Here is a 56,966-nt window from a genome sequence, read left to right as displayed (position 1 = left end):
CGCGGGAAGCCGTCTTCAAGGAGGACCTGCTCCGCGGCGGAGTCGCCTTCGACCCGTCCGCGCTCAGCGACAACGAGGGCGGCGAGGTCAAGCCGAAGTCGTACTTCATCTTCTCCTTCGACCACGGCACCCTGCCCGAACTGGGCGAGGCCGCGCTGCGCCGGCCGCCCGAGGAGATCATCCTCACCGGCGGCCCCTACGACCTGCGCCGCACCGTCGTCTCGGTCCGGGTGAACCCCTCCTCGCCGTACCGTGTCGCCGCGAACGAGGACGGGGTGCTCGGCCTCTACCTCGACGGCAAGCGGATCTCCGATGTCGGCGTGCCGCCCATGCCCGAGTACTACCGGCACACCCTCTCCAACGGGAAGTCGGTCATGGAGGTCGCCCCGACCATCCAGTGGGGCTACCTGATCTACCTGACCGTCTTCCGGGTCTGCCAGTACTTCGGCGCCAAGGAGGAGTGCCAGTACTGCGACATCAACCACAACTGGCGCCAGCACAAGGCCGCAGGCCGGCCCTACACGGGCGTGAAGGACGTCGAGGAGGTCCTGGAGGCCCTGGAGATCATCGACCGCTACGACACGGCGAAGGCCTCCACCGCCTACACCCTCACCGGCGGCGCCATCACCAAGACGGTCTCCGGCCGCGACGAGGCCGACTTCTACGGCCACTACGCCAAGGCCATCGAGGAGCGCTTCCCCGGCCGCTGGATCGGCAAGGTCGTCGCCCAGGCGCTGCCCCGCGACGACGTCCAGCGCTTCAAGGACCACGGGGTGCAGATCTACCACCCCAACTACGAGGTGTGGGACGAGTACCTGTTCAAGATGTACTGCCCCGGCAAGGAGCGGTACGTCGGCCGGGACGAGTGGCACAAGCGGATCCTCGACTCGGCCGAGATCTTCGGCGCGCGCAACGTCATCCCCAACTTCGTGGCGGGGGTGGAGATGGCCGAGCCGTTCGGCTTCAAGACGGTCGACGAGGCCATCGCCTCCACCACCGAGGGCCTGCGCTTCTTCATGTCGCACGGCATCACGCCCCGCTTCACGACCTGGTGTCCGGAGCCCACGACGCCGCTCGGCAAGGCCAACCCGCAGGGCGCGCCCCTGGAGTACCACATCCGCCTGCTCCAGGCCTACCGGCAGACGATGGAGGACTTCGGCCTCTCCTCGCCCCCCGGCTACGGCCCGCCCGGTGCCGGCAACGCGGTCTTCTCGGTCAGCTCCTTCATGGACAGTCTCCCGGCCGACGAACCGACCGCTGTTTGATAACGCTTCGATGACGTCTTCCTGCGTGGTGGCACGGCATTGAGCAGCAGGGCGGCCGCACCCGTATGACACTCCGGAACCGGAGCCACGGGGGTGTGGCCGCCCTGTCGTGATATCTGAACAGGGCGCTTGTCAGTTGTGCGGGAGGCGTGAAAAGCTCTTGCCCTGCCGCGAGGGTTTCCCCCAACTCCGATGCCGATGTGGCGAGTTGACCTCGCTTGTGGATGCAGGAGACTCATGCCCGACCTGCCGACCCCTCAGGACGCCGCCGAGGCCGCGCTGTTCTCCGAGTGCTGGGACGCGGTCCTCGCGTACGCCGACCTGTGCACGTCCGGTTCCACCGCCGCCGCACAGCTGGGCCGCGAGGCGTTCGCACACGGGATACGCGAGGCGCGGGCCGCCGAATCCGGCCCGGTCCGAGGTACCGGCCGCCGCCCGACCCGCCTGCCCCGCATACCCCTGCTGCTGACCTCCGTACGCACCACGGCCGCGGCCTGGGAAGAGGAGGGGCAGGGCCACAAACTCGACCCCGACCTGCGCCTGTGGCTCAACTCGGACAAGGCCGCCCGCTACACCGGCCCGCCCCTGCAGCGCCCGCTCGCGCTGCGCGGCCTGCGCGATCTGCAGCAGCCCGACGCGGAACTGCTCTGGTTCGCCGAGGTGGAGGCGCTGCCGCTGCCCCTGGTCGCGCGCCGTCTGGGCCTCGACCCGGCCGACGCCGCCGAGGAACTCCAGCAGGTACGCACCCTGTTCCGGGAACGCTGCCACCGCAACCACCTCGACACGCCGATGGACGCCCGGTGCCGCAGCTACGCCCGGCTGCTGGACGCCGTCACCCGGTCCTCCTCCGCCGAGACCCCCGGCGACCTCTCCCGCCACCTCGCCACCTGCGTGCAGTGCGCCGAGGCCGCCGCCTGTCTGCGCCTGCACGGCGGCGGACTGCCCGGTGCGCTGGCGGGCGGAGTGATCGGCTGGGGCGGCCTCGCCTACCTGGAGCGCCGTCGGCGCGCCGCCGAGGTGCGGCTCGGCGCGGGACGCCCAGGCGCCGCCGGCCGGACGACCACAGAACCGGAGGACGCGGAGCAGAAGGCGCGCGTCGCACGCAACGGCTTCCTCGTCGCCGCGGTCCTGGTCTCCGTGCTGGCCCTCGGCGTCTCACTGATGCCCTTCGGAGGCGAGGGCGACGACCTCGGCGCACGCGACGGCATCGATCGTCAGCCGGTGGCCGGTCCCGGCCCGTCCCTGCCCTCCGCCCCGTCCCTGCCGCCCGCGACCTCGAAGCCGGCCGCCCGGAACACGGAGAGGACCGAGCGGCCGGACCCCTCCGGCACGCCGGAGAACAAGAACCGCCACACCGAACCGCAGGGCACCTCCTCACCCACCCACCGGGCCGAGCCCGGCGAGCGCGGCGAGCCCGCCTGCCGGGTCGAGTACGACCTGGTCAACCAGTGGCCCGACGGTTTCCAGGCCACCGTCACCGTCACCAGCGCCGAGTCCCTCGGCTCCTGGCGCCTCGCCTGGTCCTTCCGGGACGGCCAGCAGGTCGGCCAGATGTGGGACGCCTCCGTCGCCCAGAACGGCTCCCGCGTCACCGCGACCGCCGCCGACTACAACAAGTCGGTCCCCGCGGGCGGCGACCTGGCCTTCGGCTTCCTCGCCTCCTGGCACGGGAAGAACTCCCCGCCGTACGACTTCGAGCTGAACGGCCAGGCCTGCGCGAAAAGCAGTTGACGCACCACCGCCGGGACGGGATAGCGTTACGGCGGTTCCACGCACACGGCGGATCCACGACGAGCACAAGCAGAAGAACGAGGAGGTGTCGACCGATGGCTGTCACTGCGATGAGCGCTGCCCGCGCCCAGTTCATCACGTCCACCTCCGTGGCCGCCGGCTGATCCGACCGACTGTCGGGCCGGGGCCGACCTGAGAAGGGTCACCCTTGTCTTCCTCTTCTGCTTCATCCGTTTCCTCCGCGCTCGCTCCCTACGGCTGGGACGAGGCCTGGGCCGAGGCGTTCGCCCCCTACGCGACGGAAGGGCTGCTGCCCGGCCGTGTCGTCCGGGTCGACCGCGGGCAGTGCGACGTCGTCACCGCCGACGGGCTGCTGCGGGCCGACACCGCGTTCGTCACCCCGCACGACCCTCTGCGGGTCGTGTGCACCGGCGACTGGGTCGCCGTGGAGCCCGGTGGGAACCCGCGCTACGTGCGCACCTGTCTGCCGCGCCGCACCGCCTTCGTCCGCTCCACCTCCTCCCAGCGCTCCGAGGGGCAGATCCTCGCGGCCAACGTCGACCACGCCGTCATCGCCGTGTCCCTCGCCCTCGAGCTGGACCTCGGCCGCATCGAGCGCTTCCTCGCGCTCGCCTGGGAGTCCGGGGCCCAGCCCGTCGTCGTCCTCACCAAGGCCGACCTCGTGCCGGACGGCGTGACCCGCTCGCACCTCGTCCAGGACGTGGAGACGAGCGCGCCCGGCGTGCCGGTCGTGCCGGTCAGCTGCGTCCACGAGGGGGGCACCTCCCCGCTCGAGCGCAGCCGAGAGTTCGGGGGAGGGCTCGCCCTGCTCGCCGCGATCGTCGGCGGGGGGACGTCCGTGCTGCTCGGGCAGTCCGGCGCGGGCAAGTCGACCCTCGCCAACGCGCTGCTCGGCGAGGACGTGATGGCCGTCCAGGCCACCCGGGACGTCGACGGCAAGGGCCGTCACACCACGACCACGCGCAACCTGCTCGCACTGCCCGGCGGGGGCGTCCTGATCGACACCCCCGGACTGCGCGGCGTCGGTCTGTGGGACGCCGGGGCCGGTGTCGGGCAGGTGTTCTCCGAGATCGAGGAACTGGCCGAGCGATGCCGCTTCCACGACTGCGCCCACGAGGCCGAGCCGGGCTGCGCCGTGCTGGCCGCCATCGAGACCGGCGAACTGCCGGAACGACGGCTGCAGAGCTATCGCAAGCTCCTGCGGGAGAACCAGCGCATCGTCGCCAAGACCGACGCCCGCCTGCGGGCCGAGATCCGCAAGGACTGGAAGCGGAAGGGGGCGATCGGCAAGGCCGCGATGGAGGCGAAGCGCGGACCGTACCGGCGTTCGTAAGCGCGCCGCCGGGCCGCATCCGCGCCGAGCATGGTGTCCGATTTCCGCCAGCGGCCGCCCGGCCGACGGCGGAGACTGGACCTGTGACGGACCAGGGAACGGACCAGGACACCAGGTACGAGGCCGTACGCAGCCGCGACGCCCGATTCGACGGCGTGTTCTTCTTCGCCGTCGAAACGACCGGCATCTACTGCCGGCCGAGCTGCCCCGCGGTCACCCCGAAGCGGGCCAACGTACGGTTCTTCGCCACGGCCGCCGCCGCGCAGGGCTCGGGATTCCGGGCCTGCCGGCGGTGCCGCCCGGACACCGTGCCCGGCTCCGCCGAGTGGAACGTCCGCGCGGATGTGGTCGCCCGGGCCGTACGGCTGATCGCCGACGGCGTGGTCGACCGGGAGGGCGTGCCCGGCCTCGCCGGACGCCTCGGCTACAGCGCACGGCAGGTGCAGCGGCAGCTCACCGCCGAGCTCGGCGCCGGACCGGTCGCGCTCGCCCGGGCCCAGCGGGCCCACACCGCGCGCGTCCTGGTGCAGACCACCGAACTGCCGATCACCGAGATCGCGTTCGCGTCGGGCTTCGCCAGCGTGCGGCAGTTCAACGACACGATCCGGGCCGTGTACGCGTCGACCCCGAGCGAGCTGCGCGCCGCCGCCCCGAAGAACGGCCGGGGCCGCCGTACGGCCACACCGGACGCGGGCATCCCGCTCCGGCTCGCCCACCGCGGCCCCTACCGGGCCGGACCCGTCTTCGACCTGCTGGAACGCGAGGCCGTGCCCGGCATCGAACAGATGAGCGGCCCGCCCGGCGCCCGCACCTACCGACGCACCCTCCGCCTCCCGTACGGCACCGGCATCGTCGCCGTCGACGAACGCCCCGGCACCACGCGGACCGGACTCGGCGCCCACCCGGGCGGCTGGCTCGACGCCCGGCTGCACCTCAACGACCCGCGCGACCTCACCACCGCCGTCCAGCGGCTGCGGAGGCTCTTCGACCTCGACGCCGACCCGTTCGCCGTCGACGAGCGGCTCGCCGCCGACCCGCGGCTGGCACCTTTGGTCGCCGCCCGGCCCGGGCTGCGCTCACCGGGCACCGCCGACCCGGAGGAACTCGCGGTACGCGCACTGGTGGGGCCCGCGGAGGCGGAACGACTCGTACGCCGCTACGGCAAGACCCTCGACGCCCCCTGCGGCAGCCTCACCCACCTCTTTCCCGAGCCCGCCGTCCTCGCCGGGGCCGAATCCGGCGGCACTCTCGGCGCGCTCAGCGCCGCCCTCGCCGACCACGCCGTCCGCCTGGACCCCGGCGCCGACCGGGAGGACGCGTGGCACGCCCTGCGGGCCGTGCCCGGGCTGGACGCCCGCACGGTCGCGGTCATCCGCACCCGCGCCCTCGGCGACCCGGACGTGGCCCCGCCGGGCCTCGACGCCCCGGACCACTGGCGCCCCTGGCGCTCGTACGCTGTGAACCACCTGCGCGCAGCAGGGGAGTGGGAGTCCCGATGACCGACCCGACCTACTGGACGAGCGTGCCCGGCCCCCTCGGGCCGCTGCTCCTGACCGCCGCCCCGACCGGCGAACTGACCTCCGTGTCCGTGCCCGGCCAGAAGGGCGGACGCGAGGTGCGCGACGACTGGCGGCGCGACCCCGGGCCCTTCCGGGAGGCCGAGGAGCAGCTCACCGCCTACTTCGCCGGGGAGCTGAAGGAGTTCCACCTGGCCTGGCGCGCCGAGGGCACCGCCTTCCGCGAGAAGGTCTGGGACGCCCTGGACGACATTCCCTACGGCTCGACCGTGACGTACGGCGAGATCGCCGCGCGCATCGGGGCGCCCCGGGCGGCCGTGCGGGCCGTGGGCGGTGCGATCGGGGCGAATCCGCTGCTGGTGGTCCGCCCCTGCCACCGGGTGATCGGGGCGGACGGCGCACTGACCGGATACGCGGGGGGCCTGGATCGCAAGGTGCGGTTGCTGACGCACGAGGGCGTGCTGCCGGCGTGAGACTCAGCCCCAGAAGATCGCGCCCACCCAGGCCGCCGCGATCAGCTGGCAGGTGAACAGTTCGGCCAGGATGCTGGAGCCGCCCGCGCGCATGACCGTGCGCAGGGCGGCCACCGCGTCGGCGTGACGGCCGAGGCGCAGCCGTTCGAAGAGGTAGACACCGGCCAGAAATCCCGGGATCGCGCCGAGGACGGGGATCAGGACGAAACCGAGGACGGAACCGGCTCCGGCGTAGGCCAGCATGCGGCTGTTGGTGCGGTTCACGCGCAGCCGCCGGGGTGGCAGGGCCCAGCGCACGCCCAGCGAGACGAGCAGCAGGACCGTGGCGCCGACCAGCACCCACCAGGCGACGGGCTGCGGATCCTTCAGCGCCCACCACAGGACCGCGGCCCACACCAGCCACGATCCCGGCATGGCGGGCAGCAGCACTCCGCACAGCCCGAGCAGGATGACCAGCCCGACCAGCAGGAGGTCCCACACTCCCATCTGACCAGAGTGCCGGAACACGCGAGAACGCGCAGGTCAGCAGCGTGGTGAGGGCTCAGACCCGCAGGTCAGCCGCTCGCGGACCGCCGGACGTGAATATCGCATGACCGTTCTACGGCTCACTCGACGTGTCGTTCACCGGCGGGTGACTGGCCGGTTTTTTCCACAAGCCCCGTTTTCATCCCGCGCGTGCGGTGGACAATGACCGGCATGAGCCAGCAGGGGGGAAGGCCCACCGGTCACGAGGACGACTGGTGGAGGCAGTTGTACGACGACTCCACCGACGACACGGGTCCCACACCGGCACCGGACTCCCTCGACGACCGGTTCGCGTCCGCGTCGGGGGCCGTGGGAGACGGTCCGGAAGGACGGTCCGGCTCCGCGGCCGGGCCGGTGAAGCGGCCCTCCGGAGCGGAGCCGATGGTCCCGGCACCCCGGGCCGGGGCCGACGACATGATGGACGTGCTCCGCCCCGACGGCCGGACCCCGCAGAGCGCCCCCTGGGAGCCGCCCCCGGCCCGCCCCCCGGGGCCCGTGAGCTTCCCGACGGCGGCGAAACCACCCGGCCGGCCCGCCGATGCCCCGCCCTCGCACGGGCATCCGGGCGGCGCACCCCCGTCGGCCGGCCTCCGTACGCCCTCGGACGAGCACCCGGGCGATGCGAACGCGCCGGCCGGCCCCGGTACGTCCGCGGCAGAGCGCCCGGGTGGACCGACCCCGCCCGCAGCCTCGTCCCGCACGCCCTCGGCCGAGCGGACAGGCGACACGCCGCCCGCGGCCGGCCCCCCTACGCCTCCCGCGAGCCCGGGGCAGCCCCCCACCTCGACGTTCCCCGCGTCGCCAACGCCTCCGGCCCCTCCGCTCCCCGCGGATCCTCCGGCCCCTCCGCTCCCCGCGGATCCTCCGGCCCCTCCGCTCCCCGCGGACTCCCCGGCTCCTCTGCCCCCCGCGGACTCCCCGGCCCCTCCGGCCCCCGCGGACCCCCCGGCCTGGTCGGGCCCCGAGGCCCGTCCGGCCACGGCGGCCGGCACACCCACGAGTCCCAACCCTCCGGCAGTCGCCCCGCCCCCCGACGAACCGGTGTCCGCACCACCCGAGGCGGGTCACCGGGCCTTGCCCGGCGCAGAGCCCGGTTCCACGGCGCGTCCGGCCATGGCCGCCTGGCCTCCCGTGCCGCCACGGGCCGGTGCCTCGCCGTCGAGCATTCCCGATCAGCCGCCCGTGCCCCCACGCCCGGCCGAGCCGCCTTCCGCGGCCCCCGGCCCCACAGGCCCTCCTTCGGCGCCGCCACGCCCGGCCGAGCCGGTGCCCGGGGCGCGACAGCCCGCCGACGTACCGCCCGAGGCGTACCGCCCGGCCGAGCCGGTGCCCGAGGCGCAACGTCCCGCCGACCCGTCACCCGACGGGCGACGCCCCACCGGCTCACCCGCCACCCACCGCCCCGCCGAGCCCTCGCATCCGGCTCCGCCCCCGCCTCCGTCCTCGCCCCCCGTCACCACAACCGCGACCGACCAGCCCGGCCCCCGGATCGAGCGCCCGGCGCCCACTCCCGGGTCCCGTGGTCACGTCGGAACCCGGCCGCCCACCTACGACGCCGAACCCACCGCTCTCCCGGCCGCCGATCCGGATGATCTCGATGACCTCGTGGCGGACACCGTGCTGGACGGCGCCCGGTACGGGGCCTGCACACTGCGGGCCGTTTCCGTGCGGGGGGACTCGGCGCGGTACCGGGGAGACCCCCGCAGGGATGCGCTGCTCACGGCCCGATTCGGCGCGGGGGAGCAGGCGCTGGTGCTGGTGGCGATGGCGACCGGGGCCCGGGCCACCCGCGGTGCGCACCGGGCCGCCGCCGAGGCCTGTCACTGGATCGGGCGGGCCGTCGGGCGCAGTCACGCACGTCTGGTCGAGGACATGAGGGACGGCCGGCGCGGCGACCTCAAGTCCGGGCTGCACCGGCTCACCGACCGCAGTCTCGGCAGGCTGCGGGCCAGCGCCTCCGAGCAGGGCATCGACCCCGAGGAGTACGCGGCCAACCTGCGCTGCCTGCTGCTGCCGGCCGATCCCGCCTGCCGTACCCGCGTGTTCTTCGGAGTCGGGCCGGGCGGACTGTTCCGGTTGCGGGAGGGGGAGTGGCAGGACATCGAGCCGCAGGTCGCCCAGGTCAAGGGCGAACCCGTCGTGGGGTTCGGCTCGCCGCCCTCCGAGACCCCAGAGGGCGACCGGCTCACCATGGACCTGGGCATCCCGACACCGCCCAGCCCGTACGAACCGGCCCCGGAACCGCCCCGCGAGCCCTTCCGGTTCCGGACCTCCGTCGCCCGCCCGGGCGACACGCTCCTGATGTGCAGCGGCGGTCTCGCCGAGCCCCTGCGCGCTGAGCCCGAACTGGGCGAGTACCTCGCCGAGCGGTGGTCCCGGCCCGAACCGCCCGGCCTCGCCGCGTTCCTCGCCGACTCCCAAGTACGGGTCAAGGGTTATGCGGACGACCGTACGGCCGCAGCGGTGTGGGAGGCGTGAGCGCGGCCCGTGTGACTTGATGGAACCCGGAGGGATCCCAGGAGACCGAAGGGGCAGACGAGAACCATGGCCAAACAGAACGTCGCGGAACAGTTCGTCGACATCCTCACCCGTGCCGGAGTCAAACGCCTCTACGGGGTCGTCGGCGACAGCCTCAACCCGGTCGTCGACGCGGTCCGCCGCAACTCCGCCATCGACTGGATCCACGTCCGGCACGAGGAGACCGCCGCCTTCGCCGCCAGTGCCGAGGCGCAGATCACCGGCGGGCTCGCCGCCTGCGCCGGGTCCTGCGGTCCCGGCAACCTCCACCTCATCAACGGCCTCTACGACGCCCACCGCTCGATGGCCCCGGTCCTCGCTCTCGCCTCGCACATCCCCTCCAGCGAGATCGGCCTCGGCTACTTCCAGGAGACCCATCCCGACCGGCTGTTCGCCGAGTGCAGCCACTACAGCGAGATGATCTCCAGTCCGAAGCAGATGCCCCGGCTGCTCCAGACCGCCATCCAGAACGCCGTGGGCCGCAGCGGCGTCAGCGTCGTCACCCTGCCCGGTGACATCGCCGACGAGCCCGCCCCGGAGCAGGCCGTCGAGACCGCCCTCGTCACCTCCCGGCCGACGGTCCGCCCCGGTGACGCCGAGATCGACCGGCTCGTCGAGATGATCGACGAGGCAGGCAAGGTCACCCTGTTCTGCGGCAGTGGCACCGCGGGCGCGCACGCCGAGGTCATGGAGTTCGCCGGGAAGATCAAGTCGCCGGTCGGGCACGCCCTGCGCGGCAAGGAGTGGATCCAGTACGACAACCCCTTCGACGTCGGCATGAGCGGGCTGCTGGGATACGGCGCCGCCTACGAGGCCACCCACGAGTGCGACCTGCTCATCCTTCTCGGCACCGACTTCCCCTACAACGCCTTCCTCCCCGACGACGTGAAGATCGTCCAGGTCGACATCCGGCCGGAACACCTGGGCCGTCGCTCGAAGCTGGACCTCGCGGTGTGGGGCGATGTACGGGAGACGCTGCGCTGTCTGATCCCGCGGGTGAAGGAGAAGAAGAACCGCCGCTTCCTCGACCGGATGCTGAAGAAGCACGCGGACGCGCTGGAGGGGGTGGTGAAGGCGTACACCCACAAGGTCGACAAGCACACGCCGATCCACCCCGAGTACGTGGCGTCCGTACTCGACGAGGTGGCCTCCGACGACGCCGTGTTCACCGTCGACACCGGCATGTGCAACGTCTGGGCCGCCCGCTACATCTCACCCAACGGCCGCCGCCGCGTCATCGGTTCCTTCTCTCACGGTTCGATGGCGAACGCGCTTCCCATGGCGATCGGCGCGCAGTTCACCGACCGCAAGCGGCAGGTCGTGTCGATGTCCGGCGACGGCGGCTTCTCCATGCTGATGGGCGACTTCCTGACGCTGGTGCAGTACGACCTGCCCGTGAAGGTCGTGTTGTTCAACAACTCCTCGCTCGGCATGGTCGAGTTGGAAATGCTGGTCGCCGGCCTGCCGTCGTACGGCACCGCCAACAAGAACCCCGACTTCGCCGCCGTCGCCCGAGCCTGCGGTGCCTACGGGGTGCGCGTCGAGAAGCCCAAGGACCTCGCCGGGGCCCTGAAGGACGCCTTCAAGCACAAGGGGCCGGCCCTCGTCGACGTCGTCACCGATCCCAACGCGCTGTCCATCCCGCCGAAGATCAAGGCCGAGATGGTGACCGGCTTCGCCCTGTCCGCCTCGAAGATCGTGCTGGACGGCGGGGTCGGCCGCATGCTGCAGATGGCCCGGTCCAACCTGCGCAACGTGCCGCGGCTCTAGCTGTAGGGCGTCCACCCACGCGCGGAGGTGTCGTACACGTAGCGGGGCAGGCCCTCGATGCCGCTGGTGCGGAACGGGCGGCCGTCGTCGTCGATCCGTACCGTGCCCGTGCGGCCCTGGGAGGACCAGTCCAGCTCCAGGTACCAGCGGCAGTCGCACGCCTGGGTCCTGGCGTTGACGAGCAGCACCTCGGGGTCCCGCGCGGAGACGCGGTAGGGCATGCGCACCGCCGGGATCGGCGTACCGGCGTCGCTCCCGGCGACCGCGCGGGCGATGGGGCGGTCCTTGTCCAGGTTCACGTCGAAGGAGCGCGGGGTGATCGAACCGCCGCAGCCCCGGTCCATGGCGTAGGCGTTGCCCTGCGCGGGTGTCGTGCGCCCCACCACGCGCACGCGCAGGGCCTCCAGTACGACCGCCGTGTCGGTGCGCCCCTGCACGGAGAGCTGTACGAGCGTCTCGCCGCCGTGCACCGCGTTCTGTGAGGCGGCCCAGACCCCGGCGTCCTGCGGGACGGGCGGCGGCGGCACCTGCCCGGGCGGCCTGGCGACGACGTAGTCGTGTCCGCAGCCGAGCTTCCACGCCTGGGAGTCGGCGGACCAGGTGAGGGGGGTGGCGGGGGCCGGCGCGTCGGCGGGCGGGGTGGTGCGGGCGGAGGGAGAGGGGGAGGGCTTCTTCTTCGCGGTGGCGGAGGGCGCGGGCCGCCGGGCGGTGGGGGAGCCGCCGTTCGGGGCGGGGGAGGCGCTCTTTCCGTCCGGGGCATCGGCCTGTGCCGTACCGGACGGGGCCGGGCCGGCCGACGGGGCACGGCCGTCGGTGGACGCACGCCGCCCGTCCGGCAGTGCGGCCAGGCTCCCGAGTGCCGCGAGCACCGCGCAGGCGGCTGCCAGTCCCACCGTGACGCGTCCACGGCGGTACCAGGGGCGGCGGGGGAGCGGCGGCGCCTCATCGGCAGGACCGTCGTCGCCGGCCGGTGCGGTCTCCGGTTCCTCCGCCTCGGCGGCGACCGCGCCCTCCTCGGCCGCACCGGCCGCACCGGCGGCGCGGGGCCGCTGCCGTGCCGCGACCGCCAGGAGCCAGCGGCGGTGGAGTTCCAGACGTTCCTCCGGGGACGCCCCGCACAGGGCGGCGAAGCGCTCCACCGGGGCGAAGTCGACGGGGACCGCCTCGCCCGCGCAGTAGCGGTGCAGGGTCGAGGTGTTCATGGCCAGGCGCCGGGCCAGTGAACCGTAACTGCGGTCCGTGCGTTCCTTCAGCGTCCTCAGCAGCGCCGCGAACTCTCCGACGTCGTCCACGTCGTGCTGTGCCGACACCGTTCCCCCGTCCTCATGGTCCGACCCGGCCCGGAACGGCATCCCAGGCACCTCATGTACCTGCACGTCAGACGGGCTGGGATGGTTCCACCGTGCCGGATCGGATGCGGGCTGTTGCGTCCGCCCGGTGTGACCGCTGATGCTTTTGGTGCCGCACCGACCAGGTCCGGGCCGACCAGCCGGCCTGACAGCGGCATCGATCATCCACGCAATCACCACGGGGGACACTCATGTCCAAGCACGTCCGAGCGAGCGCGCTCACCGCCCTCACCGTCGCCGCCCTCGCGGCGGGCACGGTCCTCACGGCACCGGCCGCCGGTGCCGCGCCGAAGGCCGCGGCTCCGAAGTTCCTGTCGGCGTCCCAGCTGCCGCCGCACCCGACCTCGGCCTGGACGGCCGGCCCGGTCACCGAGGGGTTCCCGGAGGGACTCGGCTTCTGCGTGAGTACGGAGGGTGTGCCCTCCTACGACTACCGGCACCGGGAGTTCCGGACCGACCTGGACACCAGCGCCGTGCAGTTGACCGTCGTGGCGGACACAGCCGCCCTGGCCAAGGCCCTGGCGAAGCACTACGACGACCTGATCCGCACCTGCGCCGATCGCATCGAGGAGTCCTCCCCGGACATCGAGGCCGAAGGCCGGGACTACGGTTCGCTGCCCGTCGAGGAGGGCGCCCGCGTGCGTGGCCTGCACACCGAGACGTCCTGGGGTGCCACGGACATCTCGCTGCTGTCCGTCGGGCGCGACGGCAGGACGGTCACCGTCGTGGGCTGGGGTCAGATGGGCGACTTCGGGGATGCCCCCGTCGGCGCCTTCAAGAAGACGACGACCACCGCCGTCAACAAGCTGTACTGACCGCGCCCGACGGAAGACCGGGGGCCGTCCTCCCGCCACGGGGGTGGGGGAGGACGGCCCCCTACTGCTCGTGGCGGCCGTGCGGACCGTCGTACTTCGGCCAACTTCACCGCAGCGCCGCGCACTCCCGTTCGCCGCCCCGGCTCTTCACCGCGTACGCAGGGATCGGCAGCCGGCCCTCGGCCCATCGTCCGATCTCCGGCGGTCAGGATCCACCTGCGGACTCTGACCGGCTACCCTCTTGTCCCCCTCCCCTCCACCGCCGTACCGCTCGGCGACCCGCCGCCCGGCCCGCCCGGCCCGGTCCGTCCCGGTGGCCGAACACCCGGTCGTTGACGATGCGACATGACTGCCGCATGCCCGTTGGGGCATGGATCTCCGTGAACGTGTTCGAGCAGGAGGGGAACCGACATCGGCGCGCGGGCGGGGGTCATGGAGAGGCAGGCACGACGAGGCGGTCCCGTAGCGATCGGGGGCTTCTCGGCGAAGACGGTGGAGGACAGGACCGACGACGTCAGGGAGCAGGCGCCGGCGCCGCAGTTGAGGCGCAGACTCGGGCGGGCGGACCTGCGGGCCGTCCCGGAGGCCCGCAGGGCCCTGCGGGAACTGCTCGGACAGTGGGGGAAGCACGGACAATCGGACGTCGCGGAACTTCTCACCAGTGAACTCGTCACCAACGCGATCGTCCACACCGACCACGACGCGGTCCTCACGGCCACCGTCGGACCCCACGGACTGCGGGTGGAGGTGCGGGACTTCGTGGCCCGCAGGCCCCGGGTGCGGGTGGCGGTCCCGGACGAGGGCACGAACGGCAGGGGCCTGCTCCTGGTGCAGTCCCTCGCGGACGCCTGGGGGGTCCGGCCGCACGGAGTGGGCAAGGCCGTCTGGTTCGAGCTGGAGGCCGAGGCGGCCTGAACGCCGAAGGGGCGCGGCCCGCAGGCCGCGCCCCATCACCGCCGTTTCGTGGCTCGGCTAACCGAACTGCTGCTCAAGGTCCTTGAGCTTGCGCTCCAGGGAGTCCAGACGCGGCAGTGCCATGGTGTCGTCCTCCGCGGTGAGGTCCACGGTCACCGGGTCAGCGCCTTGGCGCGCCGGCTGAAGGGAGGGACGCGAGCGGACGGGCAGGGGCTCCGGCGCCGCTATGGCAGGCTCCGCGGAGACCTGCGAGGAGCCGCGCTCCACCTGCACCTCGAGCTGCCGTCCGCCGCCCCGGCCGAAGTGGCCGCGGTGACCGCGGCTGATCGCCTTCAGCTGCGCACGTTCCACGCGCTGCTGGTCGCGCCTGCGCTGCCGGGCCTCTTCCTTCTTGCGCTTGTCCTCGCGCACCTCGTCGACCGCCTCGTCCAGGCTGCGCACACCCTCGAGGAGCATCAGCGACCAGGCGCGGTAGGTCTCCCGGGGGGCCCGCAGCCAGCGCACCATACGGATCTGCGGCAGCGGGCGGGGCACCAGGCCCTGCTCCCGCAGGGCGGCCCGGCGGGTCTGCTTCAACGCGCGGTCGAAGAGGACCGCCGCCGACAGGGACATGCCCGCGAAGAAGTGGGGGGCACCCGCGTGGCCGGCGCCCCGGGGCGCGTGCACCCAGTTGAACCAGGCCGCGGCGAAGGCGAACGTCCAGACCAGTATCCGGGAGCCGAGCGCCGCGTCACCGTGGCTGGCCTCGCGTACCGCGAGGACGGAGCAGAACATCGCCGCACCGTCCAGGCCGAACGGGACGAGGTACTGCCAGCCGCCGGACAGTCCGAGGTTCTGCTCACCGAAGCCGACCAGGCCGTGGAAGGAGAGCAGGGCGGCGACGGCCGCACAGCAGAAGAGCAGGAGGTAGGAGAGGGTGCCGTAGAGGGCTTCCTTGCGTCTGCGGCGTTCCTCGCTGCGCTCCCAGGAGTCGTCCGCGCTCGTGTCCTTGACCGAGGAGCGCTTGCCGCGCGCGAGCACCGCCACCGCTGCCAGCATGCCCAGGAGAAGCACGGCGCCCGGAAGCAGCCAGTTCAGCGATATGTCGGTCAGTCTCATCTGGGTGGTCCCTTGCATTGGGATAGGGCGTAACGCCCGCCATAGTGGCCCAATCCCATCGGCCCTCAGGGGGTTTCGGGGCAAGAGGCCGCCAAGGAAGTGCAAGGGGATGCCCAGGGCGGCGTTCTGCTCGAACTGCCGCTTGAGGGGCGGGAGTTGAGTTCGAACAAGACTACCCGTACGAGTGGTTCTCCGGAAAGTTCCCGTGGCCCGTGGGGAAGGTGGGAATCGCCTGTGGGTGTGTGGGTGTCCGGTTCCGCGATGATCTTACGGGACGTCGGGAGTGATCGATCCCGCGCCTAGGTCAACTGGCCGTGGCCAGCAGCTTGGTGACCCGGTCGGTGTCACAGGTGCGCGGGCAGGTGGCGCAGGTGTCCTCAGGGCGCAGCGTGTAGAACATGCAGCAGCTCGCGCGGTCGCGGGTGAGCAGCGGCTCGCCGCCGGGGCCGGTCAGCTCCCGGAACGCGGCCGTGCCCACGTACGGCTTGGTCGCGCCCGGCAGGAGCAGCTCCAGCTCGCGCATCGCGCGTCGCTCCTCGGTCTCACCGAACAGCTGGGCGACGTACCAGAGACCCTCGACGATCTCGTCGGTCGCCATACCCCACAGGGCGCGGCCGCGGCGCCGCATCCGGGGGCCGAAACCGGTCAGGACCGGCTCCAGGTGCTCGGCGACCGCCGACCGCACCTCCGCCCGCAGCGCCTCCTCGTCCGGCACGACCCGCGCGCCGGGCAGTGCGGCCGCCGCGTCGCCGGGCAGGCAGGCGAAGTCGGAGGGGCGGACGGCCAGGTGCCCGAGGGCGTGGCCGGGGGCGGTGCGGTCGTACGAGACATGCGTCACGGGGTAGCGGGGGACCCGGCGGTGCCAGAACCACGGCACGGTGATCAGGAGGCAGGCGGGCCAGGCGTAGCGGTGCAGGCCGAAGCCGGCGACGACGTCGGGGCGGGCCTGCGTGCCGTAGTCCCGCTCGATCTGGTCCACGTCCCACGCCAGGAAGCGGTCGAGGGCGGGGCCGGCGGCCGCGAGGTCGGCCGCCGCGGTCCAGCCGCCGCCCCGCGGTGCCCGGTCCTCCTCGGTCAGTTCGGTGACGGCGAGCCCCGGGAGGACCTCGGCCAGGCGGGTGTAGGCGCCGGAGACGGCCGAAAGGGGCGCGGGCATGTGATCACCGATCCGTCGGGGTGCACGGGGTTCTTGAAGGTAAGCCTAACCTTACTCAAGACCGGCGGAAGTTGAACGGGGATGTGTTCCGGGGGCCGGGGCGCTTATGGTGCTTGACGGACGAGTAACAATCCGCCGTCATGGCCCCAAGTACCGATACGTCCGGAGGAGGACCCGTGAAGCAGGGAGCGCAGGGCTCCGCGGAAACGGGGACTCCGTGGGCGGCCGGTCCGGCCGCGCCGGACGGGCCTGCCGGGCAGGCGCGGGTGCCGCAGCAGTCCGGGGCGGTGCGGGGGGAGCACACGCACGGTGAGCGGCCCGCGCCACGGGCTCGGCCGGTGGTCCAGCGGGCCTCCGTGCGCGGGCAGATCCTGGACGCGCTGCGTGCCGCGCTGGTGGCCGGGGATCTGCGGCCGGGAGAGGTGTACTCGGCGCCGGTGCTCGGCGAGCGGTTCGGGGTCTCGGCGACGCCGGTCCGGGAGGCCATGCAGCAACTGGCCCTCGAAGGGGCCGTCGAAGTCGTGCCCAACCGCGGGTTCCGGGTGGTCGAACGGGGTGTGCGGGAACTGGCGGAACTGGCCGAGATCCGCACGCTGATCGAGGTCCCGGTGATGCTGCGCCTGGCCCGTACCGTCCCCGTCGAACGCTGGGCCGCGCTGCGCCCGCTCGCCGAGGCGACGGTCCGCGCGGCGTCCTCCGGCTGCCGCGCGACCTACGCGGAGTCCGACCGGGGATTCCACCGGGCCGTGCTGTCCCTCTCGGGCAACGAGCAGCTGGTCCGGATCGCGGAGGACCTGCACCGCAGGGCGCAGTGGCCCCTGGTCGGGGGCGTGCCGGGGGGTCGGGGGCGGGCCGACCTGGTGGCGGACGCGCACGAGCACACGGCGTTGCTGGACGCGCTGATCGCGCGGGACCTGGATGTGGTGCGGGCGCTGGTGGGCGAGCACTTCGCGGGGGCGGCGGCGGCCGGCTGAGCGGCGATGCGGGTGCGCGCAGCGCCCGCTCGCCGGCTGACCGCCGACTCCGCGGTGTCTGCGCCGAGCAGGTCACGCTCGTCGTGCCGCCCTCGGGCAGGCGGGTGCGCCGGCGCCTCGGTCGCCTCCGGCTCGTCGGGGTGCGCGTGCTTCGCCGGGTGCGGGCCGGGGCCGCGCCGGGGGTGTCCGTCCTCGGAAGGGCGCGATGGGGTGGGATGCCGACTGACTGACCGTCGAAGCCGGCCCCGCCCCGGTGCCGGCCTGCGCGCCGAAGGGGGGCGGCACGGGCCGGATGGCGGGGCCCCTGTTCGAGGGAAGTCGAGAGCTCGCGGGAGGCGCCCCGTCGCGCCCGGTCGCGCGCCCACCCCAGCTCAGCCTCGACGCCGGGTACCCCTACCCCCTCAAGCCGTCGCAGCCGGCGGTACCGGCACAGCCAACTGGCGGGACAGCCACGTCGGTACGCCTCCGAGCAGCCGGAACAACCGCCGGGCCTCCTCCCGTAGCCGGGACGCCTCCGGCTCCGTCTCGGTGTCGGCGAGGGACACCAGCGCCGGGGCCGTACCGACGAGGTACCCCAGCTCCTCCCGGATCCGCAGCGACTCCGCGAAACCGTGCCGCGCCTCCGCCAGCTCCCCGTCCCGCAGGGCCAGTCCCGCGAGGTGACGCCACGTGAAGGACAGCAGCAGCAAGTCGGAGTGTGCCGTCGCCCCCGCATGGGCGCGACGGTACGCGGCCCGCGCGGCCTGGGGCGCGCTCGTCAGGTTCTCCGCCAGGAGGCCGCGACGGAAGTCGAGCAGGGCCCGCGCCGGGGCCCCGGGTGGGACCAGCGCCGCCGCCCGGCCCAGCGCGGCCCGCGCCTCGTCGGCCCGGTCCCGCACCGCGAGCAGGGTCGCCGCGTAGGCCAAGTACCCGCGTTCACAAGCGGCCGCGCCCCGTTCGTCGTCGCTGTGGGCCATCGCCTCGGCCGTGCGCAGCGCGTCCTCGGCCTCCTCCCAGCCCTGCTCGGTGTAGAGACACCGTTCCACCAGCAACGACGCGCGTTGAAGCGCCGTCGCCGGTGTGGCCGGCAGCAGCAGGGCGGCCGCGTCGGCCCAGCACCCGCGGGAGCGCAGCCGCCATACCGCGGTCTGGAGGGGATCGTCACCGGCGGTCGTTCCGTTACCAGACATGGCGGTATGCGCCACGTTGCCCTCCCCGAGCACGCCATCGAGCTGTTGAGTGGTGGCGGCATCTCAGCACGAATCGGCGGGCCGGGCCAAGAGGGTGGGTGAAGGATTTCACAAAGTCGTGGGACTCGGGGGTGTCCCGGGTTTGCCGCCGGGACACCCCGCGTATCAGCTCATGCGCAGTGCCAGGAAGAAGTCCAGCTTGTCCTCCAGGCGCGACAGGTCACGACTCGTCAACTGCTCGATTCGCCCGACCCGGTAGCGCAGCGTGTTGACGTGCAGGTGCAGACGGCCGGCGCAGCGGGTCCAGGAGCCGTCGCAGTCGAGGAAGGCCTCCAGCGTGGGGATCAGCTCGGCGCGGTGGCGGCGGTCGTAGTCGCGCAGGGGGTCCAGGAGGCGGGCCGTGAAGGCCCGGCGGACGTCGTCCGGGACGAACGGCAGCAGCAGGACGTGCGAGGCCAGTTCCTGGTGGCCGGCCGCGCAGACCCGGCCCGGGCGGGCCGCGGCGACCCGCCGCGCGTGACGGGCCTCCTCCAGCGCGCCGCGCAGGCCCTCCGCCGAGTGGACGGCCGCGCTGACGCCCAGGGTGAGGCGGCCGTCGCCGTCGAGACCCGCCGTCAGGGGGTCTCGCACCGATTCCAGGAGCGCGTCGGCGAGGACGCCCGCCTGCGAGCCGTCGTGCTCCGTCGAGACGGCCGGAAGGGGCACCAGGGCGATGGCCTCGTCGCCCGTGTGGGCCACGGCGATGCGGCCGGAGTGCTCGGGCCCGGCGGCGGGGTCGACGAGGACCTCCTCCAGCAGGGCCTGGGCCACCGGGCCGCCCTCGATCTCACCGCCGTCCCAGTCGACGCGGGCCACGACCACCTGCCAGTGCGGCGCGGTGCCCAGGCCGGGCAGCAGCACCGGTGCCGCCACGCGCAGCCGGGCGGCGATCTCCGCGGGTGCCGCGCCCGTCTGGACCAGTTCCAGGACCTCCTGGGCGAGGCGGCGGCGGACCGTGCGGGCGGCATCGCGGCGGTCCCGTTCGACCGCGATCAGCTGGGTGACGCCGTAGAGCAGGTCCAGGCGCTCCTCCGGCCAGTCCCCGGCGTCCGCCTCGACGGCCAGCAGCCAGTCCGACAGGACGGTCTCGCGGACGTCCCGGGGGTGCTGCGGGGAGCGGCCCGTGGAGCGGACCGGGAACAGGGAGTACGTGGTGGCGCCCAGGACGGCGCGGTGCGGCCCGCGGCGGCCCGTGCGGGTGGCGGCCAGGTGTTCTCCCGCGAGCCGGGCGCACGTCCCGGCCGGCAGGGCGGGGCCCGCCGCCTTCGAGCCCGCGATCAGGCGGCCGGTGGGGGAGAGAACCCAGGCCCGCAGGTCCAGGTCCGTGCCGAGCAGGTCCAGGACCACGTCCGGGCCGCCGCCCGCCGGGCCGGAGGTCATCATCCGGCGGTGGCGGTCGACGACCGCCGCGAGGTCGCCGGCGCGCTCGCCGGAGACCTGCCGTACGACGTGCTCGGTGATCGTCGCGAACGCCACCGACTCGTGCACCGCGAAGAGCGGCAGGTGGTGGCGGGCGCAGGCCACCACCAGGTCTTCGGGGACGTCCCCGAGCTCGGCCTCGCCCGCGGCGAGTGCCGTCACGCCCGCCTGCACCAGGATCCGGACGAAGGGCTCCGAGTCGTCGGCGTCCCGGCGCCAGGCCAGGCCCGTGAGCACCAGCTCGCCGCCCGCCAGGTAGCGGCTGGGGTCGCGCAGGTCGGTGGTCATCACACCCCGCACGGTGCGGTCCAGCTCGTCCTCGCCGCCGAGCAGCTTGAGGCCCAGCGCGTCGGTGTCCAGCAGTGCGCGCAGCCGCATTCTCGTCGCCGCCGTTCTTTGTCTCGAAATCTATGGTGGATCGTGGAGGGACATGCGAGGAGCGTCTGTTCGGAGGGTGGCGGGCGATGCCCACCGACCCCCCGGGCCGTGTCCGGGTTGTGCCCCAGGTCACGCGGCTGTGTCGCGCGTTTCCACAGGAGAACGAGGAGGTTTCCGATGCCCTCCGTTCATACGAATCTACAAGATGCCTCTCCTGGCCAGCCAACTCCTTCATGGTTTCCGTGACTGACTCGCTCGGCGCAGTGCGCTGTGTACTGAGCCCACTACGCGTCAACAGCACAGGTACGAGCCGGGACCGCCGCACACGGATTGGCTCAATCTGAACGCCCCACGAGAAGACGGAGAAGAGAGCCGGTCATGGACTTCCTTCGCCCCGCCAGCTGGGAGGAGGCGCTCGCCGCGAAGGCGGAGCACCCCTCGGCTGTGCCGATTGCGGGTGGCACCGACGTGATGGTCGAGATCAACTTCGACCACCGCCGGCCCGAGTACCTCCTGGACCTGAACCGCATCGGCGATCTCTCCGAGTGGGAGGTCGGCGAGGAGAGCGTGCGGCTGGGTGCCTGCGTGCCGTACACCAAGATCATGGAGAACCTGCGCACCGAGCTGCCGGGTCTCGCCCTCGCCTCGCACACGGTCGCCTCCCCGCAGATCCGCAACCGCGGCGGCGTCGGCGGCAACCTCGGCACCGCCTCCCCGGCCGGTGACGCCCACCCCGCCCTGCTCGCCGCGGGCGCCGAGGTGGAGGTCGAGTCGGTGCGCGGCACGCGCCGCATCCCGATCGACGCGTTCTACACGGGCGTGAAGCGCAACGCGCTGGAGCCCGACGAGCTGATCCGCGCCGTGCACGTGAAGAAGGCCGACGGACCGCAGCAGTTCTCCAAGGTGGGCACGCGCAACGCCATGGTCATCGCCGTCTGCGCCTTCGGGCTCGCCCTGCACCCGCAGACCCGGACGGTGCGGACCGGGATCGGCTCGGCCGCTCCCACCCCCGTCCGGGCCAAGGCCGCCGAGGAATTCCTGAACGCCGCGCTGGAGGAGGGTGGCTTCTGGGACAACGGACAGATCATCACCCCGTCGGTCGCCAAGCAGTTCGCGGATCTGTGCTCCGGCGCCTGCAACCCGATCGACGACGTCCGGGGCACCGCGAGCTACCGCCGCCACGCGGTCGGCGTCATGGCCCGCCGCACACTGACCTGGACCTGGGAGTCCTACCGCCGCACCATCGAGGGAGCTGCGTGATGCGCGTCAACTTCACGGTCAACGGCCGTACGCAGGAAGCCGACGACGTGTGGGAGGGCGAGTCCCTGCTGTACGTGCTGAGGGAGCGGCTCGGGCTGCCGGGTTCGAAGAACGCCTGTGAGCAGGGCGAGTGCGGCTCGTGCACGGTCCGGCTGGACGGTGTGCCGGTGTGTGCGTGCCTGGTCGCCGCCGGGCAGGTGGAGGGCCGCGAGGTCGTCACCGTCGAAGGGCTCGCCGACTTCGCCAAGCAGCGTGCGGAGCACGGCGGTTGCGACACCGGCGCCTGCGGCACCTCGCTCCAGGACGCCCGGCAGTGGGCGGCGAGGGGGCAGGACTCGCAGACCGGCGAGGGCACCGGGCTCGCCCCGATCCAGCAGGCGTTCATCGACGCCGGCGCCGTGCAGTGCGGCTTCTGCACCCCCGGTCTGCTGGTCGCCGCCGACGAGATGCTGGAGCGCAATCCGAACCCGACCGACGCGGACATCCGCGAGGCGCTGTCGGGCAACCTGTGCCGCTGCACCGGTTACGAGAAGATCATGGACGCGGTCCGTCTCGCGGCCGCCCGGCAGGGAGAGGGAGTCTGATCATGGCTTCCCCCAGCGGAACCCCCACGAAGATCACCCAGGGATCGCGGACCAAGGGCGGCATCGGCGAGAGCACGCTGCGCCCCGACGGCACCCTCAAGGTCACCGGCGAGTTCGCGTACTCGTCCGACATGTGGCACGAGGACATGCTGTGGGGGCAGATCCTGCGCTCCACCGTCGCGCACGCCGAGATCGTGTCCATCGACACCGGCGAGGCCCTCGCCACGCCCGGCGTGTACGCCGTCCTGACCTACGACGACCTGCCCACCGACGTGAAGAACTACGGGCTGGAGATCCAGGACACCCCGGTCCTCGCTCACGGCAAGGTCCGCCACCACGGCGAGCCGGTCGCCCTGGTCGCCGCCGACCACCCGGAGACCGCGCGCCGCGCCGCCGCGAAGATCAAGGTGGACTACCGCGAGCTGCCCGTCATCACCGACGAGGCCTCCGCCACCGCCCCGGACGCGATCCTCATCCACGACAACCGCGACGACCACCACGCCGGCCACGTCCCGCACCCCAACATCGTGCACCGCCAGCCGATCATCCGCGGTGACGTCGCGGCGGCGCGCGAGCGGGCCGACGTGATCGTCACGGGCGAGTACACCTTCGGCATGCAGGACCAGGCCTTCCTCGGCCCCGAGTCCGGCCTCGCCGTGCCCGAGGAGGACGGCGGCGTCCACCTCTACATCGCCACCCAGTGGCTGCACAGCGACCTGCGCCAGATGGCGCCCGTGCTCGGACTGCCCGAGGACAAGGTGCGGATGACGCTGGCCGGCGTCGGCGGCGCGTTCGGCGGCCGCGAGGACCTGTCGATGCAGATCCACGCCTGCCTGCTGGCCCTGCGCACCGGCAAGCCCGTCAAGATCGTCTACAACCGGTTCGAGTCCTTCTTCGGGCACGTCCACCGCCACCCCGCGAAGCTCCACTACGAGCACGGGACCACCAAGGACGGCAAGCTCACCCACATGAAGTGCCGGATCGTCCTGGACGGCGGCGCCTACGCCTCCGCCTCCCCGGCCGTCGTCGGCAACGCCTCCTCCCTGTCCGTCGGCCCGTACGTGGTCGAGGACGTGGACATCGAGGCCATCGCCCTCTACACCAACAACCCGCCCTGCGGCGCGATGCGCGGCTTCGGCGCGGTCCAGGCGTGCTTCGCCTACGAGGCGCAGATGGACAAGCTCGCCGCGAAGCTCGGCATGGACCCGGTGGAGTTCCGCCGGCTCAACGCCATGGAGCAGGGCACGCTCCTGCCGACGGGGCAGCCCGTCGACTCCCCGGCCCCGGTCGCCGAACTCCTGCGCCGCGTCAAGGCGATGCCGATGCCGCCGGAGCGCCAGTGGGAGTCCAGCGAGGGCGCCGACGTGCGGCAGCTGCCGGGCGGCCTGTCCAACACCACGCACGGCGAGGGCGTCGTACGCGGGGTCGGCTACGCGGTCGGCATCAAGAACGTGGGCTTCTCCGAGGGATTCGACGACTACTCCACCGCCAAGGTCCGTCTGGAGGTCGTCGCCGGTGAGCCCGTCGCCACCGTGCACACCGCCATGGCGGAGGTCGGCCAGGGCGGCGTCACCGTCCACGCGCAGATCGCCCGTACCGAACTGGGCGTCACGCAGGTGACCATCCACCCGGCCGACACCAAGGTGGGCAGCGCCGGTTCGACGTCGGCATCGCGGCAGACGTACGTCACCGGCGGCGCGGTGAAGAACTCCTGCGAACTGGTCCGCGAGAAGGTCCTCCAGATGGGGCGCCGCAAGTTCGGCTCCCACCACCCGGCCTGGGCGACGGCCGAGCTGCTCCTGGAGGGCGGCAAGGTCGTCACCGACGGCGGCGAGGTCCTCGGCGACCTGGCCGACGTCCTGGAGGACGAGGCCGTCGAGGTCGAGGCGGAGTGGCGGCACCGGCCGACCGAGCCTTTCGACCTGCGCACCGGCCAGGGCAACGGGCACGTGCAGTACTCCTTCGCCGCGCACCGTGCCGTCGTCGAGGTCGACACCGAGCTCGGCCTGGTCAAGGTCATCGAACTGGCCTGTGCCCAGGACGTCGGCAAGGCGCTCAACCCGCTGTCGGTGCTCGGCCAGATCCAGGGCGGCACCACGCAGGGCCTGGGCGTGGCGGTCATGGAGGAGATCGTCGTCGACCCGAAGACGGCGAAGGTCAAGAACCCCTCCTTCACCGACTACCTGATCCCGACCATCCTCGACACGCCGACCATCCCGGTCGACGTCCTCGAACTCGCCGACGAGCACGCCCCGTACGGGCTGCGCGGCATCGGCGAGGCACCCACCCTGTCGTCGACCCCGGCCGTGCTCGCGGCCATCCGCGACGCGACCGGGCTCAAGCTGAACCGGACTCCGGTGAGGCCCGAGCACCTGACGGGTACGCAGCTCTCCGAGAGCTGAGCAGTCACGTTCTCCCGGGGGGCGCCGCCCCCCGGGTCTCCAGTTCGTCTCGGGCCGTCCCCCGGGTCGTGAACATCCCAACCCCCTTTGAAACTTGGGAGACGGCACCCATGACCCAGCAATCACTGGAGCCGAGGGCCACAGCCGAAGACGCGGGTGAAGGCACCCGCGTCCCGGCCGGACGGTCCTGGCTCGACCGGTACTTCCACATATCCCACAGAGGGTCCACGGTCGCCCGTGAAGTGCGCGGCGGTATCACGACCTTCATGGCGATGGCGTACATCCTCCTGCTCAACCCCCTGATCCTGTCCGGCAAGGACGCGGCCGGGGCCACCCTCGCCCAGCCGGCCCTGATCACCGCGACCGCGTTCGCGGCGGCCTTCACCACCCTGCTGATGGGCTTCGCCGGCAAGGTGCCCCTGGCCCTCGCCGCCGGCCTGTCCGTCTCCGGGGTCCTCGCCTCCCAGGTCGCACCCGAGATGACCTGGCCGCAGGCGATGGGCATGTGCGTGATGTACGGCGTGATCATCATGCTGCTGGTCGTCACCGGCCTGCGTGAGATGATCATGAACGCGATCCCGCTCGCCCTCAAGCACGGCATCACCATGGGCATCGGCCTGTTCATCGCCCTCATCGGTTTCTACAAGTCCGGCTTCGTGCACCAGGGCAAGGCCACGCCCCTCGCGCTCGGCCCGGCGGGCGAACTGGCCGGCTGGCCCGTCCTGCTCTTCGCCGGCACACTGCTGCTGATCTTCATGCTCCAGGCCCGGAACGTCCCGGGCGCCATCCTCATCGGCATCGTCAGCGGCACGGTCGTCGCCGCGATCCTCAACGCCGCCGGCGTCATCGACCCCAGGCAGTGGGCGGGCGGCGCACCCGAACTGCACGGCAGCGCCGTCTCCATGCCCGACTTCTCGCTCTTCGGGGACGTGGAGTTCGGCGGCTGGGGCGAGGTGGGCGCGATGACGGTCGGAATGATCGTCTTCACGCTGGTGCTCGCCGGGTTCTTCGACGCGATGGCCACCATCATCGGGGTCGGCACCGAGGCGAAGCTCGCCGACGACAAGGGCCGTATGCCGGGCCTGTCCAAGGCGCTGTTCATCGACGGGGCCGGCGGCGCGATCGGAGGCGTGTCGGGCGGTTCCGGGCAGACGGTGTTCATCGAGTCGGCGACGGGTGTCGGCGAGGGTGCCCGCACCGGTCTGGCCTCGGCGGTCACGGGCCTGTTCTTCGCGGCCTGCCTGTTCTTCACCCCGCTCACGGCGATCGTGCCGCAGGAGGTCGCGTCCGCCGCCCTCGTCGTCATCGGCGCCATGATGCTGATGAACGCCCGGCACGTGGACTGGGCCGACCGGGCCACCGCCGTCCCGGTGTTCCTCACGGTCGTGCTGATGCCGTTCACGTACACGATCACCACCGGTGTCGCCGCGGGTGTCATCTCCTACGTCGCCATCAAGGTCGCCCAGGGCAAGGCGCGCGAGATCGGCGCCTTCATGTGGATCCTCACGGCGGTGTTCCTCGTCTACTTCGCCCTCAACCCGATCGAGAGCCGGCTGGGCGTCCACTGAGGCCCCGTCCGCCGCGACCCCAAGGAGACCGAGACAGATGCTGGACATCGCCGAGGAGCTGAACCGGTGGGTCGAGCAGGGCCGTGACTTCGCCGTGGCCACCGTGGTGGCCGTCGGCGGCAGCGCGCCCCGCATGCCCGGCGCCGCGCTCGCGGTGGACACCGAGGGCACGGCGATCGGCTCGGTCTCCGGCGGCTGCGTGGAGGGCGCGGTCTACGAGCTGTGCGAGCAGGCGCTGCGGGACGGCGAAACCGTCCTGGAGCGCTTCGGATACAGCGACGACGACGCCTTCGCCGTGGGCCTGACCTGCGGCGGCGTCATCGACATCCTGATCACCCCGGTACGGGCCGGCGATCCGGTCCGCCCGGTGGTGGCGTCCGCGCTCACCGCCGCCGCCCGCGGGGAGGCGGCGGCGGTCGCGCGGATCGTGTCGGGTCCGCGCGAACTGACGGGCCGGGCCCTCGTGGTCCGCCCCGACGGCTCCTTCGACGGCGGTTTCGGCGCCCACCGGGAGCTGGACCGCACGGTCGCCGCCGAGGCGGGGGCCCTCCTGGACGCCGGCCGCACCGGCACCCTGGAGATCGGAGAGCAGGGCTCACGCTGCGGAGCACCTCTCACGGTCCTGGTCGAGTCATCCGTCCCCCCGCCCCGGATGATCGTCTTCGGGGCGATCGACTTCGCCTCCGCCCTGGTCCGCATGGGCAAGTTCCTCGGCTACCGCGTCACGGTGTGCGACGCGCGGCCCGTCTTCGCGACCCGGACACGCTTCCCGGAGGCCGACGAGATCGTCGTGGAGTGGCCCCACCGCTACCTGGAGCGCACGGACGTCGACGCGCGGACGGTCCTGTGCGTACTCACCCACGACGCCAAGTTCGACGTGCCCCTGCTGGAGCTGGCGCTGCGCCTGCCGGTGGCGTACGTCGGTGCCATGGGCTCCCGGCGCACCCACCTGGACCGCAACGCCCGGCTGCGGGAAGCGGGTGTCACCGAAATGGAGTTGAGCAGGCTGCACTCGCCGATCGGCCTGGATCTCGGGGCCCGCACCCCCGAGGAGACGGCCCTGTCGATCGCGTCGGAGATCGTCGCCGGCCGGCGAGGCGGCAGTGGCGTCTCCCTGACCGGGGCGCACACGCCGATCCACCACGAGCCGGAGTCGAAGAAGGTGGGGCGGATCGGCTCGGTGGCCTGAGGGCCCGCCGGGTGGCGCCGCTGCCGCCCCCGTCCCGGCGGCCGGTCCGTCAGGGCTGTCTGAGCAGGCGGTTCAGGGCCCGCCCGAACACGTACCGCGAGGAGCGCCGCACCACACCGTCGAAGAGCGACGGCAGGAACCGGATCCGGATCTCCTCCCGCCAGATCACCCGCGTACGGCCGCCCGGCCCGGGCCGCACCTCGAGTTCGGCCCATCCCAGCACCACCCGGCCCCGCTTCTCCAGCCGGCACATTCCCGCGGCCCCGCCCTCGGGCGGCTGCCACACCGTCACCTCCATCGGGTCGTCGAAGACCAGCGGCCCGGCGCCCGAGCGGGCCACGACGAGGGTGCCCTCGCGCGTCGGCCCGGGCGGCACCACCCGGATCACCGTCAGCGGCACCGCCCCACCGTGCCGCGGCCACCGTGTGATCCGCCGCCAGGCCTCGTCGAGGGGGAGCGGGACGGTGCGTTCGAGCAGGAAGTTCGCCACTCCCCGATCGTAGAGAACCCGTGGAGGGTTATCGGTACACCTTCCCCGGCTCAGTCGACGGCGCCGAAACGAGCCGGCTGCGTGTCCGTGGCCGGGCGGGCCCGGGCGGCACTGGGAGCCGTCGTGTCGGTCCCCGTGCGGCCGCTCAGGGCGAGGGTGAGGGCGGCGGTCGCCGCGAGCGTTCCCGCCGTACGGAACGCGATCCCCGCTTTCTTCGTCGCCCTGGTCGGAGAAGGCATGCCGGGGCTGTACATCGCGTGTATACGTGCGGTTTACAGTCGCCGAGCCGTACCCCGACGGCCCTGAGCCGGTGTTTGAGGGAGCCCTACCGCGGCACCCGCCAGCACCGTGGTCCGTGCACACCGTCGGAGGGAGGCCCGCCCGCATGACCTCGTACGCCGTCGTGATCCCCACCCTCGTGCCGGACACCCTCGCCGACTGTCTCGCCGCCGCGACCGGGCACGGACGGGCCGCGACGGCCTGCGCCCACGGCTGTGCGGCCGGCACCGCGGAGTTCGCCCGCGCCCGGATCGCCCCCGGCCCGCGCACCCGTCACGAGGCGACGACGATGCTCGCCACCAGCGTGTTCATCCCGCCCACCGCGACCCGGCACCGGCCGGCAGGTGCCGGGCGCCACCGTCACACCCCCGCCCGGCAGGAGGAGGCCACCCCGTGAGCCCGGTCAAGGCCGTGCTGTTCGACCGCGACGGCACACTCGTCGAGGACGTCCCCCACAACGCCGACCCCGATCGCGTACGCCCCGTGGAGGGCGCCCGCGAGGCGCTCGCCCTGCTGCGCGAGCACGGCATCCGCACCGGCGTCGTCACCGACCAGCCCGGCGTCGCCCGCGGGCTGATCACCGACGCCGACGTCCGCCGCGTCAACCACCGCGTCGACGAACTCCTCGGCCCCTTCGACGTGTTCGCCGTCTGCTCGCACGGCGGCGACGACGGCTGCGGCTGCCGCAGGCCCCAGCCCGGCATGCTGCTCTGGGCGGGCGGGCGGATCTGCACCGGGCCCGCCGAACTCGTCGTCGTCGGCGCCACCGCCACCGACACGGAGGCCGCGCGCCGGGCGGGCGCCCACGGCATCCTCGTCCCGAACGGGCGCACCCGCCCCGAGGAGACCACGCGGGCCGACCATGTCGCGCCGGACCTGCTCACCGCCGTCCGCGCGGTGCTGGACGGACCGCCGAAGGGCCGCGTCCTCGTCGACGAACGCCCCATCCAGGAGGCGTTCACGGCCGGACGCGGACCCGACGGGCACCGGTGACGGCTCGGACACCCGAGGCCGCCGCCGCCCTCACTGACCCGGCCGCGGCGGTGCCGGGCGGCACCCGATGGGCGGGCCTGCGGCGGCGGACCCGGCCCGCACACGGCAGGCTGCTGTCATGACCCCGGACCGGACAGCGCGGCCCGCCCGCCCCCGCCTCCTCGTCCTGCGCGCCCTCGGACTCGGTGACCTCCTCGCCGGCGTCCCCGCGCTGCGCGCCCTGCGGCGCGCCCACCCGGGACACGAACTCGTGCTCGCGGCGCCCGCCGAACTCGCCCCGGTGGCGGCGGCGACCGGGGCCGTCGACCGGCTGCTGCCCGCCTCCGCCCCCGGCCGGGCCGTCCCGCGCACCCTCGACTGGACCGGCCCGCCCCCGGACATCGCCGTCGACCTGCACGGCAACGGCCCGCCCAGCCACCGCCTGCTCCTCGGCCTGCGCCCGCTGAAGCTGCTCGCCTTCGCCCATCCCGACCTGCCCGGGATCGACGGCCCGCCCTGGTACGCGGAGGAACACGAACGCGACCGCTGGTGCCGGCTGCTGCGGGCGTACGGCATCGAAGCCGACCCGGGCGATCTGCTCCTGCCCCACCCGCAGACCGCGTCCCCGGCGCCCGGCGCGGTGGTCCTGCACCCCGGCGCAGGGTCACCCGCGCGCTGCTGGCCCGTCGAGCGGTACGCGGCCGTCGCGGCCGGACTGCGCGCCCGGGGCCTGCGGGTCGTGGTGACCGGCGGCGCGGCCGAGGGCGACCTGGTGGCCCGGCTCGCCAAGGAGGCGCGCCTGCCCGACACCGACGTGTTCGGCGGCGGCCTCCCCTTCGACCGGCTGTCCGCCCTCGTGGCGGGCGCCCACATCCTGATCAGCGGCGACACCGGTGTCGCCCACCTCGCGGTCGCCTACGCCACGCGCTCGGTCACCCTGTTCGGGCCGGTCGCCCCCAACCGCTGGGGCCCGCCGTCCGATCCGCGTCACCGCGCCCTGTGGTACGGCCCGGAGGGCGACCCGCACGGCCGCCGGCCCGACCCGGCCCTCCTGCGCATCACCCCCTACGACGTCCTGCACGCCGTCGACGAGCTGCCCGGCGCCGCGCGACCGTAGGGGACGGGCCGCGTTCAGCTGCCGCACCACCGGCACATCAGCCGGAACGCGGCGAACAGCGTCACGGGCCACAGCGCGGCGAACGCCCAGATCACACCCGGTTCGGACGTGACGATCCCGGCCACCATCAGCCCGACCGACACCGCGAGCAAGGCCGCCACGGTCCAGCCACGGGGACGACAGGAGGCCAGGCGGGCCAGGAGGCGGGCGGGGTCGGGGCGGCGGCTCACTCGGTGGGTGCGCAACCTGCGGGCCAGGCGACGGTCGCGGCGCAGGGCCCGTTCCATCTCGTCGAGGATGCGCTGCTCGTTCTCGGGAAGTCGGCCGATGGACACGTTCTCTCCTTCCGGGCGGCCGGACCGTCTCTCCTCCCGGGGGGACGTGCGGCGGGGGAAGTACAGCGGGGGATGTGCAAGCGGGTGCCCCGTGGTGTCCTCGGGCTAACCGGGCACCGGCCGTGCCAGCGCCTCGACGAGCCGGTCCGCGCTGTCCGGCACGGTGCCCTCGCGGAACCCGTCGCGGATCTGCCGGGCGGTCACCCGGCCGCCGGTCAGGCACCAGTCCCACCAGCGGTCCAGCTGCCGCACGTCCAGCCGCTCGGCGGGCACCAGGGCGGGCCAGCCGCACGCACGGGCCTGCGCGGTCAGCTTGGCGCCGCCGGCGACCGGGTCGACGGCCAGCACCGGCGTGCCGACGCGCAGGGCGATCACCAGACCGTGCAGCCGGTCGGTGACGACGAGGTCCAGCCGGGCCAGCACGGACTGCAACTGCGCGGGCGTCGCGCTCAGATGCCAGTCGTGCGTGTCCAGCCGGGTCTCCAGCTCCAGCCGGCCGCAGTCCTTCCCGGCCAGCCAGCGCGTCACCTCCTCGGCGACCTGCCCGTGCCGCCGCAGATGCCCGTACTCGGGCTGCCCGTGGGCGAGGATCACTCCGACGACGGGCCGTGCCGGTACGTCCGGGGCGCGCGCCGCGAGGTCCTCCACCGGCTCACTGTCCGGTCCGTCCCGGGGCAGCACCCGGTGGAAGCCGGTCACGGCCGCGCTGGCGGGGTCGATCACCGAGGTGCCGACGGCGATCCGCACGCAGTGCGCGAACCGCCGGTGCAGCTCCTCGATCTGCGGCCCGTGAAGCGGGCCGCACACGAACACCAGATGGGTGTAGTCCTCGGGCCACAGCTGGTCCAGATGCAGCGCCTCCGGACGGAAGCGGGGACTCCAGGCCACGTCGTAGGCCATGCCCGTGCCCCGCAGCACGTCCTCCACCCGGCGCAGGGCCAGCACGTCCCCGGCGGTCGCCTCCCGGTCCCGGAAGCTGAACCACCCGGTGAGCAGCACCCTGCGCGGTCGCTTGCGCTCTTGTGTGTGCACATGCCCTGAGTGCCCGTCCCTCAGGAGGGCAATCAGGGCATTACGCCCACATGTCTCATCGTTGCTGGGTGTAGAAGGTGGCGTCCGCCCGGTCGGTGGCCGTGCTCACCTCCTGTACGTTCAGCAGGTACTCCCAGTGGCGGACGTATCGCCCCGGGTGGTTGTACGACTCGTACCCGCCGGCGGGGTCCGCGAGTCCGGCGCGCTGGTGGAAGGACGCGTCGGACGCGAACCCGGCGCTGCCGTCGTACTTCTCCAGCCACACCTCGAAGCACATGGCTCCTACCCCCGGCAACGGTTCGGACCGTCATGGTCCGGCAGACGTCGACAGCAGACCCTCGCGCTGCTGTTCTTCGAACCCGGAACCGTCAGCGCCCGGGCCGGCGCGCTCCCACGGCCGTAGGCTGGACGCATGTCCCGTTCGGCTGCGGAGCCGCCCGTCGCGCTCACGGTCCGGCCCTCGGCGCCCGCGCTCGTGCCGCTGATCGCTGCGATGGGCTGTACCGAGGGACGGTTCGCGCACTCCGCCGAGCTGGCCCTGCCGACCGGCGGGGCGCAACTGCTGGTGAACCTCGATGAGGACGCCCTGTCCTCGTCCCCGTCGAGGGGCGCGGACCGGCGTACCGGGGGCGCTGCCCTGCACGGGCCGTCCGCGCAGCCGGCCGTGATCGACCCGGCGCAGCAACGGGCCGTCCTGTGGGTGGCCTTCCGGCCCGCGGGCGCACGGCCCTTCCTCAGCGCCCCGGTCTCGGAGATCCGCGACGAGCTCGCCGACCTCGGTGAACTGTGGGGCACGGACGGTGCGGTGCTGCGCGAGCGGCTGCTCGACGCCGTGGCCGCCGGTGGCCCGCGAACCGGACTGAAGGTGCTGGAGACGGCCCTTCTGGGCCGGGCGGTACGCTCGCCGGAGCCCGACCCGGCGGTCCGTCACGCCGCTGCCCTGCTCGATCGCGGCACATCCGTGCGCGAGGTCGCCGACCGGCTCGGCTGGACCACCGGACGGCTGGCCCGCACCTGCGCCGAACACCTGGGCCTGACGCCCAAGCGATATGCGCGGATCCGGCGCTTCCAGCGGCTGCTGGGCCGCGTGAACGCCGGACACGGCGCCCCGGACTGGGCGGTCCTCGCAGCGGACTGCGGCTACCACGACCAGGCGCATCTGATCCACGAGTTCCGCGCCTTCGCCGGCATCACCCCCACCGCGTACGCACCGCGCTCGCCGCACGAACGCAACCACGTTCCGCTCGACGGTTGACGTACTGCGCCCGGCCGGCGGTTTTCTACAATCCACACCGCCCGGCACCCCCGATCGTGGGGGCATGACGAACACCACCGGCACACCCGCCGTCACCCGCCTCTACGCACGGCTCGTGGTCTCCGACGCGGCCCGGGCGATCGACTTCTACCAGGAAGCGCTCGGCGCCGAGGAGACCGAGCGCTACACCGCCCGCGACGGGAGGATCGTGCACGCGATGCTGCGTCTCGGCGGCACGGAGATCGCGGTCAAGGACGAGGACGACGGTGACCCGGCTCCCCCGTCCCTCGGCGGCAGCCCGGTGATCATGGCACTCGACGTGTCCGACGCGGACGCCGTCGCCGAAGCCATGCTGCGATGCGGCGCGACGGTGGTGTACCCCGTCGCCGACCAGCACTACGGGCAGCGCGGGGGCCGCCTCGCCGACCCGTTCGGGCATCTCTGGATGATCTCCCGGACCATCGAGGACCTGACGCCGGAGCAGATCCAGGAACGTACGACGGGCCTGTTCACGTCCTGAAGCGCAGGTGGGGCTCCGGTCAGTGCGTCCGCACGACCGGTTCCTCCGTCGAGGAGGTGTCGGCCGCCTTGCCGCCCGGGTGCCGCAGGGCGCACAGGAAACCGATGCCCAGGGCGATGGCCATGCCGTAGAACACCCACTGGTTGGCCTCGGCGAAGTCCATGCGGATCGCGGACATCGACTCCCGGGTCGCCTCGGCCGCTGGGCCGGTACCGGTGGGCGGCCGGGAATCGCCGCTGCCGGTGATCGACTCGGTGACGTCGCGGGCCACGGTGTTCGCGTCGGCGGCGGACATGCCCCGGGAGGTCAGGGTGCCCACCACGTTGTCGGTCGTGACATGGGTCAGGATCGTTCCGTAGACGGCCAGGCCCACGCTCGCCGCGTAGTTGCGCACGGTCTGGGTGATGCCGGTGACCTCGCCGTACGAGGCGCCGATGGCCCGGTTGACGGCGTCCGTGGAGGCCGGCGCCAGGACGAAGCCGATACCGGCCCCGGCGAGGGCGGCATACGGCCACTGGTCGTGCATGGACAGGTCGGTGAGCTTGCCCGCCCACAGGGCGAAACCGACACAGCCCACGGCCGTGCCCAGCTTCAGGGCCGGACGCGCGCCCTTCTTGTCGAGGATCCGGCCGCCCCACTGCGAAGCGATGGCGAAACCGACGAAGAAGTACAGCAGGAACAGGGCCGCCTGGTTCGGCGAGGCGCTCAGGGACACCTGGGCGTACACGGACGTGAAGAAGAACAGCGGGACGAAGGCGAGCATCGAGAAGAACAGCACCGCCGCGTCCACGGTGAAGGCCTTGTCCCGGAAGACCCGCAGGTCGATCAGCGGATGCTCCACCCGCCGCTCGAAGCGGACGAAACCGGCGAGGATCGCGAGGCCGCCCGCGATGCACACCCAGGTCGCCCAGCTGTCCCATCCCCAGGACCAGGCCTGCTGGAACCCGAGGACGCTCAGGCCCATGCCGGCCGCGATCAGGACGGCGCCCGGGACGTCCAGGGTGCCGGACCGCCGCCGGTCGGGGATGTGCGCCAGGGCCGTGAGGACCAGCGCCACGATCGCCACGGGCACGTTCACCCAGAACACGGCGCGCCACGTCCAGTTGGTCAGCCAGCCGCCCAGCAGCGGGCCGATGGCGGTCAGCGCGCCGGTGACCCCGAAGAACAGGGCGAGGGCGCGGCCCCGCCGCTCGACCGGGAACACCGCCACCACCACGGCCAGGGCCGCCGGGAAGAGCAGAGCCGCCCCGAGCCCCTGCGTGCCGCGGAAGACGATCAGCCAGGTCTGCGCGGCGCCGCCCTCGGGGACACAGCCGCACAGCACCGACGACACGACGAACACCAGCGTGCCGATCACGACGATCCGGCGCGGCCCGTAGAGGTCCGCGAGCCGGCCGCCCAGGGCGAAGAACGCGGCGAGGGCCAGCAGGTAGGCGTTGACCACCCACTGCATCCCGGAGGACGACAGACCCAGTTCGCGGACGATGTCCGGGGCCGCGATCGACACGATGGTCTGGTCGATGAAGGTCATGGCGACGGCGAACATCATCGCCGCCAGCGCGACGGACCGCTGCGGTGCGGATCGGGAGGGGGTCGCGGCCTCGCCGCGCCCCGGGCGCGTGCTGCTCACGCCATCAGTCTGCGCCCGGCCCTGTCGTGTCGCATCACAGGACTCTTCCGTCCCGGGCGGCACAGTGATACCCCCCGAACGCGTCCCCCGGCAACCCCTCGGCGGTGTGAGGACGACCTCCTCGGCCATGTGACCACGGCCCGCCACGGATGCCGCGTCGAACGTGCAGGATGCGGGCACCAAGGAGGACAGGCAGTCGAACGACGGGAGAGGCAGACGATGGTCCCAGCGGAACCGCAACCCCAGGGGATCGGCGTACCGGCCGAATCCACTGCGGGCGAGACCAGGGTGGCGGCGACGCCGGCCACCGTGGGGAGACTCGTCGCGCTCGGGTACGACGTGACGGTCGAACCGGGAGCGGGAGCCTCGTCCCGCTTCTCCGACGCGGCCTACGAGGAGGCGGGAGCCCGGCTCGGCGACCCGTGGCAGGCGGAGATCGTGCTGAAGGTCAACGCCCCCTCCGGCGAGGAGATCGGCCGGCTGCGCGACGGGGCGACGCTGATCGCGCTGATCAGCCCCGCCCTCAACCCGGAACTGGTCGAGGAACTGGCGAGCCGTCCGATCACCGTGCTCGCCATGGACGCCGTCCCGCGCATCTCGCGCGCCCAGTCCCTGGACGTCCTCAGCTCGATGGCGAACATCGCCGGCTACCGGGCCGTGGTCGAGGCCGCGCACGCCTTCGGCCGCTTCTTCACCGGCCAGGTGACCGCCGCCGGCAAGGTGCCGCCCGCCAAGGTGCTCGTGGCCGGGGCCGGGGTGGCGGGGCTCGCGGCGATCGGTGCGGCCCGAAGCCTCGGTGCGGTGGTCCGCGCCACCGACCCCCGGCCCGAGGTCGCCGAGCAGGTGCGCTCCCTGGGCGGGGAGTTCCTCGAGGTGGGCCTCCGGCAGGAGGTGAGCACCGACGGCTACGCCAAGGCCACCTCCGACGACTACAACCGGCTCGCCGCGCAGCTGTACGCCGAGCAGGCCGCCGACGTCGACATCATCATCACCACCGCGCTCATCCCGGGCCGTCCGGCACCGCGGCTGATCACCGCCGAGGACGTCGCGCGCATGAAGCCGGGCAGCGTGATCGTCGACATGGCGGCCGCCCAGGGCGGCAACGTCGAGGGCACGGTCACCGGGAAGGCCGTCGTCACCGACAACGACGTGACGATCATCGGCTACACCGACCTGCCCGGCCGGCTGCCCGCCCAGGCCTCGCAGCTGTACGGCACGAACATCGTCAACCTGTTGAAGCTGCTCACACCCGGCAAGGACGGCCGGCTCGTCCTCGACTTCGACGACGTGGTGCAGCGCTCGATGACCGTGGTCCGCGAGGGCGAGAAGACCTGGCCGCCGCCCCCGGTCCAGGTGTCGGCCGCGCCCGCCGCCACACCGGCCCCGGAAGCAGCGGCCCCGTCCGAGGCGCCGGCGAAGCCGTCCCGCCCGGCCTGGTCCTCGTACGCCCTCGTCGCCGCCGGAGCGCTCGCACTGTTCCTGGTGACGGCCTTCTCACCGAGCGAACTCCTCGGCCACTTCACGGTGTTCGTCCTGGCGATCGTCATCGGCTTCTACGTCATCGGCAATGTGCACCACGCGCTGCACACCCCGCTGATGTCGGTCACCAACGCCATCTCCGGCATCGTCGTGGTCGGAGCGCTGCTGCAGATCGGACACGGCGACACCGCCGTCACCGTGCTGTCGTTCGCCGCGATCCTGCTGGCGAGCATCAACATCTTCGGCGGATTCGCCGTCACCCGCCGCATGCTCGGCATGTTCTCGAAGGGCTGATCAGGGATGACCACAGACACGGCCGCCCAGGCCGCCTACGTCGTCGCCGCGCTGCTGTTCATCCTCAGCCTCGCCGGCCTCTCCCAGCACAGGACGTCCCGTTCCGGAGTCGTCTGGGGCATCGCGGGCATGGTCGTCGCGCTCGCCGCGACCGTCGGTCTCGCCTCGCGCGACATCACCGCCACCGGGCTGGTGCTGATCGCCGTCGCCACGGCGGCAGGCGCGGGCATCGGCCTGTGGCGGGCCCGGGTCGTCGAGATGACCGGCATGCCGGAGCTGATCGCCATCATGCACAGCCTCGTCGGCCTCGCCGCCACGTTCGTCGGCTGGAACGGCTACCTCGACGTCGACCCCGAGCTGTCCGGCTCGCTGCTGGGCATCCATCACGCCGAGGTGTTCATCGGGGTGTTCATCGGCGCCGTCACCTTCACGGGTTCCGTCGTCGCCTACCTGAAGCTCTCGGCCCGCATCAACTCCCGCCCGCTGACGCTGCCGGGCAAACACGTCCTCAACATCGGCGCGCTCCTCGCGTTCGTGGGGCTCACCGTGGCGTTCGTCGTACGCCCCGGCATCGGCCTGCTCATCGCGGTCACCGTGATCGCGCTCGCACTCGGCGCGCACCTGGTCGCCTCCATCGGCGGCGGTGACATGCCGGTGGTCGTCTCGATGCTGAACAGCTACTCGGGCTGGGCGGCCGCCGCCTCGGGCTTCCTGCTCGCCAACAACCTGCTCATCGTCACCGGCGCGCTGGTCGGCTCCTCCGGTGCCTACCTGTCGTACATCATGTGCAAGGCGATGAACCGCTCCTTCATCTCGGTGATCGCGGGCGGATTCGGCACACCGGCGGCGACCGCCGACGACGGCGAGCAGGGCGAACACCGGGAGATCAACGCCGAGGAGACCGCCGAACTGCTCCGCGACGCCACCTCCGTCATCATCACGCCCGGCTACGGCATGGCCGTCGCCCAGGCCCAGTACCCGGTCGCCGAACTGGCGCGCAAGCTGCGCGAGCGGGGCGTGGAGGTGCGCTTCGGCATCCACCCCGTCGCCGGCCGGCTGCCCGGGCACATGAACGTGCTGCTCGCCGAGGCCAACGTGCCGTACGACATCGTCCTGGAGATGGACGAGATCAACGACGACTTCGCCGCCACCTCGGTCGTCCTGGTCATCGGCGCCAACGACACGGTCAACCCGGCCGCCACCGACAACCCGTCCAGCCCCATCGCCGGCATGCCGGTCCTGCATGTGTGGGAGGCGGCCAACGTGATCGTCTTCAAGCGCTCCATGGCCGCCGGGTACGCGGGCGTGCAGAACCCGCTGTTCTTCCGCGAGAACACGCAGATGCTCTTCGGCGACGCCAAGCAGCGGGTGGAGGACATCCTGCGCGGTCTGGACGCCCTGGACACCCCGGTCCGGGAGATGGCCGGCACGACACGCTGAACGCGCGGTGCCCGCCGGGATCGGCGGGCACCGCGCTGTGCGCGCGACGGTGCAGGCGGTGCGGGTGCGGTCGGCGGGGTATCGGCGCCGGCCGGTGGTGCGGGCACCCTCGGCTCGCCCGGCGGGCACGAGACGACACAGCCGTGCCGCGCCCCGGCCATATGGCGCAGCGCCCACGCCCCGTCAGCTTCGGATGCGCGTGCGCGGTGCTCCCCGCCGCGTTGCCGTCCGTCGGGACCACGTCGCCTGGGACACCGACCTCGTGCGGTACGGCCAGGGTGACGCCCGGGACGCGACGACCGTCTTCGAGTTGAGGGATGTCGACGAGGTGCGTACCGCCCTCGTCCGCGATGCCGACGAGACCCCCTGGGCGAAGGCAGGGGACCACTCAAGCGCCTCCGAACGCGTCGACGCCTGCACTCTGGGCCAACCGCCGGGGCTCGAGGGGTGCCACCGCAGGAGTGCCCGCTGACGGCGCGTCCGCCTTCGACCGGTGGTTCCGGCTCGAGGGCCGCGACGGCGGCCGGCCCGTGCGGAACGCGAGAGGCCGGCCCGACGTCACGTCGGGCCGGCCTCTCGGCGGTGCCGCGGGGTCAGTCCGTGCCCGACTCCATCGCCGCGCGGTCCAGCCACGCGTCCTCCTCCGAGACCGCGCCGCGGGAGGCGATGGCCTCGGCGCCGCCCTCGGGCAGCTCCGGCATGGTGCCGATCAGCCCGGTCGAGGCGGCCTGGGAGGCGCCGATGGTGGGACTGCCGGTGCCGATCAGGCCCATGCCGGCGTACTGCTCCAGCTTGGCGCGCGAGTCGGCGATGTCCAGGTTGCGCATGGTGAGCTGGCCGATCCGGTCCACCGGGCCGAACGCGGAGTCCTCGGTACGCTCCATGGACAGCTTGTCCGGGTGGTAGCTGAACGCCGGGCCGGTGGTGTCGAGGATCGAGTAGTCCTCACCACGCCGCAGTCGCAGCGTCACCTCGCCGGTGACGGCCGCGCCGACCCAGCGCTGCAACGACTCGCGGATCATCAGCGCCTGCGGGTCCAGCCAGCGGCCCTCGTACATCAGCCGGCCGAGGCGCCGGCCCTCGGTGTGGTACTGGGCGACGGTGTCCTCGTTGTGGATGGCGTTGACCAGCCGCTCGTAGGCGGCGTGCAGCAGGGCCATGCCCGGGGCCTCGTAGATGCCGCGGCTCTTGGCCTCGATGATGCGGTTCTCGATCTGGTCGGACATGCCCAGGCCGTGCCGACCACCGATGGCGTTGGCCTCCATCACCAGGTCTACGGGGGAGGCGAACTCCTTGCCGTTGACCGACACCGGGCGGCCCTCGACGAAGCCGATCGTGACGTCCTCGGCGGCGATCTCGACCGACGGGTCCCAGAACTTCACGCCCATGATCGGCTCGACGGTCTCGACGCCGGTGTCCAGGTGCTCCAGGGTCTTGGCCTCGTGGGTGGCGCCCCAGATGTTGGCGTCCGTGGAATACGCCTTCTCCGTGCTGTCCCGGTAGGGCAGGCCGTGGGCGAGCAGCCACTCCGACATTTCCTTGCGGCCGCCGAGCTCGGTCACGAAGGCCGCGTCCAGCCAGGGCTTGTAGATCCTGAGGTGCGGGTTGGCGAGCAGGCCGTAGCGGTAGAACCGCTCGATGTCGTTGCCCTTGAAGGTCGAGCCGTCGCCCCAGATCTGGACGTCGTCCTCCAGCATCGCCCGGACCAGCAGCGTGCCGGTGACGGCGCGGCCCAGCGGGGTGGTGTTGAAGTACGCCCGCCCGCCCGAGCGGATGTGGAACGCGCCGCAGGTCAGCGCGGCCAGGCCCTCCTCGACCAGTGCCGCGCGGCAGTCGACCAGCCGCGCGATCTCGGCCCCGTAGGTCTGGGCACGGCCGGGCACCGAGGCGATGTCGGGCTCGTCGTACTGGCCGATGTCGGCGGTGTAGGTGCACGGGACGGCGCCCTTGTCGCGCATCCACGCGACCGCGACGGAGGTGTCGAGACCGCCCGAGAAGGCGATGCCGACGCGCTCGCCGGCGGGCAGGGAGGTGAGGACCTTGGACATAGAAAGAGTATGTATCACTTTGCATAGCCATGCAAGCTGGGTATGCGGAATCGCCATCCGGCATGCCGCCGCTTCAGGAACCCGCCGGCCCCGGACCCCCGAGCGCGCCGAGGATCCGCTCGGCAGCCAGCGTCGGGGTCAGCTCGCCCTCCCTGACCCGCTGCTCCAGCACCGGCGCCAGAGCCCGTACCGCCGGATCGGCGGTGAGACGGCCGAGGAGTTCGTCGCGGACCATGCTCCAGGTCCAGTCGACCTGCTGATCGCGCCGCTTGGCGGTGAGGCGGCCGGTGGAGTCCAGCAGCGTGCGGTGCTGTTCCAGGCGCTCCCACACGGTGTCCAGGCCGGTCGACTCACGGGCGCTGCAGTGCAGGACCGGGGGCGTCCAGAACGCGTCCTTGCCGTGCATCAGCCGAAGCGCGCCCGCCAGTTCCCGCGCGGCGGCACGGGCGTCGCGCTCGTGCGGGCCGTCCGCCTTGTTGACGGCGATCACGTCGGCCAGCTCCAGGACGCCCTTCTTGATGCCCTGGAGCTGGTCGCCCGTGCGGGCCAGGGTGAGCAGCAGGAAGGAGTCGACCATGTTCGCCACGGCCGTCTCGGACTGGCCCACGCCGACCGTCTCCACCAGGACCACGTCGTAGCCGGCCGCCTCCATCACCACGATCGACTCGCGCGTGGCCTTGGCGACGCCGCCCAGCGTGCCGGCGGTGGGGGAGGGACGCACGAACGCCGCCGGGTCCACCGCGAGGCGCTCCATCCGGGTCTTGTCACCCAGGATGGAGCCGCCCGTACGGCTGGAGGACGGGTCGACGGCCAGGACCGCCACCCGGTGCCCGAGCGAGGTCAGCAGCGTGCCGAACGCGTCGATGAACGTCGACTTGCCCACCCCGGGTACCCCGCTGACCCCGATCCGCCGGGCCCGGCCGCTGTGCGGCAGCAGCGCGGTCAGCAGCTCCTGCGCCGACGCGCGGTGCTGCGGCCGGGTCGACTCGACGAGGGTGATGGCCCGGGCGATGATCGCCCGCTTCCCGTCGAGCACGCCCTTCACATACGCGTCGACATCGATCACAGGTCGTGCCCGAGGTCGTCCGACAACCGCTTCACCAGGTCGTACGCCGCGTCCGGGATCACCGTCCCGGGCGGGAAGACGGCCGCCGCTCCCATCTCCAGCAGCGTCGGCACGTCCTGCGGCGGGATCACACCGCCGACCACGACCATGATGTCCTCACGGCCCTCCTCGGCCAGCGCCTCGCGCAGCGCCGGGACGAGGGTGAGGTGACCGGCCGCCAGCGACGAGACGCCGACGATGTGCACGTCCGCCTCGACGGCCTGCCGGGCCACCTCGGCGGGTGTCTGGAACAGCGGGCCGACGTCCACGTCGAAGCCGAGGTCGGCGAAGGCCGTGGCGATCACCTTCTGGCCGCGGTCGTGGCCGTCCTGGCCCATCTTCGCGACCAGGATGCGCGGGCGGCGCCCCTCGGCCTCCTCGAAGTCGGACACCAGGGTGCGGGTGCGGTCCACGCTCGGGGACTCTCCCGTCTCGTTGCGGTACACGCCGGTGATCGTACGGATCTGGCTCGCGTGCCGGCCGTACACCTTCTCCAGGGCGTCGGAGATCTCCCCGACCGTGGCCTTCGCGCGGGCCGCGTGCACCGCCAGCTCCAGCAGGTTGCCCTCGCCGCCGGCGGCCCGGGTCAGCGCGTCCAGCGCGTCCTGGCAGGCCCGCTCGTCCCGCTCCGCGCGCAGCCGCCGCAGCTTCTCGATCTGCTGTGCCCGCACGGAGGAGTTGTCGACCTTCAGGACGTCGATCTGCTCGTCGGTCTCCACCCGGTACTTGTTGACACCGATGACCGGCTGGCGGCCCGAGTCGATCCGGGCCTGCGTGCGCGCCGCGGCCTCCTCGATGCGCAGTTTGGGGATGCCCGCGTCGATGGCCTTGGCCATGCCGCCCGCGGCCTCGACCTCCTCGATGTGCTGCCAGGCACGCCGGGCCAGGTCGTACGTCAGCTTCTCCACGTAGGCGCTGCCGCCCCACGGGTCGATCACGCGGGTCGTGCCGGACTCCTGCTGGAGCAGCAGCTGCGTGTTGCGTGCGATGCGCGCCGAGAAGTCGGTGGGCAGGGCGAGCGCCTCGTCCAGGGCGTTGGTGTGCAGCGACTGCGTGTGGCCCTGGGTGGCCGCCATGGCCTCGACGCAGGTGCGCGTCACGTTGTTGAAGACGTCCTGGGCGGTGAGCGACCAGCCCGAGGTCTGCGAATGGGTGCGCAAGGACAGCGACTTGGCGTTCTGCGGATCGAACTGCTTCACCAGCTTCGCCCACAGCAGGCGCGCCGCGCGCAGCTTGGCGATCTCCATGAAGAAGTTCATGCCGATCGCCCAGAAGAACGACAGCCGGGGCGCGAACGCGTCCACGTCCAGGCCGGCTTCACGGCCCGCGCGGATGTACTCCACACCGTCCGCGAGCGTGTACGCCAGCTCCAGATCGGCCGTCGCACCCGCCTCCTGGATGTGGTAGCCGGAGATCGAGATGGAGTTGTAGCGCGGCATCCGCTGCGAGGTGAAGGCGAAGATGTCGGAGATGATCCGCATCGACGGCTTCGGCGGGTAGATGTACGTGTTGCGGACCATGAACTCCTTGAGGATGTCGTTCTGGATGGTCCCCGCCAGCTTCTCCGCCGGTACGCCCTGCTCCTCCGCCGCCACGATGTACAGCGCCAGCACCGGCAGCACGGCGCCGTTCATCGTCATCGACACGGTCATCTTGTCCAGCGGAATGCCGTCGAACAGCTGCCGCATGTCGTAGATCGAGTCGATCGCCACGCCCGCCATGCCGACGTCACCCGTCACCCGCGGGTGGTCGCTGTCGTAACCCCGGTGCGTGGGCAGGTCGAAGGCGACCGACAGGCCCTTCTGACCGGCGGCGAGGTTGCGCCGGTAGAACGCGTTGGACTCCTCGGCCGTGGAGAAGCCGGCGTACTGGCGGATCGTCCAGGGCTGGTTGACGTACATCGTCGGGTACGGGCCGCGCAGGTACGGCGCCGCACCCGGGTACGTCTGCAGGAAGTCCAGGCCCTCCAGGTCACGGCCGGTGTAGAGCGGCTTGACGGCGATGCCCTCCGGGGTCTCCCAGAGCAGGTCGTCCCCGCCGGACGCGTTCTTGACCGCCGTGCGCCACTCGTCGGCGCCACCGTCGGGGGCCGGGATGCCCAGCTCGATCCCGGAGAAGTCGGGGACGGACGGGCCGGTAGGGGCGGACATCAGGACACTCCCATGCGGTCGAGGGTCGCGGACAGCACGGCCACGGCGTCGCAGCCCGCGAAGACGTGGTCGTCGACACCGGGGTACTCCCCGGGGCGGCCCGCGAGGAACACATGCCGTGCCCCGGCGGCCTTGAGCTCCTGGACGGCGGCCTCGGCCCGCTCCGCGTACAGCGCGTCGCTGGAGCACAGCACGGCCTCCGTCGCACCGCTCTGCTCGAAGGTGCCCTCCGTGACCGGCTCGATGCCGCCGGCCTGGAAGAGGTTCGAGGCGAAGGTGAGGCGTGCGGTGTGCGCGGCGGCCGGGCCGAGCGCGGCGAGGTAGATCCGGGGCCGGGAGCCGGTCGCGGCGAGGTGGGCGTCGGACCGGGCGCGCAGCGTCTCGTACGCCTCGTCACGGCGTACACGCGGCAGCCCTCCGGAGCGCGGCTCGGGCGCGCTCGCGCGGACGACCGGCTTCTCCGAGAGAAACGGGAACTCGCTGACACCGGTGACGGGTTCGCGTCGTTTGGCCAGCCCGGCCGTGCGAGCCTGCCAGGTCTCGGCGAGATCCCGTCCGACGTCGCCCGACCGCAGGGCGGCCGCCATGCCGCCGAGCCGTTCGACGCGCTGGAAGAACTCCCAGCCGGCGTGGGCGAGTTCGTCGGTGAGCCGCTCCACGTACCAGGAGCCGCCCGCCGGGTCGATGACCCGGGACAGGTGCGACTCCTCGATGAGGATCGTGGAGGTGTTGCGGGCGATCCGCCGCGCGAACGCGTCCGGCAGGCCGAGGGCGTGGTCGAAGGGCAGCACGGTCACCGCGTCGGCACCGCCGGCCCCGGCGGCCAGCGTGGCGATGGTGGTGCGCAGCATGTTCACCCACGGGTCGCGGCGCGTCATCATCACCGGCGAGGTGACGACGTGCTGGAGCTGCGCTCCCGCGCGCGGCGCCCCGCAGACCTCGGCCACCCGGGCCCACAGCCGGCGCGCGGCGCGCAGCTTCGCGATCGTCAGGAACTGGTCGGCGGTCGCGGCGTACCGGAACTCCAGTTGCCCACAGGCCTGTTCGACATCCAGCCCCGCCCCGGTCAGCTCCCGCAGATACGTCACCGCGGTGGCCAGCGAGCAGCCCAGTTCCTGGGCGGCCGAGCCACCGGCCTCGTGATACGGCAGCGCGTCCACGGTCAGAGCCCGCAGCCCCGGGTACTGCCCGGCGCACAGCCGCGCGAGCTCCGCCGCCGGCGCGGCATCGCACTGCTGCCCGGTTCGGGCCTCGTGCCCCAGCGGATCCGCGCCCAGGTTGCCGCGCGCCGCCTCCCGGGCGACGCCCCGCTCCTCGTACACCCGCAGCAACTCCCGCGCGGCGGGCTCGGCATCGCACCCCGCGTCGAGGACCACGGGCGCGAGATCGAGGTACACGCCGTCGAGGACCAGACCGAGGTCCGGCACCGCGATGCCGCCCTCCCCGACCGTCAGCCAGAGGGAGGTGACGCCGTTCTCCAGGTCACCGAGCACCGCGTCCCGGTCGGCCGCGGAGTGCCGTTGCCGTACGTCCCAGCCGCCGACCGTGTTCCCCTCGGCACGGCCACCGCGCACAAAGGGGGCGAAACCGGGGAAACCCGGCTCGGGTGCGGAGTCACGGGCGGTGTAGAGGGGGCGGGTGCGCAACCCGTCCTCCAGCGCGGTGGACAGGGCTTCCTCGGCCTCGGCCCCCTCGACGTCCTTGCCCGATTTGCGCAGCACGCCCGCTACAAGGCGCTGCCACTGCTCATGGGGCACGTCAGGGAACTCGCCGGCCAGTTCAAGCCCGTCGTCAGGCAGGACCGTCATGCTCGGATGCTAGGTCACGGACACGAACGAGCAGCAGAGGGTGCGGCTGTGACCTTGCCCTCGCCCTGACTGTGACCTCGCTCTCCTGGGTCCTCGCGGCCGGGATCGTCGCTCATGCTAGCGACCGATCCGCCCGCGGGTGCGGGCTTCCGCCGGGAGACCGCCGTACCCGGCGCGGGCCGCGGCGGCCCAGCGCGGTACGGCCGCCAGCGGATCGGTGGCGCATGGCGGCGCGGGCACGTCGAGGGTGTTGCGGACGTAACGGCCGTGCCGCCGGAGGGTGAGCGGGCCCGCCCGGCGCAGCAGGTCCGGGTGGCGGGAATCCACCGGAGGTGTGAGTCCCCGGACGTGGGCCGGCTCGCCGGTGGTGCGCGGACCGCGGGGCAGGGTGCGCGGGAGCCCCGGCCGTACCGGATGCGCGAGCGGGGCCCTGCCGCCGGAGGGTGAGCGGGCCCGCCTGGCGCAGCAGGTCGGGGTGGCGGGAATCCGCCGGAGGTGTGAGTCCCCGGACGTGGGCCGGCTCGCCGGTGGTGCGCGGACCGCGGGGGCAGGGTGCGCGGGAGCCCCGGCCGTACCGGATGCGCGAGCGCCTCCAGCGCAGGGTGACCGTGTCCAGCGGCACCGGTCCGACGGGATCCGGCCCGGCCACCGGGTACCGCACCGCCGGCAGCCACCCCGGCGCGTGGACCGCCACCAGGTGCGGGCGGCCGCGGACGCTGGGGATGAAGGTCACCCCGGTGCCGTCGGCGGTGGTCGCCCTGGCACCCACGGCCCGGCCGTCCTCTTCGGCAGCCTCGCCGCCGCGACGCGCCTGTCCGCCTCGGCCGTCGCCACCGGGAAGGACGAGCGGGGAACGCGGCTGGGCGACTGCGGCGCAGAGCACACCGGATCGGCGGGCCGCCGGCAGTATGCGCGGTCCACGCCGGGGTAATCGAGCGACCGAAGGACCCCTGAGCAACACGAACAACAACGAAAGAGCTCCCATATGGTCATCCCGCTTATGAAGCAGGCGGCAGATGAGCCGGGCGCGGACGAGCAGACCCACCTGCGCTGCGGCGCGGTCTGGGCAGAAGGCGCAGCTTGCGCTGTCGAGGCGCGCCGGGCCCTGCGGGCGTTCCTGGCGTACGTACCGTGCACCGGCCGCCCTCCCGTACCGGCCCCGCTGGCGATCGACGCCGAACTGGTCGTCAGTGAACTGGTCACCAACGCGATCCGGCACGCTCCCGGCCCCTGCGGGATGATCCTTCTGCTGTCCGGCGACGGACTGGCCGTCACGGTGTGGGACACCTCGGCGCAGCGGCCGGTGGTCAGACAGCGCGACGGGCAGCGCTTCGGCGGCCACGGGATGCACGTGGTGCACACGGTCAGCGCCGATGTCGCCGTGGCACCCCTCGGCGAGGGCAAGCAGATCACCGCCTACCTGCGCCCGGCGCCGGACGAGGACACCGGCACCGATGCCGCAGCGATGGTCGACGTCGGCCCGGCCGCCTGACGTCTGAGCCGGGACCCGCTCCCGGCGACCGTCACCCCCCGACGAGCAGATGGTCGAGGAGCAGGGCGCAGCGCCTGGGCGATTAGCCGGCGCAGGCCGGCGGCGATCAGCGGTTCCCGCTGCAGGGCACCCGTCTCAGGTGCCGACATGGGCCCACCCCGCAGCGGACCGGGGTCCGGACATGCCACGCCGAGAGCACAGAGGGTCCGTCCCCGACCGGTCCGGACCAGGCGTCGCAGTCGTTCTCACGGGGTGCGGGGCGCGAAGTCGGTCTCCTTCGCCGTGATGATCCGGGCGCCCATGTTGCGCTCCATCATCTCCAGCGCCGCGGAGGCCAGATGGGGGTGGATGGAGGCGACGGCATCCTTCGGTACCGTCACCTCCAGATGACGGATGTGCGCGTCCAGGGCGGAATAGAGGACGCACTGCTCGGTGACCTGCCCGGTCAGGACCACGTGCCCGACGTTCAGGCTCCACAGGAGGTACGACAGGGGCGTCTCGAAGAAGACCGAGTGGCGGGCCTTCATGACGAAGAGCGACTGGTCGTCGGGCCGGATCGGCTCGATCAGGTGGGCGTTCGGCTGGGACAGGGCCGCGTCCAGCAGCTCCCCGTGATGCGAGCGCCACAGTCCGAAGTTGTCGTTCACGTAGATCACGGGAACGTCCGCCCCGCGGGCCCGGCCGAGCAGCTCGGTCAGGACGGGCACGATGTCCTCGGCGGACGGCACGAGGAGTTCGGCGTCCTCGTGGTCGTAGGTATTGATCATGTCGATCACGATCAGAGCCGACCGCGTCGGGTCTGCGCCTCGTTCCATGCCCTCCACCGTCCGTCCGGTGCTGTCACTCATGGGGGGCGGCGCGTTCTGGTCGGGGCGGAAGTCGGAGCATCGGATCTCCCGAGTGGAGCGTGTGGTGCGGGTGCCGGGAACGCACTGCTGAGTACCCGGCGGCGCGGCGGACGTAACAACCTGCCCGGAGGCCGTCGGTCCGTGGTGACGGCGTCGCGCCGCCTCCACTCGGTACCGTTGGCCGCCCCGTGCGGGAAGGCGACGACGTCCGCGCGGCCGGGCGACCAGCGCGGCGTTCACCGTGACGATCTCGGTCAGGGCCCGGCGGAACCTGTCGACGCGCTCGCCGGTGTGGGGGACGTGGTCGGCCACGTCCCGCGGCGAGCGCTGGAGGTCCCGGGCCGGGGCGCGGGCGGCTGCGGCGACGTCGGGCGCGGCGCCAGAGCGACGTGCGGGCGGTGTGGTTCCCCGGCCGCGATGATGCCGCGGGCTGGTCCCCCCGGCGGGGCGGGCGCGTCGCCGGGGCGTTCCGGCTGCCTCACGGCCGGGCGTGCGCAGGCCTGATCGCGCGGCGGAACGTGCAGGACACGGTGCCTACGAGAACCACAACCCTGGCTGCTCGCACCCCACGTCGCGGCCAGAACCTGTCCGCAAGTCCCACTACCGTGCCTTCCATGACGAACACCAAGCGGAGCGTCACCGGATCGGCACCCCTGCTCGGCACGCGTGCCCTCAACCGCGCGACCCTTGACCGGCAGCTGCTCCTGAGCCCCGCCCGGCTCTCCGCCACGGCGGCCGTCGAGCACCTGCTCGGGCTCCAGGCGCAGAACGTCAAGCCGCCGTACTACGCGCTCGCCGCCCGGCTCGACGGATTCACCCCCGAGGCGTTGTCCCGGCCGATGGCGGACCGCGAGGTCGTCCGGATCGTCACCATGCGCTCCACCATCCACACCCACACCGGGGACGACTGCCTCACCCTGCGGCCACTGGTGCAGCCCGCCCGGGACCGGGAGCTGGTCAACTTCCGTGCCGGGCTCAGCGGAGTCGACCTCGACCGGCTCGCCGGGCTCGCCCGCGACCTGGTCGAGACCGAGCCCCGCACCATGAAGCAGCTGCGGGAGGCCCTGCTCCAGGAGTGGCCCGACGCCGATCCACAGGCCCTGGCGGTCGCCGCCCGCTGCCGGCTCCCCCTCGTGCAGGTCACTCCGCGCGGTCTGTGGGAGCGGAGTGGGCAGGTCCGTCTCACCACCGCCGAACACTGGCTCGGGCGGCCCGCGGAACCGGCCCCCACGCCCGACGCGGTCGTCCTGCGCTACCTCGCCGCGTTCGGCCCGGCCTCCGTGAAGGACATGCAGACCTGGGCCGGATTGACCCGACTGCGCGAGGCCTTCGAACGCCTGCGCTCCCGGCTCGTGATCTTCCGGGACGAGAGCGGCGTCGAACTCTTCGACCTGCCGGACGCCCCCCGTCCCGGCCCCGACACCCCCGCACCGCCGCGCTTCCTGCCCGAGTTCGACAATCTGCTGCTCTCGCACGCCGACCGCACCCGCGTCGTCCCGCCCGCATACCGGGGCCGCTCGTGGAAGGGAAACCTGGCCTACCGCACGCTCCTCGTCGACGGCTTCCTCGCGGGGCTGTGGCGGCTGGAGGAGGACGCGCTGGTGATCGAGCCCTTCGGACGCCTCACCCGGGCACACCGGGAGGAGATCACCGCCGAGGGGGAGCGGATGCTGCGCGTCATGCACCCGGGGGCGTCGTACGACATCCGGTTCGGCGTCGTGCGCACCTGACCGGAGCGGCGGCTCGCTCCGCCCGGCCCGTAACCGCTACCGCCACCGCCACCGTCACCGTCACGCCCGGGCCGATCATCGTGCGGCCGCCCGCCCCGCCGATCAGGGACGGACGACGCGCGGACCGGGCGAAAGGGCGCGGGCGGCCGACGCGGCCAGGACCCACAGCGTGTCCGTGACCAGTCCGATCGAGATCGCCACCAGGCCCGACAGGAGCGTCTGCAGGGGCGCGCGGCCCGCCGAGCGGTCCACGAACCGAGGCAGGACGGCGCCGAGGAACACCACGCCCTCGGGGTTGGTGACGCCGACGAGAACCCCGTCCAGGAGCGGTCCGGAGATCGACGCGGGCCGGCGCCACCGGTTGCGTGCCGCTGCGCGACGCCCTCGGACCGCCCGGTGCCGGAAGGCCTGGACGCCCAGGTGCACCGGATACCGCGGCACCCTCGGCCTCACCGTCAGGCACACCGTCACCGACCGCTCGACCAGCGAGCCGACGAACGCGACCGCCACGACCAGCGGACGGGAGCCGGTGATGTTGCCGAGGGCCGTCGCCACGGCGGTGCGGCAGCCGTGCGCGAGGGCCCGGCCGCTGACGACCAGCACGCCGGGGCCCGGGGACCACGATGACCAGCAGCGGCATCACGGCGAAGGCCAGGAGACGGCCGGCGGAGACACGGGCAGCACTCCTCCGCGCGGCCCGTGCAAGCACCGCGACCCGGCCGGGGCCATGGAGAGGGGGCGTTGCGGGCCGCTCGTGGAGGCCCGCAACGCCCCCTGGTCATTCGCCTGAGGGGTACTCAGGAGCTAGTGGCCGGTCACGAGTTGATCTGCGTCGTGACCAGGTTGGAGAAGGTGGTCAGCCGGGTGTAGACACCCGGGTGACCGGCCTGGGCGCAGCCTTCGCCCCAGGAGGTGATGCCTGCCAGGACGCCCCCGATGAGCAGGGGGCCGCCGCTGTCGCCCTGGCAGGTGTCCACGCCGCCGGTGGTCTTTCCGGCGCACACCATGTCGCTCTGCACGAAGTCGGAGCCGTAGGCGCTCGCGCAGCTGGAGTCGGACACGGTCGGTACGGTCGCGGTGCGCAGCTGGTTGGAGGCACTGCCGTTCTCGGAGGTGTCGCCCCACCCGAGGATGCGGGCGGTGGTGCCGGCCGCGTACACCGAGGTCTGGGAGGAGGAGACGTACTTCGCCGTGGTGTACGGCATCGACGTCGACAGCGTCAGTACGGCCACATCGGCGCCCTTGTTGACGCCGGTGTAGCTCGGGTGGATCCATATCCTGCTGACTCTGCCGACCGTGCCGTTGGTGCCGTTGAGGTAGGTGCGGCCACCGACGACGCGCACACTGCCGGTGGTCTCACCGACCATGCAGTGCGCGGCGGTGACGACCTTCGTCGGCGAGACCAGCGTGCCGCCGCAGAACTGGTTCTGCGAGGCGTCGGTGATCTGCATGACGAACGGGTACGCGGAGGTCGTGGTCGTGGTACCGCCGACGATCGGCTGGGGCGCGGCGACGGCCGTGGGGGCGGCGAGCAGCGCGGTCGTGGCGGCGGCAGCGGTCGCCGCGACGACGGCGGCGGCCTTCTTGGCAGCGTTGAGCCCGAACATGGGTCTCCTTGGGGAGTTGCCGGTGGGGGGTCGCGCGGGTGGTGGTGCACGGGGACCCTGACGCCGTTGTTCGGATCTCCGTGTGTCCGGCGAGCGGCACGCCCCCAAGCTAGAGCCCGCACGAGGGGGCTCCCAATGAGGGAACCCCCTAAGGGAGTTGGGCAGGGATAACCCTCGGTCGGACGCCGTAAACCCAGGTGGGGTCAGGTCGTTCGACGGCCCGCGGCCAGCCGGACGATGTCCACGCGGGAGCGTATGCCGAGCTTGCGGTAGACCCGGGTGAGGGTCGCCTCGACGGTCTTGACACTGATGAACAGGCGCGCGGCGATCTCCCGGTTGGTCGCGCCCTCCATCACCAGTGAGGCGACCTGACGCTCCATCGCGGCCAGACCCTCCAGCGCGTCGACGGCGACGGCCGGCGCGGCGGCGGCCGGCTCCACGACCATGGGACCGGCGGTGGCGGCCGCGTCGACCTGCCGCAGCCAGGGCAGCGCACGGCAGCGCCGGAACAGCCGGGCGGCCTCGTCGTACGACGCCGGTCCCGGCAGAGGCCTGCCGCCGGTGCGGGGGGAGGCGGCGGCCTGGGCGCGCAGACGGGCCAGCGCGAAGGCGGCCCGGGCCTCCTCCAGGCCGTACCCGAGCCGGCCGAGCCGGTCCTGCACGGACGTCAGCCGGACGACGGCGGCCTCGTGTTCACCGCGTGCCGCCCGCACCAGCGTCTCGGCCCGGTCGAGGACGGCCAGCACGCTCTGCCGGCCCAGCCGCAGCGCGTGCGCCCGGGTCGTGTCGATGACGTCCTGGGCCTCGCCCGGCTCACCGATGCGGACCAGGGCCTCGGCGAGGTCGCCGTGCCAGCGGCCGCGCCCGGGGTCGTTGATGCCGAGGCCCTGCTCCAGCTCCCGCACCCGGCGCAGCGAACGGACGGCGGCGGCCGGGTCACCGGCCACCAACTGCGCGTAGCCCAGCGCCGCCAGGGCCCGGGACAGGTACATCTGGTCGCCGTCGACCTCGGCGTGGTCCGCCGCCTCCCGGGCGAGGGCCAGGGCCCGGTCGACGTCCCCGGCCGAGGCCTCCGCGAGGGAGGCGAGCATCGCCGAGGCGCCCTCGCCGATGCCGGAGTCCCGTGCCAGCCGCAGACTTTCACGGGCCAGGTCCAGGGCCCGGCCGCAGTGCCCGGAGCGCAGTTCCGTGTCGGCGAGGAAGCGCAGGAAGTGCACCTCGCTCTCGACCATGCCGCGCCGTCGCACCTCGCGCAGCAGCGCGGTGATGGTCGCCCGCGCCTCGGGCAACTGGTCGCTCATGATCAGCCAGCGGAACCGGGCCGATCCGGCGCCGTTGTGGTGGCAGGCCACGTAGGGGTCCTGGGGTTCCTTCAGGGCCCGTTTGACGGTCACGGGGGCGTCCGGGTGCCCCATCAGGGTCTCGGTGGAGGCCTGGAAGGACAGCGCCATCAGCTCGGTGCGCCGGTCGCCGCCCCGGGCGGCGAGCTCCGCCGCGTGCGCGGCCTCCTTGCGGGCCTCGGCGAAGTCGCCCTCCACGACCAGGCCGCGCCAGGCCAGCTGGTAGTGGACCAGGGCGAGAAGGCCCGGGTCGTCGCCCGCGTCGGCCAGGACCTGCGGGAAGACCGCGTCGACATCGCCGAGCGCCTGCCCGGCCGCCTCGATGACCACCATCCAGGCCCGGACGCGCTCGGCCGGCACGGTGGCACGCGTCAGCACGTCACGGGCGATGTCCCGGGCCATATCCGCCTCGCCGGCGGTGATCGCGTCCTCCGCGGCCTGCAGACGCCGCTCGTCGGGGCCCGGGGTGCTGTCCGCCGGGGTGTGCCGGGCCGCGAGCAGCCCGAGCGAGGCGGCGACGGAAGGGGCCCCGCGGTCCCGGGCCAGCGCGCCGGCCTCGGCGAGCCGGGCCGCCACGTCCGGGTCGGTGCCGGTGGTCGCAAGGGCCAGGTGCCGGGCCCGCTCGATCGGGTCGGAGGCGGCCGTGGACAGCGCGGCGTGCACGGCCCGCCGCTCCTGCGCCGGAGCCTCCGCGTACAGCGCGGCCGAGATCAGCGGATGCGCGAACCGCAGGGCCGGCGCCTCGGGGTCCGTGGCCAGCAGGCCCAGCGCCGCCGCCTGGGCCGTCTCGGCCTCGGCGTGCTCCCGCCCGGCCGCGTGCAGCAGCGCCAGTGTGGGACGCGCACCGGCGCTGGCCACGAGGAGGGTGCGGCGGGCCTCGTCGGACAGCATCTCCAGCCGGCTCAGCACCAGGGCCCGCAGCGAGGTGGGCACGGGCAGCGGCTCGCCGGGCCGGGGCCGGGCCGGACTCTCGGCCAGGGCCCGGCCCAGCTCCAGCGCGAAGAGCGGGTTGCCGCCGCTGGTGCGGTGGATGTCACGGATCGTCGAGCGGGACAGGGGCGTGTAGCCGCGGTGGTCGAGCAGCGCCGAGACCTGCGTACGGTTCAGCGGGCCCAGCCGCACGGCGAGCGTGTCGGGCGGAGACGCGGGGAGGTGACGGTCGTACTCCTGGCCCTCGGTCCGCACCGCGCACAGCATCTGCACGGGCGTGCCCCCCAGCCGGCGGGCCGCGAAACCGAGCAGTTCGGCACTGGCGGCATCCAGCCACTGGAGGTCGTCGGCGACCACGAGCACCGGGCCCCCCGCGGCCAGCGCCCGCAGCGCCGACAGCACGGCGAGGCGCAGCGCGAGCCCGTCCCGCTGGAGCGTGGACTCGCCGCGGCCGGTGAGCGCCGACTCCAGGGCGGTGCGCTGGGCGGCGGGCAACGCACCGGAGATGTCGTCCAGGACCAGCCCGAACAGATCGGCCAGAGCGAGGAAGGGCAGATGGGATTCCGACTCGGTCGCCGAGCAGCGCAACACCGTGCGGTCCGGACCAGCGTAATCCGCGGCCAGCGCCCGCAGGACTGTCGACTTTCCAATTCCGGCCGGGCCGTGGAGCAGCACGCTGCCCCCTCGGCCGAGCTGCTCACGCGCCGACGTGAACAGATCCTCCCGGCCGATGAGCAGGTCGGGGCGGCTCCTGGGAGGCTCCTGGAAGTCCCGTCGAACGGTCACCGCTCCCCTCCCTGTGTCGTGTCCTGGCCAATATTAGGCAACGGTTCTTTGAATTTCGGAGGGACGGCGTGGTGAGGGAAATAACAACACATGCCGGCGGACGAATTCATCGGACTCCCGAATGCCGTGGAACACGAGGCACGGCGGCCCGCGGGGAACCCGCGGGCAGAGCGATCGCGCAGGATCACGGAGAACACCACAAACCTATGGCAACCACCCCGCCCGTCGCACGGCGACCACGGCCTCGCCACGGGTGCGACCCCGTGGCTTCCGCATGGCCGACCGCAGATGTCCCGTGACGGACTCGGGCGTCACGCCCAGCCATTTCGCGGTCACCGCGTTCGTGGCGCCCGTCGCGACGCACGCCGGCACGTCCACCTCGCGCGGCGCGAGCCGGATTCGCACCGAGGGGCCCGTGTGGGCCGTCAGCAACGCACACGCCCCGAACAGCGCCGCGCGCAGCCGCGGGTCCGCGATCCGCGGGGCCAGCGCCCGCAGCGCCGCGTGCGCCTCCCGCACCTGCTCCCACCCCGCGCCCGCCCCGGCCCCCGGTGATGACCGAGAGGATCGGGCAGACGCGGCGGGCGAGGTCCGGGCCGCCGGTCGCCAAGTCGTCGTCCGCCACGCGGCCCCGGCCCCGGCGGCGAGCCTGCGGGCCTCGTCCCGGACGACCAGCGCCCGCTCCACGTCCCGCGCCGCCTCGACGGCGTGTCCAGTCCGCCCGCCGTGGGGGTCCCCCCACGCTTTCGGCAGTGGGGGAGCCAGGGCCGTGCGCAGCGGCCCCGTACAGCACCCCGCGCACCCGGTGGCGCACCACCACCGGCATGGCCGGCACCGACCGCAGCCCCTTTACGGCCACCGGGGCGTCGTACCCGTGGCCGATCTGCCGCGACGCCGAGTGGTCCGTCACCGCACACGGTCGGGACAGCGCCACCGCCTTGCCGCCACGACCGGTGCCGGACGTCACCACCCGCGACCGCAGGGCGCGCGTCGACGTGCCGCTCAGCTCGCCGATGGGCATCTGCTGCCCGGCCTCCGCCAGGCCGCCGAAGGCGACCGGAAGGCCGGTGCCGCGCCGCAGGCCCAGCAGGGCGTTCCGGATCTCGACCGCGTCGGACGCGTCTGCTGTCACCTGATCGCCCCTTCACTACGGCTCCGGCGCGGGCGCACCCCCGTTCGGGGGTAGTGAGACCTGCATCACGGATTACACGACGGCTCGGAGCCGCCCGGCAATGGTCCGGTACCCAGGAGGACAACAGATGACATCGGCGACGCAGATGTTCCGCGAGGCGCGGGACTTCCTGCTGGCACACCGCGAGGACTACACGACGGCCTACCGGGGCTTCCGGTGGCCGCGCCCCCCGCACTTCAACTGGGCGCTCGACTGGTTCGACGAGATCGCCGACGGCAACGCCCGCACCGCCCTGCACCTCGTCGAGGAGGACGGCCGCGAGACCCGGCTGTCCTTCGAGGAGGTGTCGGTGCGGTCGGCCCGGTTCGCCACCTGGCTGCGCGCCCGGGGCGTGCGCGCCGAGGACCGCATCCTCGTCATGCTCGGCAACCAGACCGAACTGTGGATCACCGCCCTCGCCGCGATGAAGCTGCGCGCGGTGGTCATCCCGGCCACCCCGCTGCTCGGCTCCGCCGACCTGCGCGACCGCGTCGAGCGCGGCCGGGTCCGGCACGTCATCGCGCGCACCGAGGACACCGGCAAGTTCGCCGAGGTCCCCGGCGACTACACGCGCATCGCCGCGGGCGCCGCCGGCGCGGTGCCGGACGGCTGGCTGGCGCTGGACGAGGCCCAGGGCGCCTCCGCCGACTTCGTGCCCGACGGCCCGACCCTGGCCGACGACCCGCTGATGCTCTACTTCACCTCGGGCACCACCGCCCGGCCCAAGCTCGTCGAGCACACCCACACGTCGTACCCGATCGGCCATCTGTCGACCATGTACTGGATCGGCCTGCAACCCGGCGACGTGCACCTGAACATCTCCTCACCCGGCTGGGCCAAGCACGCCTGGTCCAATCTGTTCGCCCCGTGGAACGCCGAGGCGACGGTCTTCCTGCACAACTACACGCGTTTCGACGCCGGTCGTCTCATGACCGAGATGGATCGGGTAGGCGTCACCACCTTCTGCGCCCCGCCGACCGTGTGGCGCATGCTCATCCAGGCCGATCTGACACAGCTGCGCACCCCGCCCCGCGAGGTCGTCGCGGCCGGTGAGCCGCTCAACCCGGAGGTCATCGAGCAGGTCCGCCGCGCCTGGAACATCACCATCCGCGACGGCTTCGGCCAGACCGAGACCGCCGTCCAGGTCGCCAACAGCCCCGGCCAGCCGCTCAAGACGGGCTCGATGGGCCGGCCCAGCCCCGGCTACCGCGTCGAGCTCCTCGACCCCGTCTCCGGTGCGCCGGGCGCCGCGGAGGGCGAGATCGCGCTCGACCTGTCGGACCGCCCGGTCGGCCTGATGACCGGTTACCACGGCGACGCCGACCGCACGGCGGAGGCCATGGCGGGCGGCTACTACCGGACGGGAGACGTCGCCTCCAGGGACGACGAGGGGTATCTGACGTACATCGGGCGGAGCGACGACGTCTTCAAGGCCTCCGACTACAAGATCAGTCCGTTCGAGCTGGAGAGCGCGCTGCTGGAGCACGAGGCGGTGGCCGAGGCGGCGGTGGTGCCCGCCCCGGACGAGGTGCGGCTGTCGGTCCCCAAGGCGTACGTGGTCCTGGCGGACGGCTGGGAGCCCGGACCCGACACGGCGAAGATGCTCTTCGAGCACTCCCGCGAGACCCTCGCCCCCTACAA

Annotated in this window: 45 protein-coding genes and 4 pseudogenes (2 of these 49 cut by a window edge); 26 read left to right on the top strand and 23 right to left on the bottom strand. The window is 72.9% G+C overall.

Features of this window, described 5'->3' with window-relative positions; genetic code table 11:
• The 5 genes from ACIQHQ_RS09640 to ACIQHQ_RS09620 all read left to right on the top strand — a co-directional run.
• Positions 1-1,265 carry the 3' portion of a radical SAM protein gene (locus ACIQHQ_RS09640; RefSeq protein WP_402611211.1) on the top strand. The gene continues 55 nt to the left of window position 1, outside the view, so only the last 1,265 of its 1,320 coding nucleotides appear in the window; its start codon lies beyond the left edge, outside the window; the stop codon is at positions 1,263-1,265.
• Positions 1,266-1,502: 237 nt separating this feature from the next.
• Positions 1,503-2,996 (top strand): cellulose binding domain-containing protein, encoded by a 1,494-nt coding sequence (locus ACIQHQ_RS09635; protein WP_402611210.1) that lies wholly within the window; start codon positions 1,503-1,505, stop codon positions 2,994-2,996.
• Positions 2,997-3,204: 208 nt separating this feature from the next.
• Positions 3,205-4,350, top strand: a complete 1,146-nt coding sequence (gene rsgA / locus ACIQHQ_RS09630) for a ribosome small subunit-dependent GTPase A (protein WP_402611209.1) — start codon at positions 3,205-3,207, stop codon at positions 4,348-4,350.
• An 83-nt stretch (positions 4,351-4,433) separates the two neighbouring features.
• Positions 4,434-5,849 carry a DNA-3-methyladenine glycosylase 2 family protein gene (locus ACIQHQ_RS09625; protein WP_402611208.1) on the top strand — a complete coding sequence of 472 codons (1,416 nt, stop codon included), beginning with the start codon at positions 4,434-4,436 and terminating at the stop codon, positions 5,847-5,849.
• Entirely contained in the window at positions 5,846-6,340 is a 495-nt protein-coding gene (locus ACIQHQ_RS09620) for a methylated-DNA--[protein]-cysteine S-methyltransferase (protein ID WP_402611207.1), read from the top strand. Before ACIQHQ_RS09625 ends, ACIQHQ_RS09620 begins: the two co-directional genes overlap by 4 nt.
• Before the next feature lie 3 nt (positions 6,341-6,343).
• Here ACIQHQ_RS09620 and ACIQHQ_RS09615 read toward each other — a convergent pair whose 3' ends face one another.
• Positions 6,344-6,826: a DUF456 domain-containing protein gene (locus ACIQHQ_RS09615; protein WP_402611206.1), complete on the bottom strand. Its 483-nt coding sequence runs from the start codon at positions 6,824-6,826 to the stop codon at positions 6,344-6,346.
• 1,644 nt (positions 6,827-8,470) lie between these two features.
• On the opposite strand from ACIQHQ_RS09615, the gene ACIQHQ_RS09610 reads away from it, so the two are divergent.
• Together ACIQHQ_RS09610 and ACIQHQ_RS09605 are read left to right on the top strand one after the other, a co-directional pair.
• Positions 8,471-9,343, top strand: a complete 873-nt coding sequence (locus ACIQHQ_RS09610; RefSeq protein ID WP_402611205.1) for a protein phosphatase 2C domain-containing protein — start codon at positions 8,471-8,473, stop codon at positions 9,341-9,343.
• Positions 9,344-9,409: 66 nt separating this feature from the next.
• Positions 9,410-11,152 carry a pyruvate dehydrogenase gene (locus tag ACIQHQ_RS09605; RefSeq protein WP_402611204.1) on the top strand — a complete coding sequence of 581 codons (1,743 nt, stop codon included), beginning with the start codon at positions 9,410-9,412 and terminating at the stop codon, positions 11,150-11,152.
• Here the strand turns inward: ACIQHQ_RS09605 and ACIQHQ_RS09600 are convergent.
• Positions 11,149-12,462 carry a helix-turn-helix domain-containing protein gene (locus ACIQHQ_RS09600; protein ID WP_402611203.1) on the bottom strand — a complete coding sequence of 438 codons (1,314 nt, stop codon included), beginning with the start codon at positions 12,460-12,462 and terminating at the stop codon, positions 11,149-11,151. The two genes, ACIQHQ_RS09605 and ACIQHQ_RS09600, sit on opposite strands and share 4 nt — an antisense overlap.
• Before the next feature lie 230 nt (positions 12,463-12,692).
• On the opposite strand from ACIQHQ_RS09600, the gene ACIQHQ_RS09595 reads away from it, so the two are divergent.
• Both ACIQHQ_RS09595 and ACIQHQ_RS09590 read left to right on the top strand, forming a co-directional pair.
• Entirely contained in the window at positions 12,693-13,316 is a 624-nt protein-coding gene (locus ACIQHQ_RS09595; protein WP_402611202.1) for a hypothetical protein, read from the top strand.
• A 432-nt stretch (positions 13,317-13,748) separates the two neighbouring features.
• Positions 13,749-14,231: an ATP-binding protein gene (locus ACIQHQ_RS09590; RefSeq protein ID WP_402611201.1), complete on the top strand. Its 483-nt coding sequence runs from the start codon at positions 13,749-13,751 to the stop codon at positions 14,229-14,231.
• A 57-nt stretch (positions 14,232-14,288) separates the two neighbouring features.
• On the opposite strand, the gene ACIQHQ_RS09585 is transcribed toward ACIQHQ_RS09590, so the two are convergent.
• Positions 14,289-15,329 (bottom strand): DUF2637 domain-containing protein, encoded by a 1,041-nt coding sequence (locus ACIQHQ_RS09585; RefSeq protein ID WP_402611200.1) that lies wholly within the window; start codon positions 15,327-15,329, stop codon positions 14,289-14,291.
• Between the two features lie 304 nt (positions 15,330-15,633).
• On the bottom strand, positions 15,634-16,485 hold the full coding sequence (locus tag ACIQHQ_RS09580) for a (2Fe-2S)-binding protein (protein ID WP_402611199.1): 852 nt from the start codon (positions 16,483-16,485) through the stop codon (positions 15,634-15,636).
• A gap of 176 nt (positions 16,486-16,661) precedes the next feature.
• Between ACIQHQ_RS09580 and ACIQHQ_RS09575 the strand changes: the two genes are divergently transcribed.
• The gene (locus ACIQHQ_RS09575; RefSeq protein WP_402611198.1) at positions 16,662-17,459 is read left to right on the top strand and encodes a GntR family transcriptional regulator; all 798 of its coding nucleotides are present in this window, start codon (positions 16,662-16,664) and stop codon (positions 17,457-17,459) included.
• Positions 17,460-17,860: 401 nt separating this feature from the next.
• Here the strand turns inward: ACIQHQ_RS09575 and ACIQHQ_RS09570 are convergent, their stop codons facing one another.
• The gene (locus ACIQHQ_RS09570; protein ID WP_402611197.1) at positions 17,861-18,628 is read right to left on the bottom strand and encodes a hypothetical protein; all 768 of its coding nucleotides are present in this window, start codon (positions 18,626-18,628) and stop codon (positions 17,861-17,863) included.
• Between the two features lie 165 nt (positions 18,629-18,793).
• A complete protein-coding gene (locus ACIQHQ_RS09565) occupies positions 18,794-20,464 on the bottom strand; it encodes a PucR family transcriptional regulator (protein WP_402611196.1) in 1,671 nt (556 codons plus the stop codon).
• A gap of 378 nt (positions 20,465-20,842) precedes the next feature.
• Between ACIQHQ_RS09565 and ACIQHQ_RS09560 the strand changes: the two genes are divergently transcribed.
• From ACIQHQ_RS09560 to ACIQHQ_RS09540, 5 genes are all read left to right on the top strand, one after another.
• Positions 20,843-21,724: an FAD binding domain-containing protein gene (locus ACIQHQ_RS09560; protein ID WP_402611195.1), complete on the top strand. Its 882-nt coding sequence runs from the start codon at positions 20,843-20,845 to the stop codon at positions 21,722-21,724.
• Complete coding sequence (locus tag ACIQHQ_RS09555) at positions 21,724-22,308, top strand: (2Fe-2S)-binding protein (RefSeq protein ID WP_402611194.1); 585 nt, start codon at positions 21,724-21,726, stop codon at positions 22,306-22,308. The genes ACIQHQ_RS09560 and ACIQHQ_RS09555 overlap by 1 nt, the downstream gene beginning before the upstream one ends.
• Positions 22,309-22,310: 2 nt before the next feature.
• A complete protein-coding gene (locus ACIQHQ_RS09550) occupies positions 22,311-24,710 on the top strand; it encodes a xanthine dehydrogenase family protein molybdopterin-binding subunit (protein WP_402611193.1) in 2,400 nt (799 codons plus the stop codon).
• Positions 24,711-24,820: 110 nt separating this feature from the next.
• The gene (locus ACIQHQ_RS09545; RefSeq protein ID WP_402611191.1) at positions 24,821-26,278 is read left to right on the top strand and encodes an NCS2 family permease; all 1,458 of its coding nucleotides are present in this window, start codon (positions 24,821-24,823) and stop codon (positions 26,276-26,278) included.
• A 37-nt stretch (positions 26,279-26,315) separates the two neighbouring features.
• The gene (locus ACIQHQ_RS09540) at positions 26,316-27,467 is read left to right on the top strand and encodes an XdhC family protein (protein WP_402611190.1); all 1,152 of its coding nucleotides are present in this window, start codon (positions 26,316-26,318) and stop codon (positions 27,465-27,467) included.
• A gap of 49 nt (positions 27,468-27,516) precedes the next feature.
• Here ACIQHQ_RS09540 and ACIQHQ_RS09535 read toward each other — a convergent pair whose 3' ends face one another.
• Together ACIQHQ_RS09535 and ACIQHQ_RS09530 are read right to left on the bottom strand one after the other, a co-directional pair.
• Positions 27,517-27,957 (bottom strand): SRPBCC family protein, encoded by a 441-nt coding sequence (locus ACIQHQ_RS09535; protein WP_402611188.1) that lies wholly within the window; start codon positions 27,955-27,957, stop codon positions 27,517-27,519.
• 50 nt (positions 27,958-28,007) lie between these two features.
• Positions 28,008-28,196, bottom strand: coding sequence for a hypothetical protein (locus ACIQHQ_RS09530; protein WP_402611186.1), 189 nt, complete (start codon positions 28,194-28,196; stop codon positions 28,008-28,010).
• A gap of 146 nt (positions 28,197-28,342) precedes the next feature.
• Between ACIQHQ_RS09530 and ACIQHQ_RS09525 the strand changes: the two genes are divergently transcribed.
• From ACIQHQ_RS09525 to ACIQHQ_RS09515, 3 genes are all read left to right on the top strand, one after another.
• Positions 28,343-28,633 (top strand): hypothetical protein, encoded by a 291-nt coding sequence (locus tag ACIQHQ_RS09525; RefSeq protein WP_402611185.1) that lies wholly within the window; start codon positions 28,343-28,345, stop codon positions 28,631-28,633.
• Positions 28,630-29,229: a D-glycero-alpha-D-manno-heptose-1,7-bisphosphate 7-phosphatase gene (locus ACIQHQ_RS09520; RefSeq protein ID WP_402611184.1), complete on the top strand. Its 600-nt coding sequence runs from the start codon at positions 28,630-28,632 to the stop codon at positions 29,227-29,229. The genes ACIQHQ_RS09525 and ACIQHQ_RS09520 overlap by 4 nt, the downstream gene beginning before the upstream one ends.
• A gap of 118 nt (positions 29,230-29,347) precedes the next feature.
• Complete coding sequence (locus ACIQHQ_RS09515) at positions 29,348-30,325, top strand: glycosyltransferase family 9 protein (protein WP_402611183.1); 978 nt, start codon at positions 29,348-29,350, stop codon at positions 30,323-30,325.
• Positions 30,326-30,339: 14 nt separating this feature from the next.
• Here the strand turns inward: ACIQHQ_RS09515 and ACIQHQ_RS09510 are convergent, their stop codons facing one another.
• From ACIQHQ_RS09510 to ACIQHQ_RS09500, 3 genes and pseudogenes are all read right to left on the bottom strand, one after another.
• Positions 30,340-30,660 carry a DUF3040 domain-containing protein gene (locus ACIQHQ_RS09510; RefSeq protein ID WP_402611182.1) on the bottom strand — a complete coding sequence of 107 codons (321 nt, stop codon included), beginning with the start codon at positions 30,658-30,660 and terminating at the stop codon, positions 30,340-30,342.
• A 105-nt stretch (positions 30,661-30,765) separates the two neighbouring features.
• The gene (locus ACIQHQ_RS09505; RefSeq protein ID WP_402611181.1) at positions 30,766-31,692 is read right to left on the bottom strand and encodes a polysaccharide pyruvyl transferase family protein; all 927 of its coding nucleotides are present in this window, start codon (positions 31,690-31,692) and stop codon (positions 30,766-30,768) included.
• A 55-nt stretch (positions 31,693-31,747) separates the two neighbouring features.
• A pseudogene (locus ACIQHQ_RS09500) lies at positions 31,748-31,960 on the bottom strand (AbfB domain-containing protein); the annotation flags it as partial.
• 144 nt (positions 31,961-32,104) lie between these two features.
• Between ACIQHQ_RS09500 and ACIQHQ_RS09495 the strand changes: the two are divergent.
• Together ACIQHQ_RS09495 and ACIQHQ_RS09490 are read left to right on the top strand one after the other, a co-directional pair.
• Positions 32,105-32,947: a helix-turn-helix domain-containing protein gene (locus tag ACIQHQ_RS09495; RefSeq protein WP_402611179.1), complete on the top strand. Its 843-nt coding sequence runs from the start codon at positions 32,105-32,107 to the stop codon at positions 32,945-32,947.
• A 64-nt stretch (positions 32,948-33,011) separates the two neighbouring features.
• Positions 33,012-33,467 (top strand): VOC family protein, encoded by a 456-nt coding sequence (locus tag ACIQHQ_RS09490; protein ID WP_402611178.1) that lies wholly within the window; start codon positions 33,012-33,014, stop codon positions 33,465-33,467.
• Between the two features lie 19 nt (positions 33,468-33,486).
• Here ACIQHQ_RS09490 and ACIQHQ_RS09485 read toward each other — a convergent pair whose 3' ends face one another.
• Positions 33,487-35,016, bottom strand: a complete 1,530-nt coding sequence (locus tag ACIQHQ_RS09485) for an MFS transporter (protein WP_402611629.1) — start codon at positions 35,014-35,016, stop codon at positions 33,487-33,489.
• Between the two features lie 300 nt (positions 35,017-35,316).
• Here ACIQHQ_RS09485 and ACIQHQ_RS09480 point away from each other — a divergent pair, with 300 nt between their 5' ends.
• The 3 genes from ACIQHQ_RS09480 (at position 35,317) to ACIQHQ_RS09470 (ending at position 38,782) form a co-directional block, all read left to right on the top strand.
• Complete coding sequence (locus tag ACIQHQ_RS09480; protein ID WP_402611177.1) at positions 35,317-36,870, top strand: Re/Si-specific NAD(P)(+) transhydrogenase subunit alpha; 1,554 nt, start codon at positions 35,317-35,319, stop codon at positions 36,868-36,870.
• A 6-nt stretch (positions 36,871-36,876) separates the two neighbouring features.
• Positions 36,877-38,310, top strand: coding sequence for a Re/Si-specific NAD(P)(+) transhydrogenase subunit beta (gene pntB, locus ACIQHQ_RS09475; RefSeq protein ID WP_402611176.1), 1,434 nt, complete (start codon positions 36,877-36,879; stop codon positions 38,308-38,310).
• Between the two features lie 199 nt (positions 38,311-38,509).
• A complete protein-coding gene (locus ACIQHQ_RS09470; protein ID WP_402611175.1) occupies positions 38,510-38,782 on the top strand; it encodes a hypothetical protein in 273 nt (90 codons plus the stop codon).
• Between the two features lie 121 nt (positions 38,783-38,903).
• On the opposite strand, the gene argG is transcribed toward ACIQHQ_RS09470, so the two are convergent.
• The 6 genes and pseudogenes from argG to ACIQHQ_RS09440 all read right to left on the bottom strand — a co-directional run.
• Positions 38,904-40,358: an argininosuccinate synthase gene (gene argG / locus ACIQHQ_RS09465; protein WP_402611174.1), complete on the bottom strand. Its 1,455-nt coding sequence runs from the start codon at positions 40,356-40,358 to the stop codon at positions 38,904-38,906.
• Between the two features lie 73 nt (positions 40,359-40,431).
• Entirely contained in the window at positions 40,432-41,424 is a 993-nt protein-coding gene (gene meaB, locus ACIQHQ_RS09460) for a methylmalonyl Co-A mutase-associated GTPase MeaB (protein WP_402611173.1), read from the bottom strand.
• Complete coding sequence (gene scpA / locus ACIQHQ_RS09455) at positions 41,421-43,613, bottom strand: methylmalonyl-CoA mutase (RefSeq protein ID WP_402611172.1); 2,193 nt, start codon at positions 43,611-43,613, stop codon at positions 41,421-41,423. Before scpA ends, meaB begins: the two co-directional genes overlap by 4 nt.
• Complete coding sequence (locus tag ACIQHQ_RS09450) at positions 43,613-45,421, bottom strand: methylmalonyl-CoA mutase family protein (RefSeq protein ID WP_402611171.1); 1,809 nt, start codon at positions 45,419-45,421, stop codon at positions 43,613-43,615. Before ACIQHQ_RS09450 ends, scpA begins: the two co-directional genes overlap by 1 nt.
• 117 nt (positions 45,422-45,538) lie before the next feature.
• A complete protein-coding gene (locus ACIQHQ_RS09445) occupies positions 45,539-45,748 on the bottom strand; it encodes a hypothetical protein (protein WP_402611652.1) in 210 nt (69 codons plus the stop codon).
• A gap of 100 nt (positions 45,749-45,848) precedes the next feature.
• Positions 45,849-46,178, bottom strand: a pseudogene (locus ACIQHQ_RS09440) (DUF5937 family protein); the annotation flags it as partial.
• 243 nt (positions 46,179-46,421) lie between these two features.
• Between ACIQHQ_RS09440 and ACIQHQ_RS09435 the strand changes: the two are divergent.
• Positions 46,422-46,913, top strand: coding sequence for an ATP-binding protein (locus ACIQHQ_RS09435; RefSeq protein ID WP_402611169.1), 492 nt, complete (start codon positions 46,422-46,424; stop codon positions 46,911-46,913).
• A 245-nt stretch (positions 46,914-47,158) separates the two neighbouring features.
• On the opposite strand, the gene ACIQHQ_RS09430 is transcribed toward ACIQHQ_RS09435, so the two are convergent.
• Positions 47,159-47,728 carry a cysteine hydrolase family protein gene (locus ACIQHQ_RS09430; protein WP_402611168.1) on the bottom strand — a complete coding sequence of 190 codons (570 nt, stop codon included), beginning with the start codon at positions 47,726-47,728 and terminating at the stop codon, positions 47,159-47,161.
• A 647-nt stretch (positions 47,729-48,375) separates the two neighbouring features.
• On the opposite strand from ACIQHQ_RS09430, the gene ACIQHQ_RS09425 reads away from it, so the two are divergent.
• The gene (locus ACIQHQ_RS09425) at positions 48,376-49,491 is read left to right on the top strand and encodes a winged helix DNA-binding domain-containing protein (protein WP_402611166.1); all 1,116 of its coding nucleotides are present in this window, start codon (positions 48,376-48,378) and stop codon (positions 49,489-49,491) included.
• Positions 49,492-49,507: 16 nt separating this feature from the next.
• On the opposite strand, the pseudogene ACIQHQ_RS09420 reads toward ACIQHQ_RS09425, so the two are convergent.
• The 4 genes and pseudogenes from ACIQHQ_RS09420 to ACIQHQ_RS09405 all read right to left on the bottom strand — a co-directional run.
• A pseudogene (locus ACIQHQ_RS09420) lies at positions 49,508-50,131 on the bottom strand (LysE family transporter); the annotation flags it as partial.
• A gap of 175 nt (positions 50,132-50,306) precedes the next feature.
• Positions 50,307-51,098, bottom strand: coding sequence for a S1 family peptidase (locus ACIQHQ_RS09415; RefSeq protein ID WP_402611165.1), 792 nt, complete (start codon positions 51,096-51,098; stop codon positions 50,307-50,309).
• Between the two features lie 203 nt (positions 51,099-51,301).
• Positions 51,302-54,154 (bottom strand): ATP-binding protein, encoded by a 2,853-nt coding sequence (locus tag ACIQHQ_RS09410; RefSeq protein WP_402611164.1) that lies wholly within the window; start codon positions 54,152-54,154, stop codon positions 51,302-51,304.
• 204 nt (positions 54,155-54,358) lie between these two features.
• Positions 54,359-55,286, bottom strand: a pseudogene (locus tag ACIQHQ_RS09405) (helix-turn-helix transcriptional regulator).
• A 127-nt stretch (positions 55,287-55,413) separates the two neighbouring features.
• Between ACIQHQ_RS09405 and ACIQHQ_RS09400 the strand changes: the two are divergent.
• On the top strand, positions 55,414-56,966 hold the 5' portion of the coding sequence (locus ACIQHQ_RS09400) for an AMP-binding protein (protein WP_402611163.1). It continues 127 nt past the right edge of the window; the window shows 1,553 of its 1,680 coding nt (coding positions 1-1,553); it begins with the start codon at positions 55,414-55,416; its stop codon lies beyond the right edge, outside the window.

This window comes from Streptomyces sp. NPDC092370 (genome assembly GCF_044755265.1).
Classification (GTDB): domain Bacteria; phylum Actinomycetota; class Actinomycetes; order Streptomycetales; family Streptomycetaceae; genus Streptomyces.
The sequence above is the reverse complement of the archived record's forward strand: the minus strand, read 5'-3'. Positions and strand labels throughout refer to the sequence as shown.

Bases quoted from the DNA above. Each gene is read 5' to 3' on its own strand.
- ACIQHQ_RS09480 (WP_402611177.1), top strand. From the start codon at position 35,317: ATGGTCCCAGCGGAACCGCAACCCCAGGGGATCGGCGTACCGGCCGAA.
- ACIQHQ_RS09525 (WP_402611185.1), top strand. From the start codon at position 28,343: ATGACCTCGTACGCCGTCGTGATCCCCACCCTCGTGCCGGACACCCTC.
- scpA (WP_402611172.1), bottom strand. From the start codon at position 43,613: ATGTCCGCCCCTACCGGCCCGTCCGTCCCCGACTTCTCCGGGATCGAG.
- ACIQHQ_RS09490 (WP_402611178.1), top strand. From the start codon at position 33,012: ATGACGAACACCACCGGCACACCCGCCGTCACCCGCCTCTACGCACGG.
- argG (WP_402611174.1), bottom strand. From the start codon at position 40,358: ATGTCCAAGGTCCTCACCTCCCTGCCCGCCGGCGAGCGCGTCGGCATC.
- ACIQHQ_RS09565 (WP_402611196.1), bottom strand. From the start codon at position 20,464: ATGCGGCTGCGCGCACTGCTGGACACCGACGCGCTGGGCCTCAAGCTG.
- ACIQHQ_RS09595 (WP_402611202.1), top strand. From the start codon at position 12,693: ATGTCCAAGCACGTCCGAGCGAGCGCGCTCACCGCCCTCACCGTCGCC.
- ACIQHQ_RS09540 (WP_402611190.1), top strand. From the start codon at position 26,316: ATGCTGGACATCGCCGAGGAGCTGAACCGGTGGGTCGAGCAGGGCCGT.
- ACIQHQ_RS09590 (WP_402611201.1), top strand. From the start codon at position 13,749: ATGGAGAGGCAGGCACGACGAGGCGGTCCCGTAGCGATCGGGGGCTTC.
- ACIQHQ_RS09555 (WP_402611194.1), top strand. From the start codon at position 21,724: ATGCGCGTCAACTTCACGGTCAACGGCCGTACGCAGGAAGCCGACGAC.
- ACIQHQ_RS09495 (WP_402611179.1), top strand. From the start codon at position 32,105: ATGTCCCGTTCGGCTGCGGAGCCGCCCGTCGCGCTCACGGTCCGGCCC.
- ACIQHQ_RS09580 (WP_402611199.1), bottom strand. From the start codon at position 16,485: ATGCCCGCGCCCCTTTCGGCCGTCTCCGGCGCCTACACCCGCCTGGCC.
- ACIQHQ_RS09430 (WP_402611168.1), bottom strand. From the start codon at position 47,728: ATGGAACGAGGCGCAGACCCGACGCGGTCGGCTCTGATCGTGATCGAC.
- ACIQHQ_RS09425 (WP_402611166.1), top strand. From the start codon at position 48,376: ATGACGAACACCAAGCGGAGCGTCACCGGATCGGCACCCCTGCTCGGC.
- ACIQHQ_RS09545 (WP_402611191.1), top strand. From the start codon at position 24,821: ATGACCCAGCAATCACTGGAGCCGAGGGCCACAGCCGAAGACGCGGGT.
- ACIQHQ_RS09615 (WP_402611206.1), bottom strand. From the start codon at position 6,826: ATGGGAGTGTGGGACCTCCTGCTGGTCGGGCTGGTCATCCTGCTCGGG.
- ACIQHQ_RS09530 (WP_402611186.1), bottom strand. From the start codon at position 28,196: ATGCCTTCTCCGACCAGGGCGACGAAGAAAGCGGGGATCGCGTTCCGT.
- ACIQHQ_RS09415 (WP_402611165.1), bottom strand. From the start codon at position 51,098: ATGTTCGGGCTCAACGCTGCCAAGAAGGCCGCCGCCGTCGTCGCGGCG.
- ACIQHQ_RS09585 (WP_402611200.1), bottom strand. From the start codon at position 15,329: ATGAGACTGACCGACATATCGCTGAACTGGCTGCTTCCGGGCGCCGTG.
- pntB (WP_402611176.1), top strand. From the start codon at position 36,877: ATGACCACAGACACGGCCGCCCAGGCCGCCTACGTCGTCGCCGCGCTG.
- ACIQHQ_RS09435 (WP_402611169.1), top strand. From the start codon at position 46,422: ATGAAGCAGGCGGCAGATGAGCCGGGCGCGGACGAGCAGACCCACCTG.
- ACIQHQ_RS09515 (WP_402611183.1), top strand. From the start codon at position 29,348: ATGACCCCGGACCGGACAGCGCGGCCCGCCCGCCCCCGCCTCCTCGTC.
- ACIQHQ_RS09570 (WP_402611197.1), bottom strand. From the start codon at position 18,628: ATGTCTGGTAACGGAACGACCGCCGGTGACGATCCCCTCCAGACCGCG.
- ACIQHQ_RS09485 (WP_402611629.1), bottom strand. From the start codon at position 35,016: ATGATGTTCGCCGTCGCCATGACCTTCATCGACCAGACCATCGTGTCG.
- ACIQHQ_RS09635 (WP_402611210.1), top strand. From the start codon at position 1,503: ATGCCCGACCTGCCGACCCCTCAGGACGCCGCCGAGGCCGCGCTGTTC.
- ACIQHQ_RS09450 (WP_402611171.1), bottom strand. From the start codon at position 45,421: ATGACGGTCCTGCCTGACGACGGGCTTGAACTGGCCGGCGAGTTCCCT.
- ACIQHQ_RS09560 (WP_402611195.1), top strand. From the start codon at position 20,843: ATGGACTTCCTTCGCCCCGCCAGCTGGGAGGAGGCGCTCGCCGCGAAG.
- ACIQHQ_RS09550 (WP_402611193.1), top strand. From the start codon at position 22,311: ATGGCTTCCCCCAGCGGAACCCCCACGAAGATCACCCAGGGATCGCGG.
- ACIQHQ_RS09620 (WP_402611207.1), top strand. From the start codon at position 5,846: ATGACCGACCCGACCTACTGGACGAGCGTGCCCGGCCCCCTCGGGCCG.
- ACIQHQ_RS09605 (WP_402611204.1), top strand. From the start codon at position 9,410: ATGGCCAAACAGAACGTCGCGGAACAGTTCGTCGACATCCTCACCCGT.